Here is a 56,797-nt window from a genome sequence, read left to right as displayed (position 1 = left end):
AGATGGGTCCAGTCGTCGGCCGGGCGCGAGAGCCCAGAGGCCGCGAAGACCTTGGTGTTGTAGTACATGTCCGCGGCGTTCCAGTCCATCGGGAGCTGGTAGAGGCTGCCGCGGTACATGAAGGCCTCGACGAGGCTCGGGTGCACGTCGGCGAAGTATTCGGCCATGACCGCGGCGTCCCGGCGGATGTAGTCGTCGAGGGGGTGCGCGAGCTTCTCGGCGAAGAGCTGGGCGCCCTCGGTGGCGACGTAGACGACGTCGGGCGGGTTGCCCGCCGCGACCATCGTGAGGATCTTGCTGAAGAAGTCCTTCCAGTCCACGGCTTGGATGCCCTGCACGCGGACCTTGATCTCGGGGTGGAGGCGCCGGAAGGCGTCGACCACCTTCTGGCGGGCCGCGGCGTCCGCCGCGGTGCCCAGGATGGCGATGCTGAGGCTGCCGTCGTTGCGGCCGGGGATGTCGGTGCCCGTCAGGCGCGGCCACGAGGCCGCGGTGGCTCCGAGGATTCCGACGCCGAGGGCCCCGAGGGCGGTGCGCCGCGAGATCTCCCGCAGCCCGAATGAGTCGCCCATGACTCTCCTTCTGAAGGGTGGTGTGCGGCACTGGACCGCTCCTAACACGTGTTAGGAATCGTAGATGTGACGTCTAACACGTGTCAAGTGAGGTTCGGGCCCTCTTCGGCGCCCGTCCCTGAGGCACGGCTGGTTTGGCCCGCGCACAGGCGGGTATGGGACTCTGGGTGTCATGCCAGCACCGATCCGAGCTCCCGAGATGACGCAGGCAGCGCGCCCCAAGACCGCCGAAGGGGACGCCGGCGCGGCACACGGCGGCCCCCGGTTCGCGCCCTTCCCGCTCGCCTCGCTCGCCGCGATCGCGGCCCTGCTGGCCACCTACCTGTTCTTCGTGCGGACCACCACGGGCCAGTACATCGACGAGTCGGCTCTCGTGGAGGCCACCGACCTGTACGGCCCGGCCAGCAAGGCGTCGCTGCGCTTCCTGGACTACCTCCCGCTCATCTCGGTGGGACTCGGCGCGGTGGGCCTCGGCTACGCCTGCCTCGTACGACGCCGATGGGCCGCCTCGCTCATGGCCCTCGCCGCGGCGGGTGGTGCCAACCTGGCGACGCAGCTCCTCAAGAATGACGTCCTCACCCGCCCGTACCGCGGGATCGAGACCTTCGCGGGGAACTCCCTGCCCTCGGGCCACACGACCCTCGCGGCCTCCGCGGCGGCCGCGGTGTTCCTCGTGGCCTCACCGCGCTGGCGCCCCCTCGTGGCGTTCGCGGGCGGGACGTACGCCGTGGGCACGGGGATTGCGACGCTCGTGAACCAGTGGCACCGGCCCGCTGACGTCGTGGCGGCGTTCCTCGTGGTGGCGGCCGTGATGTCCCCCGCCGCCTGGCTCGTGCTGCGCAGGGGCGGCAGCTGGAACACGTGGGAGGGGTTCGGCAGCCATCCCGGGTCCTGGCGGCTGTGGGTGGCGCTGCCGACGCTGATCGGCCTCGGCGCCGCGGCGGTGGCCATGGTGGCCCTGGTCCGGATCGCTCCGGGGTTCGGGAGCGAGGTCAGCACCACCAACTACTTCTGGGCCGGGTGCGCCTTCATCGTCATCAGCGGGTACCTGGTCGTGACCGCGGCCTCGTGGCTGCTCGCGGCCGCCTCGCGTGGACGCTGATCCGGCCGCGGCGTCCGGCTCCTGCCGCCGCGGCTAGAGGGTGCGCGCCGCGCCGCGCTGCGCGCGGGGCACGCTCCAGGCGAGGACCCCCGCCGCCGCGAGGCCGAGCGCCCCGGCGGCCGCCACCCCGGTCCCGAGGCTCGCGGCGGCCGTCACCGCGGAGAGGAGCACCGGGCCCAGCGTGCTGCCGGAGTCCGCCATGAGGCGCCACAGCCCCAAGAACTGGGCCCTGCCGTGCGCGGGCGAGAAGTCCGCCCCCAGGGTCATGATCATGCCCGAGCCGATCCCGTTCCCGAGGCCCAGGAGGCAGGAGACCGCGAGGAACGGCCAGAACGCGGTGCTCAGGGGCATCACCACGAGCGCCGCGCCCATGATGAGCATGGACGGAAGCGCGACGGCGAGACGCCCGCGCAGGTCCATGAGCCGGCCGCCGGGATAGAACAGCAGCAGGTCCACCCCGCCCGCGATGCCGTAGACGAGCGAGGCCGTCGGCGCGTCCATGCCGAGGTGCTCGGCCCAGAGCGGGATCACGGCCTGGCGCGACTGCCGGACGGCGGAGACGAACAGGACGCCGAGCCCCACGGTGGCCAGGACCCTCCAGTGGGCCGCCGCGACCCGCGCAAGGCGCGGCTGCACGGCGCGACCCGGCCCGCCGGCGTCGTCCTCGAGGTCCGGCATGAACCAGGCGACGATCGCCGCCCCCGCGTACACGGCGGCGCCCACCCAGTACGCCCCGCGCAGTCCCCAGACCTGCATCGCCGCAGCCCCGAGGAAGGGGCCGAGGAAGAGGCCCACGCGCAGGGTCCCGCCGAGGGTCGAGAGGGCGCGGGCCCGGAAGCCGGGCGGCACGGCCTCCGTGAGGTACTTCTGCCGGGCGAGGTTGGTCACGCTCGAGGCCATGCCGAGCGCGACGAGGGCCGGCATGAACTGCCACAGCTCGCGTGAGAGCGCCGCGACGACGAGGGCCACGGCGCCCGTGGCCTGCGCGCCGATGATCGCCCAGCGCTCGCCGAAGCGGATCGTCAGGAGGGAGGCCGGGAGGTTGAAGACGAGCGAGCCGAGGCCGATCAGCGTGACCGTGAGCGCGGCGACGGCCACCGACCCGCCGAGGTCCCGCGCCGAGAGCGCCACGACCGGCAGCACGGCCCCCTCGCCGAGTGAGAAGAGCACGGAGGGGCCGAACGCCGGCACGGCGATGGACAGCAGGGAGAACTGATCGTTGCCTTCTCGAACCACTCCCCCACTCTAGGTCCCGCGGCGGGCTCCGCCGTCGGGAAGGGGACGGCGGGCGGGCGCGGCCCCCTACCTCTGGTAGCCGGAGACGATCGCCGCGGCGATCTCGCGGTACGCCTGCCGGGTGGCGGGGCGTAGCCGGTCGAGGGCCACGAGGTCGCCGTCGGCCATCGAGCGGTCGTGCGGGACCGTGACGAGGGCGCGGCACATGCCCGAGAGGGCGGCCTCGATCGCCGCCCTGTCCACGCGCGCCGAGACCCCGTCCTTGTCCGTCACCACGACGATCGCGCTGCGGGCGAGGCGGTCGTAGCCGTGGGCCGACAGCCAGCGCAGCGTGTCCCGGGCGCGCTTGGCGCCGCTGACGGCGTACCCGGCGACCACGACGATGTTGTCCGCGTCCTCGAGGATCCCGCGCATCGCCGGCCGGCTCACACCCGTCCCGCAGTCCGTGAGCGTGACGGCGAAGTGCCGCGCCACGAGCGCGTGCACCCGCCGGTAGTCCTCGGCCGTGAGGGAGTCGGAGAGCTCGGGGTCCTGCTCGCCCGCCAGCAGGTGCAGGCTGCCGGCCTGGTGGAGGTAGCGCAGCAGGTCGGCGCGTGTGTGCACCGAGTCGAAGTCCCGCAGCAGGGCCGTGATCGAGCGCCGCCGCTCCGACTCGTAGGAGCCCTCCCCCAGGGCGCGCTCCACGAGGTCGCCGGCGTCCGGGTTGGCATCGATCGCGCACGGCGGCTCCGGGCGCAGTTCGGCAAGCGTGAGGCCCACGCCGACCGTCGTCGACGTCTTGCCGATCCCGCCCTTGAGCGAGAGGAACGCGGTGTTCCAGTTCCCCTCGAGCCGGCGGGCGATCTGCTTCTCGAGCAGCTCGGCCTGCCGGTCCTGCTCGGAGGGCCCGAGGTTGAGCGCGCCGCCGCTGATCCGGTAGAGGAGTCCGCGCAGGCCTCCCGACGGCGGCATGGGGGCCGAGCGGATGAACCCCGCCGGGGACTCCGCCGGCTCGGGTGCAGGGGCGGGCCGGGCTGGCGCGGGCCGGGCTGGCGCGGGCCGCCTGGTCGGGGCCGGCGGCCTGGATGGCCCAGGCTGGCGCTGCCCGGAGGCGCTCGGCGCGGGTCGGAGGGCGGGCGCCGCCGCGGTCGGGGCGGCCGCGGCCGCGGGGGCGCTGCGGCGGGCCGCCCGGGGCGGTGCCGCCGGGGTTCGAGGGGCGGCCTGCGTCTGCGCCGGAGGCGTCCGCGGCTTCGGTGGCGGCGCGGGGGCTGCGACCCGCCGGGCGCGCGCCCCCGCCGCGGACGACGGCGTCTCCCGGGCTTCGTCTGTCTCGCGGGCCGGCATCACGGGCTCCGCAGGTTCCGGCTCCGGGCGCCTCACAGGCACCGGGCGCTCGGCGGGCTCGCGGGGCTCCTGTGCGGCGGGCCCGGCCGGCACCGCAGGCTGGGCAGCGCGCCGCGCCTCCTCCGCCTCGCGGAGCCGCCGCGCCTCTCGCCGGCTCATGGGCGCAGCCGAGGACGGCTGCCCTCCCTCGGGCTCGGTCTCGGTCATGCTGGCCCCTTGCGTCTGGCGCGGTCTGGCGCTGGCTCGGTCCCGGCGGCGCTGGTCCGGGCCGCCCCCTCGGGCCGGTCAGCCCAGGCTTGCGGCCTTGAGGCGCCGGATGAACAGCCGGGACTGCTCCGGTCCGTAGGGGAGGATCGGAACGGCCTTGGTGGCGTCGTCCGGGGTCTCGCGCGTGGCCTGCAGCGCCGAGCGCACCGCCGTGGCCATCGTATCGGCCATGGTGCGCACAAGAGCGTCGCTGCACAGCCCGCCGTGGCCGGGCACGAGGCTCGTGTACCGGTTCCGCAGGGCGGAGATGTGGCGCAGGGCGTCCGCCCACTCCTCGGGGTAGGAGTCCCCGAACTCGGGGTAGGAGCCCTCCTCGACGAGGTCGCCCGAGAAGAGCGTGGACGGGGTCCCGACCAGCAGGTCCCCGTCCGTGTGCCCCCGGCCCAGGTAGAACAGCGTCACGGAGGCACCGCCCAAGTCCACGAGCACGGGCTGGTCGCGCACGATCGCGGCGGGCACCACGATCTGCGTGTTCTCGCCCTCGCCCGCGGCCATCTCCGGCTCCGACTCGGCCACGGCAGGGCGGTGGGCCTCGCCGTTCTCCGCAATCTCGGCCACTGCGTTCTCGTGGGCGTAGAACTCCACGGCGCCGCCGGCGGCGAAGACGGCATTGCCGAAGTAGTGGTCGTAGTGGGCGTGCGTGTTGACGACGACGAGCGGCAGCTCGGTCTTCTCGCGCACCTTGGCGAGGATCTCGGCGCCCTGGCGCGGCCCCTGCCCCGTGTCCACGACGAGCGCCCGGTCCTCGCCCACGACCAGGCCGACGTTGAGCCGCAGTGGCTCGGTGGCGAGGACGTAGGTGTTCGCTCCGAGATCTCGCCAGTCAGCCATGGGGGTGATGCCGTCCTTCCGTAGGGCGTTCGAGGATGTGCTCGATTCTGCCATGGCCGCTACAGGTCTGCGAGGATGCCGCCGGGCTGCTCGACCGCGTCGGCCACGAACCGCAGGAACCCGCCGGCCGTGCCCCCGTCGCAGACGCGGTGGTCGAACGTGAGCGTCAGCTGGACGACCTTGCGCACCGCGAGGGCGCCGTCCACCGCCCAGGGCCGGTCGATGATCCGGCCGACGCCGAGGATCGCCGCCTCGGGGTGGTTGATGATCGCGGCGCTGCCGTCCACGCCGAAGACGCCGTAGTTGTTCAGCGTGAACGTGCCTCCGGTGAGATCGGCGGGCGAGGCCTTGCCGTCCCGTGCGAGGGCCGTGAGGCGGCGGAACTCGCCGTCGAGCTGGCGGGCGCTCATCGCGTGGGCGCCGCGGATGGCCGGGACCACGAGCCCGCGGTCCGTCTGCGCCGCGAAGCCGAGGTTCACGCCGTCGAACCGGACGATCTCCTGGCCGCCGTCGCCGGTCCCCTCGATGCGGGTGTTGAGCTCTGGGTACTTGGCGAGGCCCGCGAGCACGAAGCGGGCGATGAACGCGAGCAGGCTCGGCGCCGACTCCGGGTCGCGGCGCTTGAGGTCTGCCCGCAGGCGCACGAGCTCCGTCGCGTCCACGTCGACCCAGACCGTGGCCTCGGGGATCTCGGTGCGGGAACGGACCATCGCCTGCGCGACGGCCTTGCGGACCCCTGCGACCGGGGTCCGGGCGGCGACGCCCAGCCCGGTGCGCGCGTCCACCTCCCCCGCCGAAGTCGCCCCCTGGGACGCCGACGTCACCCCCTGGGACGCCGACGTCACCCCCTGGGGCGCCGAGGTCACCCCCTGGGACACCGACGTCACCCCCTGGGACGCCGAGGTCACTCCCTGGGACACCGACGTCACCCCGGCCGACTCGACGTCGCGGCGCATGATGAGACCGTTGGGGCCTGTCCCCGACACGGCGGCGAGCGCCACGTTGAGGTCGCGGGCCAGCCGGCGCACGATCGGCGACACGACGCGCACGGCCTGCTCCGACGCCGTCGTGCGTGCGGGTGCCGCGGCAGCGGGAGCGGACGACGGCGCGGCCCCCTTGCGTCGCCGGGTGCGGCCGCCTGCCGTCCCGGCGGGCGTGCCGTAGCCGATGAGCACGTTCCCGGAGCCCGAGGCCTGGCTCGGCTGGCGCGCCCCGGCCCGCTCCTCGGTGCGGTACTCCTCGCCCGCCGACGCCCCGACCTCGGCCTCAGACGGGGTGACCTCGCGCGCAGACGGGGTGACCTCGGCGATGGTGATGAGGGGGGTGCCGACGTCGATCGTCGCCCCGGCCTCGCCGTGCAGCTGCGCGACGGTGCCGCCGTACGGCGTGGGCACCTCCACGATCGCCTTCGCGGTCTCGACCTCGGCCACAGGCTGGTCCACCGCGACGGTGTCCCCCACGGCCACGAGCCAGCGCACGAGCTCGGCCTCGGTCAGGCCCTCCCCGAGGTCCGGCAGCAGGAACGTCCTCTGGCCCGTCGCGTTCCGGGCAGTGCCGCCCTGGGCGGTCAGTGCGGTCGCCATGTCAGTCCTCCCACTGCAGGTCGTCGAGGGCGTCGAGGATGCGGTCGACGCTGGGCAGGTAGTAGTGCTCGAGCTTGGGCGGCGGGAAGGGGATGTCGAATCCGGTCACGCGGCGCACCGGGGCGGCGAGCGAGTGGAAGCAGCGCTCCTGGACGCGCGCGACGATCTCGGAGGCCACCGAGGCGAAGCCCGCGGCCTCCGCGACGACGACGGCGCGGCCGGTCTTGCGCACCGACGCGGCCACGGTCTCGTCGTCGAACGGCACGAGCGTGCGCACGTCGACGACCTCGACGGACCGGCCCTCGGCGGCCGCGGCCTCCGCGGCCGCGAGCGCGGTCGGCACCGAGGGGCCGTAGGTGATGATCGTCGCGTCGGTGCCGGGCCGGGCCACCACGGCGGCGCCGTCCACGCTGAGCCGCCGCCCGCCGTCGTGCGTCCCGGCGGCAGTGCCGTCCGGCGCGCCGTCGAACTCGGCCCGCAGCGCGGCGAGGTCCACGAGGTCCTTGGACCAGTAGAGCTTCTTGGGCTCCATGAAGACCACGGGGTCGTCGCTTGCGATGGCCTCGCGCAGCATCCGATAGGCGTCCTGGACCGTCGCCGGGGTGAAGACCTTCAGGCCCGGAGTGTGCGCGTAGTACGCCTCGGAGGAGTCGCAGTGGTGCTCGACGCCGCCGATCCCGCCGGCGTACGGGATGCGGATCACGAGCGGCAGGCGGACAGCCCCGCGCGTGCGGTTGTGCATCTTGGCGATGTGGCTCGCGATCTGCTCGAACGCGGGGTAGGCGAACGCGTCGAACTGCATCTCGATCACGGGGCGCAGTCCGTTCATCGCCATGCCGAGGGACATGCCGGCGATGCCCGACTCGGCCAGAGGCGTGTCGAAGCAGCGCTGGTCGCCGAACTCCTTCTGGAGCCCGTCGGTGATGCGGAAGACGCCGCCGAGGGCGCCGACGTCCTCGCCGAACACGACGACGTTCTCATCGGCGCGCATGGCGTCCGCCATGGCGGTGGTCAGGGCCTTGGCGAACGTGAGGGCCTCTGGCGCGGGGGTACCGGCGGCGCGGGCCGCGGCGGCTTCGGCGACCGTGCTCATGCTCGGCGCTCCTCTCCGGTGGTCTCGTCGGTGGACTGCTCGCGGGCCTGCTCCTCGGCGAGGAACGCGGCCTGCTCGCGCAGCTGCGGGGTGGGCTCGGTGAACACGAAGCGGAAGAGGTCCTGCGGGTCCGGCTGCGCCTCGGCGCCCAGGCCGTCGCGGAGCTGGCGCGCGATCTCCTCGGCGTCGGCAGCGAAGGCGGCCTCCGTCTCCTGGCCGAGCACGCCCTCCGCGCGCAGGTACTCGCGCATCCGCTTGAGCGGGTCCTTCTCGGCCCAGGCCGCGACCTCGGCGTCCTCGCGGTAGCGCGTGGCGTCGTCGGCGTTGGTGTGGGCCTGCATGCGGTAGGTGTAGGCCTCGACGAGGAGCGGGCCCGAACCTGCCCGGGCGAGGCGCACGGCGCGGTCGAGGACGGCGAGGAGGGCCACGGCGTCGTTCCCGTCCACCCGCTCTCCGGCCATCCCGTAGCCGACTGCCTTGTGCGCGATCGAGGGTGCGACCGTCTGGTGCGCGAGCGGGACCGAGATGGCGTACTGGTTGTTCTGCACGAAGAACACGACCGGGAGGTTGAAGACGGCCGCGAAGTTGAGCGCCTCGTGGAAGTCGCCCTCGCTCGTGGCACCGTCGCCGCACATCGCGAGGACCACGGTATCCTCGCCGCGCAGCTTGGCCGCGTGGGCCACGCCGACGGCGTGCAGCAGCTGGGTGGTCAGCGGGGTCGACTGGATGCCGACCTTGTGCTCGTGCGGGTCGTAGCCGCCGTGCCAGTCGCCGCGGAAGAGCGTCATCGTCTCGACGGGGTCGACGCCGCGGGTCATGACGGCGACCGCGTCGCGGTAGGTGGGGAACATCCAGTCGCCCGCGCCGAGGCACAGCGCGGCGGCGACCTGGCAGGCCTCCTGGCCGTGGCTCGAGGGGTACACCGCCATGCGGCCCTGGCGCACGAGCGCGGAATTCTGGTCGTTGACGCGCCGGCCGATCACGAGGCGGCGGTAGGCCTCGAGGAGGTCTTCGGTGGCGGGGATCGGGTACTCGTGGCCCGGGGCGGAACCGCGCTCGTCCTCGGGGCGGAGGCTGCCGGCCTCGTCGAGGATCTGGATCTGCGGCACGCGGCCGTGCACCGGGAGCATGTAGTCCTCGATGCTGATCCCGAAGCTGCGGATGGCCTCCTGTGCCTCGGCGGGAAGGGTCATGGCTCCTCCTTGGTACGGCGCTGGACTTTCCTCAAGTATCCGCTTCTGTAGGCATTCGTATGCCGCAGAGGCGCAGATCGTGGAATACTGGTGTCAGATCGGCGCTCATCGAAGACGAATCGTCGAGATGAGCTGCGTCACAGGAGGTTCCGATGGACGATCTGCATCCCGGCCGCGAGGCGCCGCGGCCGCCCGCCGAGCCGAGGGCGCTCGATGCCGTGGACCGCGCCATCCTCGACCAGCTCACCGAGGACGCGCGCCGGTCCGTGACCACGATCGCCGAGAACGTGCACATCTCCCGCGCACACGCCTACAACCGGCTCGCGCGGCTGCAGGCGGACGGGGTGATCACGAAGTACACCGCCCTGGTCGACCCGCTCAAGGCTGGGCTGCGCTCGAGCGCGTACGTGACCCTCAAGGTGCGGCAGCAGACGTGGCGGGACCTCCGCGAGCGGCTGCGCGCCATCCCCGAGGTGCACCACATCGCGCTCGTGGGCGGGGACTTCGACGTGATCATCCTCGTTCGCGCCGTGGACAACACGGACCTGCGCCGCGTCGTATTCGACCAGCTGCAGAGCATGCCCGGCGTCCTCGACACCCAGACGTTCCTCGTGTTCGAGGACCTGGACACGCGCTGACCCGGCCCCCTCTCCCCGCCCCCCCGTTTCGGGTACGCATCTCGTCGCCGATTCGAGCTTTCGGGTACGCATCTCGTCGCCGATTTGAGCTTTCGGGCACGCATCTCGTCGCGGTATTCGGCTCTCGGGTACAGGCCGGCGCGCACGACGGCGGGTGCCCGGCCCGGGCGGGCCGGCCACCCGGCGTCGTGCGTACCAGCAAAGGCCAAAGTGCGACGAGATGCGTACCCGAAACCCGGAAGACCCGACGAGATGCGTACCCGAAACGGCCAGCGGCGGGCGGGAGGGTCAGTGGTGGAAGGCGCTCCCGTGCTCGGGATCGGGGAACGGGGCGTCCACGGAGTCGAGGAACGCCACCGCGGTGCGCAGATCCTCGAGGAAGCTCGCCGCGAGGTCCCGGGTGAAGCCGTTGCGCACCACGATCCGCTGCACGGTCAGGTCGGCGAGCCCGTCCGGCATCGGGTACGCCGGCACGAGCCAGCCGTTCATCCGCAGCCGGTCGGAGAGGTGGTGCAGGTTCCAGTTCTTGGTGTGGCCCGGAGCCAGGCTCCACGCGAAGACCGGGATGTCGGAGCCGTCGTTCCACAGCTCGAACGCGTCCATGGCCCCGATCTCCCGGGCCAGGTACCCCGCGACGTCCCGGGACGCTGCATGCACGGCGCGGTACCCCTCGAACCCCAGCCGGAGGAACAGGTAGTACTGCAGGAGCACCTGCGCGCCGGGGCGGGAGAAGTTCAGCGCGAACGTGGGCATGTCCCCGCCGAGGTAGCTCACGTGGAACACCAGGTCCTCCGGCAGGGCGGCGGCATCCCGCCACACCACCCACCCGAGGCCGGGGTACACGAGCCCGTACTTGTGCCCGGACGTGTTGATCGAGGCGACCCGGGGCAGCCGGAAGTCCCACTCGAGCTCCGGGGCGAGGAACGGGGCGACCATCGCCCCTGAGGCCCCGTCCACGTGGATCGGCACATCGAGGCCCGTGGCGGCCTGGACCGCGTCCAGGGCCTGCGAGATCTCGGCGACGGGCTCGTACATGCCGGTGTAGGTGACGCCCATGATGGCCACGACGCCGATCGTGTTCTCGTCCACATATTCCGAGAGCGCGTGCCCGTCGAGGACGGGGTGCTCGTGCGAGATGGGCACGTAGCGGGCCTCGACGTCCCAGTAGTTGCAGAACTTCTCCCAGCACACCTGCACCGCCGAGCTCATCACGAGATTGGGCCGCTCGGCCGGCTTCCCGGCGGCGCGGCGGGCGTGCTGCCACCGTCGCTTGAGCGCGAGGCCGGCCAGCATGCACGCCTCGGAGGAGCCGATCGTCGAGGTGCCGACGGCGTGCTCGGGCTCGGGCGCGTGCCACAGGTCCGCGAGCATGCGCCAGCAGCGGTGCTCGATCTCGGCCGTCTTGGGGTACTCGTCCTTGTCGATCATGTTCTTGTCGACGGTCTCGGCGTAGAGCCGGGCGGCCTCCGGCTCCATCCATGTGCCCACGAAGGTCGCGAGATTGAGGCGGGCGTTGCCGTCGAGCATCGCGTCGTCGTGGACCACCTGGTACGCCGTGCCGGGCAGGCTCTCCCCCGCGGGCAGGGTGAACCGCGGGAATTCGGTGGCCTCGCCGGGCCGGCTGAAGAGCGGGTTCAGCTCGACGTTCGAGTCGGGCTCCTGCCGCCCGCGCCGTCCCCGCCCGTCGGAGGCGGGATGGAAGGTGGAACGGGAGGCAGGCACGGCGGGCACTCCTGGGGTCGCGTCGGGCCGCAGGACCGGCCGGGCCGGCGGACACCCCCACGCTACCGGCGCCCGCAGGGGGCGTCGAGGACCCTCCGGCGTGGGATGGTTGGAGGGAACGCTTCAGGAGGGGCCATGGCGAACGACGACGGCGGCACAGCCGGGCCCTCGTCGCGCCCTCCGTGGGTCGCCGTGCTCGTCGCGGCGTGCGTCGTGGTCGGCGTGGGAGTGGTGGTGGCCATCGCCGCGCTGTTCATGGGCCCGTCCCCCCAGCCACCCGCGCCGGGGCCGACGCCGGGAGCGCCGGGCGCGTCGGCGCCGTCGTCCGCCCCGGGCGAGGCGTACGCGCTCAGCGACCCGCTCCCCTTCACCGCCCAGCCCGTGTGGCACGCCGCGCCGAGTGCCGAGTACCGGCTCACCGCAGCCCCGGACGAGCTGCGCTACGTCTCCGACGCCGGCTGCCGGCTCTCCTTCCGCGCGGGGCCGCTGCAGGCGGGCGGCTCGCCGTCGCCCTCGGCGTCACGCACGACGCCGGCCTCCTCCTCCGCGTCCGCGTCGCCGACGCTGCTCTCGCCCGACCCCGAGACGGCGGCGACGCGCGGGGCGCTGGCCGACGCGATCGGGGCCGAGCGGAAGTCCTCTGCCTCCCTGGGCGTCACCGAGCAGGGCCTGGTGGTCGTGACAACCCTCGGCTCCCAGGGCGGCCCGCTGGTGGATATGGCAGGGGCCGCGCTGAAGGTCGGACACGCCGACGGCACGGTCACGTACGTGCGCGTCGCCGTGCGGGCGGTGCCGTCGGCTCACGCTGTCGTGGCGATCGTGGCCGAATGCCCGCAGCCGGAGCAGGCTGCCACCGCGATGAACCACGCGAGCGTGCACGCCTACCTCGCGGCGGAGTAGCTGAGCGTCTCAGCGGCCGGCGAAGACCGGCTTGCGCTTCTCCTGGAAGGCCTTGAACCCCTCGGCGTAGTCCTCGGAGCTGCAGAGTGCGGCCTGGGCCTTGTTCTCGGCGTCCATGGACTCCCACAGGCCGATCCGCCGGTCGCGCACCTGGGCGACGAGCTCCTTGGACGCGACGAACGCGCCCGTGGCCCCTGACGCCACGCGCGCCACGATGCCGCGCGTGCGCTCGAGCAGCTCGTCCGCGGGGAAGGACCGGGAGAACATGCCGGAGCGTACGGCGTCGGCGCCGCTCATGAGCTCGGCCGTGTACACGAGGTCCAGGGCGCGGTGCATGCCGAGGCGCTCGGTGAAGTACCAGTGGCCACCGGAGTCGAGCGTGGCGCCGAGGTTGGCGAACGGGGACCCGATCTTGGCGTTGTCCGCCACGTACACCACGTCGGTGGCCAGCAGGAGCCCGAGGCCCACGCCGAGGGTGGCGCCCTGCGCGGCGGCGAACGTCGGCGCGGGGAACGCGGCCATCTTCTGCATGAGCGGCGTGACGAGGCCGCCGAGGTAGCCGAGCACATCGTCGTCGGCCGGGTCCACAGCCGAGATGTCGCGTCCGGCGCAGAACGCCCGGCCCTCGCCGCGCAGGAGCAGCGCCCGGACCTCGCCGCGGAAGGCGGCGGCAGCGGCGTCGTCGTACGCATCGGAGAGCTCCCGGAGCGCGGCCTCGTCGAGGGCGTTGAGCTTGGCCGGCGCGTCGAGGACCACCTCGGCGACGCCGTCGGCAACAGTCAGGTCGATCATTCAGGCTCCTTGGTTTTCGGGACGGGGTTGCGACGCGGCTGCGCTCCGCGCAACCACTGTCACGCGTCGAAGTCGACCGAGACGCACTCCGAGGTCGGCCGCGACTGGCACGTCAGGACGTAGCCGCGCTCCACCTCGTCGGGCTCGAGCGCGTAGTTCTCGGCCATGTCCACGGTGCCGGAGACGAGCTTGGCCCGGCAGGTGCCGCAGACGCCGCCGGCGCAGGCGAAGGGCACGTCGGGGCGCACGCGGAGGGCGGCGTTGAGGATCGTCTCGTTCGCGGAGACGGGCGAGGTGACGGCGCCGGTGAGGCCGTCGAGCGTGAACTCGATCTCGACGTTCGCTCCCGAGGGATCCTCCACGACCGGGCGGCCGATGTTGCCCTCGAGGTTCGTCGGGGTGCCGGTGGTGAAGAGCTCGAAGCGGACCTTCTCCGGGTCCACCCCGCGCGCGGAGAGCGTGTCCCGAACCAGCTGGACGAGCTCGAACGGGCCGCACAGGAACCACTCGTCGACGTCGTCGGCGTGGATCACCGTGTTGAGCAGCGTGGTGAGCTTCTCGGAGTCCACCCGGCCCGAGAGCAGCGGGGAGATGCGCTGCTCGCGCGAGAGCACGTGGTGGAGCGCGAACCGGGAGGGGTAGCGGTCCTTGAGGTCGGCGAGCTCCTCGACGAACATGACGTCCATCGCGGCCTTGTTGGCGTAGACGAGGTCGAAGCGGACGTGCTCGTCGGCGGCCAGGACGGTGCGGGCGATCGCCATGATCGGCGTGATCCCGGAGCCCGCGGCCACGGCCACGAAGGTGTGCTCGCGCTCGGTGTCGATGCTGGACGGGTCGTTGAGGCCGGTCATCCGGTGCTTGGAGATGAACGCCCCGGCGGGGCTCATGACGTCCAGCGTCGCGCCGGCCTCGAGGCTCTCGTTGGCCCACGTGGAGAAGACGCCGCCGAGGTCCCGCTTGATGGCGACCTTGATCTCGCTCGAGCCGTCCTCGAAGCGGCGCGGCGCGGCGCAGATGGAGTAGGAGCGGCGCACCTCGCGCGGGGTGCCCGACTCGTCGGGGAACTGCGCTCGCAGGGCCACGTACTGGCCGGGGATGTAGTCGTACTCGTCGGCGAGCGCGGCGGGGACGGCGAACGTCACCTCGATGGAGTCGTTGGTGAGCCGGCGGACCCCGCTCACCTCGAGCGGGTGGAAGGACGCACGACGCCGGGCGGTACCCTCCGTCTGCTCGGTGGCGGCCTCAGCCGGCTCGGCCGCAGTTTCGTTCAGCTGGTCAGTCATCTAGAGCACCTTGAAGTAGTCGAAGGGTTCGTGGCAGTCCTGGCACACGTAGAGCGCCTTGCAGGACGTGGAGCCGAAGCGGGACATCTCGCGGGTGTTGAGCGAGTGGCACTGGGGGCACTTGACGGTCAGGCCGAGCCGGACGGGGCCGCCGTGGCCTGCCTTGCCGGTGGGCGGGGCGATCCCGTACTCCTCGAGCTTGGCCTTGCCCGCCTCGCTCATCCAGTCCGTGGTCCAGGCCGGGGAGAGCACGAGGTCCACCTGGACGCGTTGGTGCCCGGCCTTGGCGAACACCGTGGCGAGGTCCGCGCGGATCGTGTCCATCGCGGGGCATCCGGAGTAGGTCGGGGTGATCGTGAGGCGGACCGTGCCGTCCGCCTCGAGGTGCCCGTCCCGGAGGATGCCGAGGTCCTCGATGGTGAGCACGGGGATCTCCGGGTCGGTCACGGTGGCGGCGAGCGCGCGGACCTCGTCATCGGTGGTGATCATGGGTGTTCCTTCGTGGGCGTGTGCCGTCCCGGGGCCTACCAGGTGGCGCCGGGGTGCTTGCGGGCGAGCACCTGCATCTCGGCGAGGATGTAGCCGAGGTGCTCGGTGTGGTCGCCGCGGCGGCCGCCGCCGCTGGCGCGGGGGACGTCGGGAAGGGCCAGGGTGGCCTCGGCGAGGACCTCGGCGATGTGGGCGTCGAAGGTCTCGCGCAGGCCCGAGGGGCGCACCCCGGCGTCGCCGACGGCGTCGATGAGCGCGTCGTCGTCGAACAGCTCGTCCACGTATGGCCAGACCAGCTCGAGTGCGGCCTGCATGCGGGCGTGCGACTCTTCCGTCCCGTCGCCGAGGCGGATGGTCCACTGGATCGCGTGGTCGCGGTGGTAGTCGACCTCCTTGAGCGCCTTGGCGGCGATCGCGGCAAGGGTCGCGTCGGCGGAGTCCACGAGCTCCGAGTAGAGCAGGTACTGGTAGATCGACATGACGAGCTGGCGGGCGATCGTGGTGCCGAAATCGCCGTTGGGCTGCTCGACCATCCAGGCGCAGCGGAACTCCTCTTCCTCGCGCCAGTACGCGAGGTCGTCCTCGGTCTTGCCCCACGCGTGGCCCGCGTAGGTCAGGAACGAGCGCGCGTGGCCGAGGGTGTCGAGGGCGATGTTGCCGAGGGCGATGTCCTCTTCGAGCTCCGGGCCGCGCGAGATCCAGTGGCTCAGGCGCTGGGCGAGGATGAGGGCGTCGTCGCCGAGGCGGAGGGCGTACTGGGCGACGTCCTCGGCCGGCTTCTCCGGGGAGAGGGCGATGTCCTCGGGGCGCAGCGCATTGCCCGGGGTGACGCGGGTGGCCGACGCCGCGGCGTCGCCGAAGCTGTCGAGGGCGTGGTCGGTGTAGGCAGGGGTGGGAGCGTTCACAGGTGCTTCACGCCCTCGCTCTTGGTGTAGTACGTCGCGTGCCGGTAGTCCTTGCCCTGGGGCGACTCGAAGTACGCTCCCTTGGAATCCGGGTCGGAGGAGGCAATGGCCTCGGAGGGGACCACCCAGATGGACACGCCCTCGTTCCGGCGGGTGTAGAGGTCGCGCGCGTTGCGCAGCGCCATCGCAGCGTCCGGGGCATGCAGGGAGCCCGCGTGGACGTGGGAGAGGCCGCGGCTGGACCGCACGAAGACCTCCCAGAGGGGCCAGATGTTGCTCTGCTCGCTCACTTACGCTGCTCCGATCTCTTCTGCGGCACGCTTCGCGGCCTGCTTCTTCGCGTACGCGCGGGCCGCCTCGCGGACCCAGGTGCCGTTCTCGTGGGCCTCGCGGCGGCGGGCCATGCGCTGGGCGTTGCACGGGCCCCGGCCCGCGATGACGTCCTTGAATTCCTGCCAGTCGAGGTCCATGTGGATCCACCGGCCGGCTTCCTCGTCGTAGCGGAGCTCCGGGTCGGGCAGCGTGAGGCCGAGCACCTTGACCTGCTCGGCGATCATGCCGACGAACCGCTGGCGCAGCTCGTCGTTGGAGAACCGCTTGATGTTCCACGCCATGGACTGCTTCGAGTTGGGCGAGTCGTCGTCCGGCGGACCGAACATCATCAGCGCCGGGGCGTAGAAGCGGTTGACGGCGTCCTGCGCCATCTGCTTCTGCGCCGGGGTGCCGTTGGAGAGCTCGAGGAGGATCTCGAAGCCCTGGCGCTGGTGGAAGGACTCCTCCTTGCAGATGCGCACCATCGCGCGTCCGTAGGGGCCGTAGCTGGCCCGGCACAGCGGCACCTGGTTGGCGATCGCCGCCCCGTCCACGAGCCAGCCGATGGCGCCCATGTCGGCCCACGTGCGGGCCGGGTAGTTGAAGATCGAGGAGTACTTGGCCTTGCCGTCCAGAAGCTGCTGGTTGAGGACGTCGCGCGGGGTGCCGAGGGTCTCGGCGGCGGAGTACAGGTACAGCCCGTGCCCGGCCTCGTCCTGGACCTTGGCCATGAGGATCGCCTTGCGCTTCAGGCTCGGGGCGCGGGTGATCCAGTTCGCCTCGGGCTGCATGCCGATGATCTCGGAGTGCGCGTGCTGGGACACCTGGCGGACCAGCGTCTTGCGGTACGCCGCGGGCATCCAGTCGCGCGGCTCGATGCGCGAGTCCTCGGCGATGACGCGATCAAAGTACGCCTGTCCCGCGATGTCCTCAGCGGACGGGGCCTCGTCACCCTGTCCAGCCTGGGGCTGGGGCACGGACTGCAGATTGGCAGCTGCCATGTCTCCTCCTCAAGAAATAATTACCGACCGTTCGTTCAGAATATGGGGCGGCGGATACTGCCGTCAAGGTGCGCAGCCCCGGGCCACCCACAGGCAGCCGTCGCAGGGCGCCCGGTGCTAGCGTGATGCGGTGACCAGCGCCGCACCCCTGCGAATCCTGACCGTCTGCACCGGCAACGTCTGCCGGTCGCCGCTGGCGGAGCGCCTCCTCCAGGCCGGGTTCGACGAGATCTGCCCGGAGGCCGTGGAGGTCCGCAGCGCGGGAATCCACGCGCTCGTCGGGTCCGCCGCGGAGCCGGGGTCCCGGGCCATCGCCTCAGCCCTCGGCGCCTCGCTCGCGGGGTTCACGGCGCGCCAGCTCACGACGCCGATGCTCACCGGAGCCGACCTCATCCTGGCCTTGTCCACCGAGCACCGTTCGGTGATCCTCCAGCTCGCACCGTCCGCGTTCCGGAAGACCTTCACGCTGCGGGAGTTCGCGCGGGTCCTCTCCGGCGCGCCGCTCGAGAACGCGGGCACCGGCAGCACCGCAGCCGTCCGCCAGGCCTGGCTGGCGGCGATCTCCGAGGCGGCGAGCCTGCGCCAGGCAGGTCCCGCGGCCGACGATGACGTCACGGACCCCTTCCGTGAAGGCCCCGAGGTGTACCGGAAGATGGCGGAGGAGCTCGTGCCCGCGGTCGATGCGATCCTCACCGCAGCGGACTCCGTGCGCAGACGCAGGCACGCCGGGAGTCCCTGACTCCCGGCGTGCTGGCCGTACTGCTGTGCTGGTCGAACGCGGAGGCTGTCCTCAGAGCCCGCGGCGGCGGGCGCCGTAGGACTCGCGGACGCGCGCTGGAAGCCACACGCCGTCGTCGGCCTCTGGGCCGTCCGCGTCGGCGGACCGGTCAGCCGGATCCTCCGCGTAGCCTGACTGCGCCCATCCGGAGTGGTCGCGGGGAGATTCGGCCTGCGCGGGGAAGGGCGCCGCGAATCCATGGGGCCGCTGGCCGCCGCCCTCGCCCGGGCGGTCCCACTGCGGGGCCGCGGAGTCGTCCGGCAGCGAGTGCCGGGAGCCCAGCCAGTCGTCGGCCGGAGCCGCAGAACCGTGCCGGGTACCGGCCCCGTGCTGAGGCTCTGCCGCTTCCAGCGAACGGTCTTCTGTGGGCGGTTCGCCGTAGCCGTAGCGGCCGTAGTAGCCGCGGGCGCGGGCGTCTGCGCCCTTCGAGGGGATGCCGTTGAGGATGAGCCCGAGGACGCGGCCCTTGACGCGCTGGATGTTGCCCAGGGCGTGGGACAGCTCATCCACCTTCGTCCGGTTGGCCCGTACCAGCACAAGGGTGCCGTCGGCGATGCGGGAGAGGACGGCGGCGTCGGTGAACGGGAGCAGCGGGGGCGCGTCCACGAGCACGAGCGCGTCCTGTGCCAGCGTCGCCAGCAGGTTCCGCATGGCCTGGGAGCCAAGGAGTTCCGACGGGTTCGGCGGGATGTGCCCGGCTGCGAGCACGCGCACGAGGTCGTTGCCGGGCCACGTCTGCATCACGTCGTCGATCCGGGCGCGCCCGGAGAGGATGTCGGTGACTCCGACGTCCCCGACGACATCGAAGACGTTGTGGACGTTGGGTCGGCGCAGGTCCGCGTCGACGACGATCACGGGTTCCGCGTCGGCCGCCAGGGTGGAGGCCAGGTTGGCGATCACGGTCGACTTGCCCTCGGAGGGCAGCGAGCTCGTGACGAGCACGATCCGGGGCTGGTGGTCCACGTCGATGAAGCGCAGGTTGGTGCGGAGCTCGCGCAGCGCCTCGCTCATGAACTGGTGGCCGCCGGTACCCTCGAGGACGCTGGAGCCCTTCACCAGCATGTCGTCCAGCGGAAGCGTGCCGATGACGGGGTAGCCGAAGCGCTCGGCCTCCTCGGAGGTGCGGATGCGGCGGTCCACGCGGTCGCGGATGAACGCGTAGGCGAGGCCGAGGAGCAGGCCCCCGACCACGCCGACGCCCAGGGCAAGGGTGAGCTTGGGCGAGACCGGCTCGGTGGGGACCATCGCGGTCACGAGCGGGACGACCTTCACGGCAGGGTTGCCCTTGGTGTTCGCGTTGGCATCCCGCTCAAGGTCGCTGACCTGGGCGGCCAGGGCCTTCACCCAGTCGTTGGCCACCTTCTGCGCCTGGACCGGATCCCTGTCCCGCGCGTCGACGCGGATCTCGGTGCCGTCGGTGGGAACCGTGACCGCCACGTTCCCCAGGAGGTCCTGGGCGGTGGTGGGCAGGCTGAGGTCGCTGATCACGCGGTCCGCGACCGAGGCGGACTCGGCGACGGCCTTGTAGGACTTCGCCTTCGACTTCGCCAGGCTGTCGCCGGCGAGGGACCAGGAGAGGTTGTCGGCGCCGGAGCTGATCACCATGCCGCTCGCCTCGGCTGAATAGATGCGCGGCTGGATCAGGTACCAGCCGAACGCGGCCACGGTGGACACGAGGACGAGCGCCACGATGCCCTTCCAGAATCGCCGTGCGATCCGCAGATAATCCGTCAGTGACATCCCTTGATCGGCGCTGAGGCCAGTGCCCTGCTCCACCCGCGTGTACCTCCCCAATGGTCATGGCGCTGGCGTGCGCACAGTCACGGAAATGGTACCGCACGCGCGGACGACCCCGACGAGCGCTGTCGGCGGCGGCCGCTAGGGTGGGGCCATGACTGAAGCCACCGCTCCCGAGGCCCCTGTCGCGAAGAAGGTGCCCTCGACGCGTGAGCACCACGGCGACACCTTCGTGGACCCCTTCGAATGGCTGCGAGAGAAGGACAACCCGGAGGTCGTCGCGCACCTCACCGCGGAGAACGCCTACACCGACGCCGTGACCGCCGGCCAGCAGCCCCTCCGCGACGCCATCTTCGAGGAGATCAAGCGCCGCACCCAGGAGACGGACCTCTCCGTCCCGGCCCGCAAGGACGGCTGGTGGTACTACGCCCGCACCGTCGAGGGCCAGCAGTACCCGATCTACTGCCGCGTCAGGGCGGATGCTCCCGGCAGCGCGGACGGCGCCGGTGGCCTCCTCGACGCGTGGACGCCCCCCGCCGTGGAGCCGGGCACCCCGGTCCCCGGCGAGCAGGTGCTGCTGGACGGGAACGCGGAGGCCGAGGGGCACCCCTTCTTCGCGCTCGGCGGCGCCGCGGTCTCGCGCGACGGGACCCTGTACGCCTACTCGGTGGACACCGCCGGGGACGAGACCTTCACCCTGCGCATCAAGGACCTCCGGACCGGCGAGGCCCTTCCCGAGGTCATCGAGGGCGTGTTCTACGGCCTCGAGTTCGACCCTGACGGCTCGCGGCTGTTCTACATGGTCGCGGACGACTCGTGGCGCCCCTACCAGGTGCGTGTGCACGTGCTCGGCACGCCGCCGGAGCAGGACACGGTCCTGTACCAGGAGGACGACGTCGCGCAGTGGACCGGGATCGACCTCTCCTCGGACCGCCGCTGGCTGCTCGTGGGGATCGGCAACTCGGAGTACTCCGAGACCCGCATCCTCGACCTGGCCGACCCCGACGCCGGGCTCCGGCTCGTGCTGGGCCGCCAGGAGCGCATCCTCCACACGGCCGAGCCGTTCGAGCAAGGCGGCCGGACCCGGCTGCTGCTCCTTCACGACGGGCGCCCGCAGGGGCCGGAGGGCTCGGCGCCGAACAGCATGCTCTCCCTCCTCGACCTGTCCGAGACCTCCAAGCCGCTGCCGGACCAGCGCTGGGCGACGCTCGTGCCCCACGACGAGCAGGTCAAGGTCGAGGGCGCGGACGTCTCGGCGACGCACCTCATCGTCACGCTGCGCAGGGACACCGTCACGACCGTCCGCTTCGCTCCCCTCGCCGAGGCCGTCGAGGCCGCGGAGGGCGGCCGGACGCCGTCGTTCGTCGAGCCGCAGTTCGGCGAGGAGCTCTATACCGCAGGCGGGGGCGTCACCGAGCACGGCGCCCCGGTGGCGCGGCTGAGCTTCACCTCCTACGTCACTCCCCCCCGCGTCTACGACTACGTGCTGGCCACCGGCCAGCTGATCCTGCGGAAGGAGACCCCGGTGCTCGGCGGGTACAGCCCGGCCGATTACGTGGCGGAGCGGGCCTGGGCGACGGCCGACGACGGCACGCGGGTCCCGCTGTCCGTGGTGCGGCGGGCGTCGGTCCAGCGGGACGGGACCAACCCGGCGCTCGTCTACGGGTACGGCTCGTACGAGGTGAGCATGGACCCGGCGTTCGCGGTCGCCCGGCTCAGCCTCCTGGACCGGGGCATCGTGTTCGTCGTCGCGCACGTGCGCGGCGGCGGCGAGCTGGGGCGCCACTGGTACGAGGACGGCAAGAAGCTGCACAAGCGGAACACGTTCACCGACTTCGTCGCCGCCACGGACTGGGTCGCCTCCTCGGGGTGGGCCGACCCGGCCAGGATCGCCTGCATGGGCGGCTCCGCCGGCGGCCTGCTCATCGGCGCCGTGCTGAACCTGGCCCCGGAGAAGTACGCGGCCGCCGTAGCGCAGGTCCCGTTCGTGGACGCGCTCACCACCATCCTCGATCCCGAACTGCCGCTCTCGGCCCTCGAGTGGGAGGAATGGGGCAACCCGATCGAGGACGCCGAGGTGTACGCCTACATGAAGTCCTACACGCCGTACGAGAACGTGCGCCGCGCTGCCTATCCGAAGGTCGCCGCCGTCACCAGCTTCAACGACACGCGCGTGCTGTACGTCGAGCCGGCCAAGTGGGTCCAGGCGCTGCGGGAGGCCACCACGTCAGGGCAGCCGATCGTGCTCAAGACCGAGATGGATGCGGGCCACGGCGGCGCGTCGGGGCGCTACGAGGCGTGGAAGGAGCGGGCCTGGGACTACGCGTTCATCGCGGACGCCCTCGGCGCCCGGGAGCTCCTGCCCAGCTGAGCCTGGGAGCGCCTCAGGCGTTGGCGTCGACGCTCTTGGCCGCCGCGTCGCCGGGCGCGGCGGCCTCCTGGGCAGCCGCCGCCCGGGCCGCCTCACGACGCCGGACCAGCAGCCAGCCCAGCCACAGGAGCAGCGCGATCACCGGGACGCTGAGGATGGTGTAGAGGCCGATCGGGAAGACCTCCCCGGTGGCCTTGTCCGTCATGGTGTCGAACGCGATGAGCACGGTGATCGCGGCCAGAGCGGCCAGCCCGAGCCAGCTCGTCCACGGCGAGCCGGGCATCGGGAGGGAGGACGCGCCGTCGCCCTTCTTCTTCCGCAGCATGAGCTGGCACGCGAAGATCGAACCCCACGTGAAGATCACGCCGATCGAGGCGGTGTTGAGCGCAAGGTCGAACGCGTGCGTGCCGCCGGCCCAGATGTTCACGAGGATGCCCACGAAGTACACGGCTGCGATGGCGAGGATCGCCGCGTAGGGCACGTGCCGCTTGGACATGCGCGTGAGCCAATGGGGCGCGTGGCCGTTGGAGGCCATGGTGCGGAAGATGCGGCCGATCGAGTAGAGGCCGGTATTCGACGAGCTCAGCGCGGCGGTGATGACCACGAGGTTCATGACGTCGCCGATCCACCCGACCCCGAGCTGGTCGAAGACGGTGACGAACGGGCTCACCCCGGCCTTGTACTGGCCGGAGGGCAGCAGCATCGCCAGGAGCAGCACGGACCCCACGTAGAAGACCACGATGCGCAGCACCACAGCGCGGATGGCCCGGGGCACCTCCCGCTGCGGGTCCTCCATCTCGCCCGCGGTGATGCCGACGAGCTCGATCGCGTTGTACGCGAAGATCACGGCGTTGAGCACGAGGATCATCACGAATAAGCCGTGCGGGAACAGGCCCCCGTCGCCGGCGAGGAGGTTCGCCGGGGAAGCGTGGGTGGCGCCGATCTGGGTGTTGAGCACGACCATCACCGTCCCCGCGACGAGGAACAGCGTGATCGCGGTCACCTTGAGCACGGACGCCCAGAACTCGAACTCGCCGAAGGCCCTGACGCTGAGCAGGTTCACTGCCACGAGCAGGGCGAGCGCACAGAGCGCAGAGATCTCCACCGGCACGTTGGGGAAGAAGTACTGGAAGTACAGGCCGATCGCGAGGAGCTCGGCGATGCCGGTCATGGCCCAGTTCACGAAGTACATCCAGCCGGAGAGGTACGCGCCCTTGGGCCCGAACATCTCCCCCGCGTAGCTCACGAACGAGCCCGAGGTCTGCCGGTACATGACCAGCTCGCCGAGCGCCCGCATGAGCAGATAGGCGATGGCGCCAGCGATCGCGTACGAGAAGATCAGCGCCGGACCCGTCGAAGCGAGGCGCCCACCAGCCCCCATGAACAGGCCCACACCGATCGCACCGCCCATCGCAATCATCTGCACGTGGCGACGGGTGAGGGACTTCTGATATCCCTCGGCGGAGACGGCTGCGGGCGCGGACGCGTGATGGTGTGCTGACAAAAGGGGGCCCTTCGAGGTCGACTGTCGCGGCGTCGATGCCGGAACAACCGTCAAGTGTATGCCCGCGCCGGGGCGGCCCGGCCGTGCGTGTGGCCCAGCCCACGGGGTGACCTCGCGCACTCCCGGGGTGACCTCGCGCACTCCCGGGGTGACCTCGGCGGGCGGGCTAGCGGGGAACCGCGGCGCGGACGACGGCGGCCGTCGCCTCCGCGATCGCCCTCTCCTCGTCGGTGGGAACCACCAGGAGCGGGATGGCTGAATCGGGCGCCGAGATGGCGCGGGGCTCCTTCGAGCGGACGGCGTTGAGGTCGTCGTCGAGCACGACGCCGAGCGCGGCGAGGCGGGCCGCGACGCGTGCCCGGAACGGGGCGGAGTTCTCGCCGATGCCGGCGGTGAACACGATGGCCTTGGCCCCGCCGACGGCCACGTGGTAGCCGCCGATGTACTTCGCAAGGCGGTACGAGGCGACGTCGAGGGCCACCTGCGCGCGCCGGTCCCCGCCCTCGGCGGCCTCCACCACGGTGCGCATGTCGTTCGAGCCCGCGAGCGCCTTGAGCCCGGACTCGCGGTTGAGCAGGTCGTCGACCTCGTCCGGGCCGTGCCCCTGCCGGGCGAGGAACACGAGGATCGAGGGGTCGAGGTCGCCGGAGCGCGTGCCCATGACGAGGCCCTCGAGCGGCGTGAAGCCCATGGACGTGTCGATGCTCTCCCCGCCGCGCACCGCGGTGGCGGACACGCCGTTGCCGAGGTGGAGGACCACGCCGTCGAACTCCTCCGGGGCGATCCCCATCAGCTCGGCGGCGCGCGCGGCGACGTACTGGTGCGAGGTGCCGTGGAAGCCGTAGCGGCGGATCCCGTGGTGGGTGTACAGCCAGTCCGGGACGGCGTACCGCCAGGCGTGCTCGGGGATGGTGCGGTGGTAGGCGGTGTCGAAGACGGCCACCTGCGGCATGTCCGGCCACTTGGAGGCGATCTCCCTCAGGCCGAGGACGTTCGCGGGGTTGTGGAGCGGTGCGAGCGGGTTGAGCCGCTCGATCGCGCGGGTGATCTCGTTGTTCACGAGGACCGGCTCGGAGAACCGCTCGCCTCCGTGGACCACCCGGTGGCCCACGGCGTCGACGGCGCGCTCCCCGAGCACGCGGTGCAGCTCCGCATCGACCTGGCCGAGGGCCTCGGCGTGGTCCGCAGGGCCGCCGTCGAACCCGATCCGCTCGATCAGCCCCTCGGCGAGGACCGCGGGCTCCGGTTCCCGCCCGCCGTCGGCCTCCCCGACGTCGCGGAGCTGGTACTTCAGGGAGGACGAGCCGGAGTTGATGACGAGGACGAGCACGCGGGACTCCTTGGGCTGGGTCTGGACTGGCTGGGTCTGGACGGACTGGCCGGGTCTAGACGGACCGGCTGGCCTCTGCGGACTGGGCGGCGGGCTGGACCGCCCGGACGCTCTGGGCCTGGATGGCGGTGATGGCGACAGTGTTGACGATGTCCTCCACGGTGCAGCCGCGGGAGAGGTCGTTGACGGGCTTGCGCAGCCCCTGCAGGACGGGGCCGACGGCGACGGCCCCCGAGGATTGCTGGACCGCCTTGTAGGTGTTGTTGCCGGTGTTGAGGTCCGGGAAGATGAACACCGTCGCCTGCCCGGCGACGTCGGACCCGGGCAGCTTCGAGGCCGCGATCGAGGCGTCCACTGCGGCGTCGTACTGGATGGGGCCCTCGACGGCGAGGTCCGGGCGGTGGGCCCGGACGAGCTCGGTGGCGCGGCGGACCTTGTCCACGGCCTCCCCGGAGCCCGAGAGCCCGGTCGAGTAGGAGAGCATCGCCACCCGGGGCTCGACGCCGAACTGGGCCGCCGTCTCCGCCGAGGCCAGCGCGATGTCCGCGAGCTGTTCCTCGTTCGGCTCCGGGTTCACGGCGCAGTCCCCGTAGACGAGCACGCGGTCCGCCATGAGCATGAGGAACACCGAGGAGACGATCTTGACTCCCGGCTTGGTCTTGACGAACTCGAGCGCGGGCCGGATGGTGTGGGCGGTCGTGTGGGCGGCGCCCGAGACCATGCCGTCCACGATCCCGAGCTGGACCATCATGGTGCCGAAGTAGCTCACGTCGAGCATGACCTCGAGGGCCTTGGCGAGGTCGACGCCGCGGTGGGCGCGCAGCCTGGCGTACTCCTCGGCGAAGCGCTCGCGCAGTGGGGAGAGGGCCGGGTCCACGACGTCGATGCCCTCGAGCGGGACGCCGTTGGCGGCCGCGATCTCACGGACCTGGCTCTCGTTGCCCAGGAGCGTCAGGTCGCACACGTCGCGGCGGTGGAGGATGTCCGCGGCCCGCAGGATGCGCACGTCCGTGCCCTCGGGCAGCACGATCCGCGTGCGCTGGGAGCGTGCCCGGCCGATGAGCTCGTGCAGGAAGCGCAGGGGCGTCATGGTGTCCGGCCGGGGCAGGTTCAGCCGCTCGACGAGCTCGTCGTCGTCCACGTGCCTGGCCCACGCGCCCAGGGCCGAGGCGACCTTGCGGCGGTGTCCCGTCCAGATCTCGCTGCGGACCTCGGAGACGCCCCGGGCAGCGTGGTAGGTGTCGCCCTCGTAGGCGAAGACCGGGAACGGCGCCTGCGCGAGCAGCGGCAGGATGTGCGCATCGGGCGCGAGCCCGCCCGTGAGGATCATCGCCGCGGGCACCGGGAACTCGGGCGAGAACGTCGAGGCCAGGGCGCCGACCATGACGTCGGCCCGGTCGCCCGGGACGATCACGAGGTCGCCGTTCTCGAGCGCGCCGATGAAGTTGGCCACGCTCATGGCGGCGACCTTCACGCCGCTGACCTCACGCTCCATGTCGGCGCTCCCGGCGATCTGCCGCAGCGAGAGCGCGCCGGAGACCTCTCCCGTGGTGGGCCGGGAGATCTCCACGAGCTCGGGGAGGACGTAGACCGGCCGGTGGGACACGCCGGGCCGGATGGCGGCCCTGATCGCGTCCATCTGCTCGGGGTCGGCGCGGTTGACCATCATCACCAGGAGGCTGCAGCGGGCGGCGTAGAGCTCCTTGCGCGCCACGTCGACGGCGTCGGCGATCTCCTCCGCGGTGCGCTCCCGGCCGCTCACGACCGCGAGCATGGGGCAGCCGAGGTCGTTGGAGAGCCGGGCGTTGAGGGCGAACTCGACGGCGGAGTCCTGGCCGGTCAGGTCCGTGCCCTCCACGACGACGATGTCCACGCGCGCGGCGATCTCGGCGAAGACCTCGACGCAGCGCGCGTCGATCTCCTCGCGCTGCCCCTCGGCGAGGAGCCGGCGGACCTCCCGCGCCGAGAGGCCGCCCCGGCACACGGCGGGGTCGAGGTCGAACCGCGAGCGCATGAGCGCCACCATGGGGTCCTCGTTCGGCTCGTCCGCGAGCACCACCGGCTTGAAGAACCCGATGCTCCCGGTGCGTGCGTGGAGGGCCTCGGCCACCCCGAGGGCGATGAGCGACTTCCCCGATCCCGGGGTGGTGGCGCTGACGTAGATGCCTCGTGACATGTGGGCTCCTGTTCGGGTGCCGCCGGGCTGGTCAGGACCAGTCTTGCAGGTCGTCGGCGCCCGTGCCCGGCTCCCCGGGGCGGGTCCCCGGGCAGTGTGCTCCTTGACACGTCCGGGGTTCATGGGATTACCTAATGAACATTCGGTAAAGAATTGCGAGAAGGTGCCCCATGAGCGAAGCTGCTCCCGCCCACACGCTGGCCCACCCGATCCTCACGGACGACTACGCGACGGAATGGATGGGCCTGTCCGTCCTCGAACTCGGGGACGGCACGGCCACCGTGTCCACGACGCTGCGGCGGGAGATGCTCAACGGCTTCGGCATCGCCCACGGCGGGATGCTGTTCGCCATCGCCGACTCGGCCTTCGCCCTCGCGTGCAATCCGCACACGCCCGAGGAGGGCCACAGCACCATCACCGTCGCCGCCGGCGTCGACGTGAACTTCCTCGCCCCCGCCCACGAGGGCGAGCTCATCACCGCCGTCGCCGCCCGCCGCGCCCACGCGGGCCGCAGCGGCCTCTACGACATCCAGGTCTTCGCCTCCCCCGCGGACACCCCCCACACGGCGGAGGCCCCGGGCCGCCTCGTGGTCGAGTTCCGCGGCCGGTCCCGGACCATCCCCCAGCGCTAGCCGGGCCCCTCGGCCCGGCGGCAGAGCACGGCGGCGTGTGCCCGCCCGCTGTGAGCCGCGGACCCACCCCCGCACCGACCCCGCCCCTCCCCAGCCGACAACGAAGTGAGCACCGCAGTGACCCAGACCGCATCCGCCCCCGAGACCCCCACCGCCTCAGCCTTCGGCCCCGCCGTCCTCGACGCCGAGGAGACGATGAGCCGCGACCAGATCGAGGCCCTGCAGCTGACCCGCCTCAAGGAGACGGTCAAGTACGCCTACGAGCGCGTGCCGCACTACACGCGCAAGTTCGACGAGGCAGGGGTCCGCCCCGAGGACCTCCAGGAGCTCGACGACCTCGCGAAGTTCCCGTACACCACCAAGGAGGACCTCCGCGAGGAGTACCCCTTCGGCATGTTCGCGGTGCCCATGAACGAGGTCACCCGCATCCATGCCTCCTCCGGGACGACGGGCCGCCCCACCGTGGTCGGGTACACGAAGCAGGACCTCGACACCTGGGCCACGATCGTGGCGCGGTGCTTCCGCGCCGCGGGCGTGCGCCCCGGGATGAAGGTGCACAACGCCTACGGCTACGGCCTGTTCACCGGCGGCCTCGGCGCGCACTCGGGCATCGAGAAGCTCGGCGCGACCGTCATCCCCATGTCCGGCGGCCAGACCGAGAAGCAGATCCAGCTCATCGAGGACTTCGCCCCGGACGCCATCTGCTGCACGCCGACCTACCTGCTCACCATCGGCGACGCGATGCTGCACAAGGGCCTCGACCCCCGCAAGACCTCGCTCAAGTACGCCGTGCTCGGCGCCGAGCCGTGGACCAACGAGATGCGGGCCGAGCTCGAGGAGATGTTCGACATCAAGGCCTCGGACATCTACGGCCTCTCAGAGGTCATGGGCCCCGGCGTGGCGGGCGAGTCCGTGGAGACCCAGGACGGCTCGCACATCTGGGAGGACCACTTCCGCCCCGAGATCGTCGACCCGTTCGACCTGACCAAGACCAAGTCCGACGGCGAGACCGGCGAGCTCGTCTTCACCTCCCTGACCAAGCAGGCCCTGCCGATCATCCGGTACCGCACCAAGGACCTCTCGACCCTGCTGCCGGGCACCGCCCGCCCGGGCCACCGCCGCATGGGCCGCATCTCGGGCCGCACGGACGACATGATCATCCTGCGCGGCGTGAACCTGTTCCCCTCGCAGATCGAGGAGATCGCCCTGCGGATCCCCGAGCTCAGCCCGCACTTCCAGCTCGTCCTCACCCGCCCCGAGGGGCGCCGCATGGACGAGCTCACCGTCAAGATCGAGCCGCGCGAGGGCACCACGCCGGACCAGCGCGACGCCGCCGGCGCCTCGCTGCGCCAGCAGATCAAGATCCACATCGGCTCCTCGTGCCGGATCGACGTCGTGGAGCCCGGCTCGCTCGAGCGTTCCAACGGCAAGCTCCGCCGCATCTACGACCTGCGCGAGAAGCAGGCCTGACATCCCTTCCCGACGGGGCCGCCGGTGCAGCCGGCGGCCCCGTTCCCTTCCCTAGACTGGATCCCATGCCTTCAGCACCCATCACCGACTCCGGCGCCCCCTCGACCACGGGCCGCCGGGGCCGCCCCGGCTACGACCAGCAGACGGTGCTCAACGTCGCGGTGGAGGTCTTCAACCGGCACGGCTACGACGCGACGAGCATGGGCATCCTCGCCGAGAACCTGGGGATCTCGAAGTCCGCGATCTACCACCATGTGCCCTCGAAGGAGGACCTCCTCTCACTCGCGCTCGAGCAGGCCCTCGGCGGGCTCGAATCCGTGTGGGAGGCCCCGGAGTCGCAGACGGGCCGGGCCGAGGAGCGCCTCGAGTTCGTGGTCCGCTCGACCGTGCGCGTGCTCACGGAGCGGCTGCCCTTCGTCACGCTCCTGCTGCGCCTGCGCGGGAACACGGAGACCGAGCGGGCAGCCCTGGAGCGCCGCCGCAGCTTCGACCGCAAGGTCGCCGAGCTCATTGCCGAGGCCCGGGCCGAGGGCAGCATCCGGACGGACATCGACCCGCGCACGGCGTCCCGCCTGCTGTTCGGCACGATCAACTCGATCGTCGAGTGGTACCGCCCCGGCGGCTCGCTCACCCCCGCGAAGCTCGCCGACGACGTCGTGGCCGTCCTCTTCGACGGGCTGCACACGCGCAGCTGACGCGGTCCCTCCGCGCGGAGGGATGAACACTTGCTGAACTGATGGGGAAGCCCCGGCCAAACCGGGAACTTCTCGCGGACCGTGGCCCTAGGGTCGGTGCGGGGAACCACTCGCACCGTCCGGGGCCACCATCCACCGTGAGAAAGTCACAGCCCATGCCCAAGTTCAGCATCCGCGCCGCGGCCGCCACGAGCGCCGTGGCGCTCGCCGCCGCGGCGGCAGGAGGCGTCGCCGCCGCCGTGCCCGCCCAGGCCGCGTCCACGACCTCCACGCCCATCAAGCACGTCGTCGTCATCTTCGGCGAGAACGTCTCGTTCGACCACTACTTCGCGACGTACCCGAAGGCCGCCAACGCCCCCGGCGAGAAGGTCCAGGGAACCGGGGCCACGGCGTCGTCCTTCACCGCCGCGCCGAACACGCCGAAGAACGTCAACACCCTCGCCAGCGCCGGCCTGCTCGCGCCGCACAACCCGAACTCGGTGCAGCCTTTCCGCCTCGGCCCGGCCCAGGCCGGCACCTGCGACCAGGACCACGCCTACAAGCCCGAGCAGCAGGCGTACAACGGCGGCCTCATGGACAAGTTCGTCCAGTACACGAGCACGGACGCCTGCAGCGCGCCGCTGTACGGCCGGAACGGCCTCACGATGGGCTACTACGACGGCAACACGGTGACGGGCCTGTGGAACTACGCCCAGCACTTCGCGATGAGCGACAACAGCTACGACGACGAGTTCGGCCCCTCGACCCCGGGCGCGCTGAACCTGGTCTCGGGCCAGACGCACGGCGTGGTGAGCGTGGACCCGTTCACCGGCCAGCAGACGTCCGCCCCCGACGCGTACACCGTCAAGTCGCCGAACACGCAGGGCGTGGGGACGGTCACGGGCGATCCCGACCCTGCCTTCGACGACTGCTCCGACGGCAGCCACTCCAAGTCCAATGCCCTCGCCGCCATGCAGGGCACCAACGTGGGCGACCTCCTCAACTCTAAGGACGTCTCGTGGGGCTGGTTCCAGGGCGGCTTCCGCCCCCAGGGCACCGCGACGATCAAGGGCACGGACTACGCCCAGTGCACCACGAAGCACACGTCCGTGGCCGGGGTCTCCTCGATCGACTACAGCCCGCACCACGAGCCGTTCCAGTACTACGCCTCCACCGCGAACCCTCACCACGTCGCCCCCGCGAACGACGCCGAGATCGGCCACGGCGGCCCGGCGAACCACCAGTACGACATGACCGACTTCGACAAGGTCGTGAACACGGACAGCCTGCCCGCGGTCTCCTTCCTCAAGGCGCCGATGTACCAGGACGGGCACGCCGGCTACTCGGACCCGATCGACGAGCAGCAGTTCGTGGTGAACGAGATCAACGCGATCCAGAAGTCGAAGAACTGGGACTCGACCGCCGTGGTCCTCGCCTACGACGACTCCGACGGCTGGTACGACCACGTCGCGGCCCAGGTGAAGAACGCCTCCAACGACCCGGCGAACGACGCCGCCTGGTGCCAGAACGCCGCCGCGGCCGGCACGCCGATCCTCGGCGGCTACCAGGACCGCTGCGGGCCCGGCCAGCGCCTGCCGCTGCTCGTGGTCTCCCCCTACGCGAAGAGCAACTTCGTGGACCACGCCCAGACCCAGCAGTCCTCGATCCTGCGCTTCATCGAGGACAACTGGGGCCTCGGCCGGCTCGGCGACGGCTCCTTCGACGCCACGGCGGGGTCGCTGGCGGGCATGTTCAACTTCGACGCCCAGCCCCGCCGGGACGGCCTGATCCTCGATCCGTCGAGCGGATCGGTGGTCCCGGGCGCGTACTGCTCCGGCAACGAGGGCCGGCACCTCGGCCAGGGCGGCTCCTGCCGCTGAGCCAGGGCGCTGCCTGATCTGGACGGGGCCTTCGGCGCGCAGCGCGCCGGGGGCCCCGTTGCCATCCCCGGCGCCGCAGGCCACGCTTGCCCTATGGCCATCAGGATTTCCCGCGAGCTCAAGAGGCTCCTCCCCCAACTCCGCTACGAACCCACCCCCAAGCGGCTGCGGGCGCGCCTCGGCGACGTCCTCGTGCTCGACTCGCGGCGCGCCGTCGTGCTCTGGGAGCCGGGCCGGCACCTGCCGCTCCATGCGGTGCCGGCGGACGACGTCGTGGCGCACCTCGAGCCGCTCGGCGCGGCCCCCGTGGGGGTTCCGGAGGCGCCGGAGGCCTCCGGGCCGCCGAGCTCGCCGGCCCCGTTCTCGTCGCACACGGCCGACGGCGAGCCGATGGCCGTCGTCGTCGGCGGGATCAGGCTGCCGGGAGCGGCGTTCCGGCTCGCCGACCCCGATCTGGCGGGGTATGTCGCCTTCGACACGGACGCGTTCGCCTGGTTCGAGGAGGACGAGCCGGTGATCGGCCACGCGAGGGACCCGTTCAGCCGGATCGACATGCGGGCCAGCCGCGCCCACGCGCGCGTCCTGCTCGACGGCGTGGTCCTCGCCGAGTCGAGCGAGACCGTGCGCCTGTTCGAGGGGCAGCTGCCCCCGCGGACGTACTTCCGCCGCGAGGACGTCCACTGGGACCGGCTCGCCGAGGACCCCCTGCGGACAGTCTGCCCGTACAAGGGCGTCGCGGAGTACTGGACGGCCCCGGGCCTGGCCGAGGCGCGGCCGGTGGCCTGGAGCTACGGGGCCACGACGCCCAGCTTCCCGGAGATGGCCCAGATCCACGGCCTGGTGGCCTTCTTCGACGAGAGGGTCGACGTCGAGCTGGACGGCGCCGTGCCTGCACGGCCGCGCAGCGCGTGGTCCTGATAATCGGCAGACCTGATGCATCTTTTTCCCGGGAGAACTTGTGTGCGCCGTCCGGGCCTGCCTACACTCGAAAGCGTGACCTGCATCTCAATGGCGCGATGCAGGTTTTTCTCTGCCCTCCTCCATGAGCCCACCTTCGGGCGGGCGCGGGCACCGGAGGGCGCGCGGACATGCCGCTGAGTTCGCGCCGGGCCTTCCTGGCGCTCGCACTGGCGGGCACAGCGTCCGGCGCGGCCGCAGCGCTCGGCGCGTGCACGCCGTCGTCCACTGCCCCACCCTCCTCCTCGGCCCCGCCCTCCTCTGGCCCGCCGGCCCCAGGGCCCGCTCCCAGCCCGAGCGCCGCACCCGCGCTGCGCGTCACGGGAACGGTTGCCGGCGGGCTGGACACGCCGTGGTCGATCGCGTTCCTTCCCGGCGGCTCGGCGCTCGTGTCCGAGCGCGGCACGGGCCGCATCCTCCACGTGCCCGCGGGCGGCGGCGCGCCCCGCGAGGCCGGTCGCATCGCCGTCCGGACCGACACGAGCGAGGGCGGCCTCCTCGGCCTCGAGCTCTCGCCCACGTTCGCCGAGGACGCCACCGTCTTCGCGTACTGCACGGCGGGAAGCGGCAACCGGGTCGTGGCGCTGCGCTGGGACGGCACCGCGCTTGGGGGCGAGCGCGTGCTCGTGGACGGGATCCCCGCGGGGACGTTCCACAACGGCGGCCGGATCAAGGTGGGCCCGGACGGGCTGCTCTACATCGGCACCGGGGACGCGACCCGCCAGCCCAACTCCCAGGACCTCGGCAGCCTCGGCGGGAAGGTCCTGCGCGTGGCGCTCGACGGCTCGCCGGCGCCGGGGAACCCGTTCGGGACCCGCGTCTACACCTACGGCCACCGCAACGTGCAGGGCCTCGCGTGGGACTCGGGCGGGCGGCTCTGGGCCAGCGAGCTGGGGCCCGACCGCGACGACGAGCTGAACCTGCTCACCCCGGGTGCCCAGTACGGCTGGCCGGCTGTGACGGGGGCCAGGAGCGCCAACGGCAGCGTCCCCGCCGTCCATGTCTGGCCGAATACGGCGGACGCGTCGCCGAGCGCTCTCGCCATCGTGGACGACGCCGCGTACGTCGCCTGCCTGCGGGGCGAGCGCCTGTGGCGGCTCCCCCTCCCCGCCCCGGGCTCGCCCGTGCCAACCGGCGGGACGCTGCCCGGCGCGGCCGAATACTTCAGGGGCCAGTACGGGCGGCTCCGCGACGTGGTCCGGGCCCCGGGACGGCGGGAGCTGTGGATCGCGACGAACGAGGGCACGAGCTCGCGCATCCTCGCCGTCGCCATCCCGTGAGGGGTCATGTCCCTGTGTTGTGGGGTCATGTCCCAAGGTTGTGGGGTCATGTCCCCGCGAACCCCGCGGCAACGGCCTAGGGACATGACCCCTCAACGTGTGGACATGACCCCTCAACGTGTGGACATGACCCCTCAACGGGTGGGGGCAGGGCGCTCAGTCGGGCTGTGCGGCCCTGGCCTCCTTGACCCGCGCCGCGACCGCAGGGTGGAGCGGGTGGCCCGCGGCCAGGCCCGTGATCTCCTCGACGAGGACCTCGTCCGTGGACTCGCCGGCGAGCATGGCCTGGAGTCGCTGGGCCTCCTCGTCGTCGGCGGCGTCGAAGGCGAGGGCGGCGCCCATGGCCTCCAGGAGGGCGTCGGCCGGCATCCCGCGCTCGGCGAGCTCGGCGGCTGGGCCGACGAACCGCTCGTGCCGGGACAGCTTGCGCAGCGGCGCCCGGCCCACGCGCTCCACCGGGTCCGGCAGCTCCGGGTTGGCGAACCGGCCCAGGATCTTCTCCACGTATGCCTGCTGCTGCTCGGGCGCGAAGCCGTACTTGGCCACGAGCAGGGCCTTGGTCTCGGCGAGGACGGCTTCGACCTTGGCCCGGACCTCGGGCATGGCCAGGGCGTCCGAGATCTTCTCGGCCCCGGCGCGCCGTCCGAAGTACGCGGCGGAGGCGTGCCCGGTGTTGACGGTGAACAGCTTGCGCTCGATGTACGGCCCGAGCGAGTCCACCCATGTGACGCCCGGGATCTCGGGCACGGTGTCGCCGAAGGGCTCCTGCTCGATCGCCCACTCGAAGTACGGCTCGACGCGCACGTCGAGCCCGCCGGAGGGGTCCTGGGTCGGCACGATGCGGTCCACGGCCGTGTTGGCGAACACGGCGCGCGCATCCACCGCGGCGTCGTCGAGCCCCTCCCCCGCCGCGGCGGCACGGATCTCCGCCTCGAGGATGTCCGTGGCGTTGATCGCGTTCTCGCAGGCCATCACGGCGAGCGGGCCCGCGCCGGCCGGCCGCGCGGCGATGCCGCGGGCAATCGCCGGGGCGACGAACTTGAGGATGTTCGGGCCTACCGCCGTGGTGACGATCTCCGCCTCGGCGATCCGGTCGACGAGCTCGGCCTCGTTGGTAGCCGAGTTCACCGCCGCGTAGCCGTCCACCACGTGGTCGACGCCGCCCTCGCCCACCTCGTGCACGGTGTACGAGGGGGTGGCGTTGATCGCGTCGATGAGGGGTGCCGCGACGTCGGCGAACACGAGCCGGTAGCCGGCGTTGTGGAGCAGCAGCCCCACGAAGCCGCGGCCGATGTTCCCGGCACCGAAGTGGACCGCCGTCCCCCGGGCTCCTGTCGCTGCCTCGCTCACGCGTTCACCTTTCCGAAGATGTCCAGGACCTCGTCAGCCGTGGTCGCCGACTCGAGACGGGCCACCTGCTCCTTGTCGCCGAAGACCTTGGCGATCTTGGCGAGGATGCCGAGGTGCTCCTTGCCCTTGCCGGCGATCCCGACGACGAACTTCACGGGCTTGCCCTTCCAGTCGACCGGCTCGTCGTAGCGGACGAACGTCACGGCCGAGGCCTGGATGTGGTCCTTGGCCTCGTTCGTCCCGTGCGGGATGGCGAGGAAGTTGCCCATGTAGGTGGAGACCGAGGTCTCGCGCTCGTGCATCGAGGCGACGTAGGCGTCGTCGACGGCGCCCGCCTCCTTGAGGAGCCTGCCGGCCTCGTCGATGGCCCCGGCCATGTCCGCGACCGAGCCGGTGAGGACGATCGATTCTCGGCGCAGCACGTTCGGCGTCTCCGCGTGGCGGTGCGGCACCGGGACGTGGGAGGCCGCAGCTTCGGACTCCGAGGGCGGCTCGGTCTTGCCGGCGACGCCATCGAACGGCACGTCCTCGGTGGCGTCCTGCTCGTTGAGCAGGTCCACGATCTCGTCGTACTTCGGGCTGCCCATGAAGTTGTCGACCGTGACGATCTGCGCGCTCGGGGTCTTCTCCTCCGCCCTGAGGGCCAGATCCTGGTGGACCACAACCATGTCGTAGGTGTCGGTGAGGTTCGCGATCGCCTGGTTGACCACCGTGACGTCCTTGTGGCCCGCGGCCCGGATCTTGTTGCGCAGCACCGAGGCGCCCATGGCGGAGGAGCCCATGCCGGCGTCGCAGGCGAAGACGATCTTCTTGATCTCGGTCGCGGTCGCAACGCCGCCGCCGGCGCCGAGCAGGCTCGAGGCCATCGACTTCCGGCCCTTCATGCTCTCCATCTGGGACGTGGCGGCCGCCAGGTCGCCCTCGCCCCTGTCCTTCGACGCGCGCAGGATGACCGAGGCGATGACGAACGAGACGGCACACGCGAGGATCACCGACAGGATCACGCCGAAGTAGCTGTCCCTCGCGGTCTGCGCGAGCACGGCGATGATCGAGCCAGGGGCCGCTGGGGCGACGAGTCCCGAGTGCGTGACCGCGAGCGTGGCGATGCCGGTCATGCCGCCGCCGATCGTGGCGAGGATGAGGATCGGCTTCATGAGCACGTACGGGAAGTAGATCTCGTGGATGCCGCCGATGAAGTGGATGAGCGCCGCACCGGGGGCCGAGGCCTTGGCCGCGCCGCGGCCGAAGAACATGTACGCGAGCAGGACCCCGAGCCCGGGGCCGGGGTTCGCCTCGAGGAGGAACAGGATCGACTTGCCCTGCTCGAGGGACTGCTGGGTGCCGAGCGGGGTGAGTACGCCGTGGTTGATGGCGTTGTTGAGGAAGAGGACCTTCGCCGGCTCGATGAGGATCGAGGTGAGCGGCAGGATCCCATTGTTGACGAGGAACTGCACGACGTTGCCCGCGGCCGTGCTGAAGGCCTGGACCAGGGGCGCGATGCCGAAGAAGCCCAGGAGTGCCAGGAGGGCTCCCCAGATGCCGGCCGCGAAGTTGTTGACCAGCATCTCGAACCCGGGGCGGATCTTCCCGTCCCAGATCGCATCGATCTTCTTCATGGTCCAGCCGCCGAGGGGGCCCATGATCATGGCGCCGATGAACATCGGGATGCCGGCACCCACGATCACGCCCATGGTCCCGATGGCCCCGACCACGCCGCCGCGCACGTCGTAGACCATCTTGCCGCCGGTGTAGGCAATGAGGAGCGGAAGGAGGTAGGTGATCATCGGGCCCACGAGGCCCGTGTAGGGCTTGCCGTCCGGGCCGGCGCCGAAGCCGCCCAGCTCGGGGACCGGGATGAAGCCCTTCTCGATGAACAGGGCGGTGATGAGGCCCCAGGCGATGAAGGCGCCGATGTTGGGCATGATCATGCCCGAGAGGAACGTGCCGAACTTCTGCACCCCGGCCCGGGCCGTGTGCAGTCGCGACGGCGCTGCTGTGGTCGACATGGTGATCCTGCTTTCTGTTCAGGACGCAGCACGCGGCTGCTGGGATCGGGGTCAGCTCGTCCGGTCGGTCCGGGGCCCCGGCGGCGCGGCGGGCGCGCTCGAGAGCCGGTGGAGCCATTCGAGGAAGAGCTTCATCTCGGTGCCGGACAGCTGGTCCGGGTGCGAGGACTGGAGCGTGGCATTGAGGGCGATGGCTGCAGCCACATAGCTCGGCTGTCCGTCCTGGCCGGCCGGCGCTCCCGCGCGGGGGGTGTCAACGAGGGTGGGGTCCGTGAGCACCGAGCGCAGCACGGCGTCCCGGGTCTGCACGGACAGGGCGGACGTGGCGAGCGGCTCGGCGGCCGCCGGGGAGACGTCCCCGGCCCCTGCTCCGGCGTCCGCGATGAGCATGAGGGTCACCCCGATGTTGGAGGCGAGGACGGCGCGCGCCGCCTCGACGGGACGGACGGCGAGCTGCCCGGCGAGGGCGAGCCTCGTGAGCTCGGCCTCGAGGAGCCGTTCGGCCTCCACCACTACCCCTGGGCGGCGGCTTGGTCCGGCATTGCCGAACATGAGCAGGTACAGCTGGGCATGGGTCACCCCGAACTGCACGTGCACGTCCCAGAGCCGTTTGACGTCCTCGATGGGCGCATCCGTGCGCTCGATGCTGCCTTCGCTTCGGATGAACTCCTCGAAGCCGCGGGCGACCACCGCTTCCATGAGGCCGTCCTTGTCCCCGAAGTGGTGGTAGAGCGTGGGCGCGGTGACCCCCGCCCTCTCGGTGATCTGGCGCGTGGAGACGGTGTTCCCCTCGGAGGTGGCTACGAGCTCCATGGCCGCCCGGAGGATCCGCTCCCGGGGCGAGGGTATGGCGGCACGCTGCTGCAGCCCGTCCGCCGCAGCGTCTCCGGCCACCTCGACCGCCCCCTTGCGCATGGCCGCTACGGTAGCCGATATAGCAGCGCTATACAAGAGGTGCCTGTGATCCGCGCCATGCCCGCTTGCTACCGTGGTCGCCAGCGCGCAGCCCGCCCGCCGGAATCAGCCTCTGAATCAGGAGCAGGAGCCATGGCCCCCACGTTCGTCTTCCTCGCCTGCGCCGGCGGCGGCGCCGTCGACACGCTGTCCCTCGACCCGCTGACCGGCCAGCTCGAGCACGTCTCGCGCACGGAGGGACTGCCCAAGGTCACGGCCCTCACCCTCGACCCGGCGGGAACGCTCTACGCCGGGGTCAACGGGGAGCCGCGGCGCACGGTGGCCCTGACGCTGGATCCCGCGAGCGGCGCTGCCTCGCCGGAGGCAGTCCGCGAGGTCCCCGCCACGACGTGCTTCCTGTCGCTGCGGCCCGACCGCCGCGTGATCTTCAGCGCCTCCTACCACGAGGGGCTCATGGCGTCCTACGCGGTCCCGGGCCCCGGCGGCAGCCCGGGCCCGGACGGCAGCGCGGGCCCGATCACGGAGTACCGCTCGGGGCCCAACACCCACTCGGCCGTCCCGAGCCCGGACGGCCGCTTCGTCTACGCGGCCTCGCTCGGAGCGGACCGCATCTCGTGGTTCCCGATCGAGGCCGTCGCAGGAAACGCCGGGCCCGCCTCCGGCGGCGCGGTGGCCCGCCCGGCAGGCCACGTGGACGCCGCGCCGGGCTCGGGTCCCCGCTTCCTGCGCCACAGCGCGGACGGCCGCCGGGTGTACGTGAGCCACGAGCGCACCGGCACCGTGGACGTGTACGCCCGCGACGCCGGCACGGGCGCGCTCGAGCTGCTGCAGCGGATCTCCGCGGTGGAGGGCCTCGGCCTCGAGCCGGGCCCGATCCGCTCGCCGGAGACCCCTGACCCGGGCCCCGGAGTGGTGTGGTGCGCGGACATCCGCCTGACCCCGGACGAGCGCTTCGTCTACGCGACCGAGCGCTCCACGAGCACGATCGCCGCTTTCGCGGTGGGGCACGACGGCCGCCTGTCCTTCCTGCGGCGGACCGAGACGGAGGCCCAGCCGCGCGGGATCGGGCTCGACCCCTCCGGCGGGTGGCTCCTGGCCTGCGGAGAGAGGTCCGGCCACATCACGTCCTACGCCATCGGAGCGGACGGCCGGCTCGACCCCGCGGGCCGCGCACAGACCGCGGCGGGCCCGCTGTGGATCGAATGCTGGAGGCCCGCGCTCGCCGACTAGTGTTGGACCATGGGTGAGGGGACCACTGCCGGGCCGTCCGCGGGACGCATCCCCGCGCCCGTCCGGGGCCTGAGTGCCGAGGAGGTCGCCGAGCGGGTCGCGGCGGGCGCCACGAACGATGTCCCGCCGCGCCCGGGCCGCAGCACGTGGGAGATCGTCCGCGCGAACGTCCTCACCCGCATCAACGCGATCTTCGCGGTGCTTGCCGCGATCATCTTCACCACCGGCCACCTGCTGGACGGGCTGTTCGCCGGCCTCATCGTGGCCAACTCGATCGTGGGCATCGTCCAGGAGCTGCGCGCCAAGCGCACCCTGGACCGGCTCGCGATCGTCGGCCAGGCCCACCCCCACGTCCGCCGGGACGGCACCACCGTGCAGCTGCCGCCGCACGGGATCGTGCTCGATGACGTGATCGAGCTCGGGCCCGGCGACCAGGCGGTCGTGGACGGCGAGGTGCTCTGGGCGGACGGCCTCGAGCTCGACGAGTCCCTGCTCACCGGGGAGGCCGACCCGATCCCGAAGGCGCCGGGCAGCCCGGTCCTCTCGGGCTCCTACGTCTCCTCCGGCACCGGTGGGTACCGGGCCACGAAGGTGGGCCGGGAGGCGTACGCCGCCCAGCTCGAGGCCGAGGCGAGCAAGTTCACCCTCGTCGACTCCGAGCTGCGCAGCGGCATCAACACGATCCTCAAGGTCATCACGTGGCTGCTCGTGCCCGCGGGCCTCCTCTCGGTGTACAACCAGCTCACGGGCCAGCAGGCGCTGCCGGACGCGCTCCGCGGCATGGTCGCGGCCCTCGTGCCCATGGTCCCCGAGGGGCTCATCCTCATGACCACCATCGCGTTCGCCGTGGGCGTCGTGCGGCTCGGGCGCCGCAACTGCCTCGTCAACGAGCTGCCGGCCATCGAGGGGCTGGCCCGCGTCGACGTGGTCTGCGCGGACAAGACCGGCACACTGACGGAGAACGCGATGGAGCTCGCCGAGGTGCGCGGCCTCGCGGGGGCCTCGGCGGAGGCGCACGACGGCGGCCCGCACCTTCCGGAGCATCGGCTCGCCCTCGCGGCACTCGCCGCCGCAGACCCGCGCCCGAACGCGAGCATGCAGGCGATCCGGGACGCGTTCCCGGATTCCCCCGGCTGGGCAGCGGCCCAGACCCTGCCGTTCTCGTCCGCCCGGAAGTACGGCGGCGTCGCGTTCGAGGGCCACGGGGCATGGCTGCTCGGGGCCCCGGATGTCCTGCTCCCCGCCGCCTCGCCTGCGCGGGCCGAGGCCGAGGAGATCGGGGCGCGGGGGCTGCGGGTGCTCCTGCTGGCCCGCGCGGCGCGGCTCCCCGAGCCAGCGCAGCCCCTCGAGCCCGCGCGGCTCCCCGAGCCCGCGCAGCCCCTCGAGCCAGCCCAGCCCCCAGCGGCGGTTCCCCCGGCCGGAGGCGACGCCGCGGACGGAACCCGGCCGGACGACGTCGTCCGCGGGCTCGAGCCCGCGGCGCTCGTGGTGCTCGAGCAGAAGGTGCGCGAGGACGTGCGGCCCACCCTCGACTACTTCGGAGCCCAGCACGTCACGGTCAAGGTCATCTCCGGCGACAACGCCGCCTCGGTCGGGGCCGTGGCCGGCCAGCTCTCGCTGCCCGGCGCGGACGCGCCCGTCGACGCGCGCACCCTCCCCGAGGACGGGGACGCCCTCGCCGGCGCGCTCGAGGAGCGCACCGTGTTCGGCCGGGTCAGCCCGGCACAGAAGCGCGGCATGGTCCGGGCCCTCCAGTCCCGCGGGCACACCGTGGCCATGACCGGCGACGGCGTCAACGACGTGCTCGCGCTCAAGGATGCGGACATCGGCGTCGCGATGGGGGCGGGCAGCCCGGCGGCGCGGGCGGTCGCGCAGATCGTGCTCCTCGACAACAGGTTCGCGACGCTCCCCCACGTGGTCGGCGAGGGCCGGCGGGTGATCGGGAACATCGAGCGGGTCGCGAACCTGTTCCTGACCAAGACGGTCTACTCGGTCCTGCTCGCGCTCCTGGTGGGCGTGCCGGGGCTGGTCGGCCTCGAGGCCCTGCCCTACCCCTTCCTGCCCCGGCACGTGACCATCACCGGCTGGTTCACGATCGGGCTTCCGGCGTTCGTCCTCTCCCTTGCACCGAACCACGACCGCGCGCGCCCGGGGTTCGTGGGCAGGGTCATGCGGATGGCGATCCCTGCCGGCATGGTCATCGCGGGGGCCTCGTTCACGTGCTATCTGCTGGTCCGCCCCGCGGTGGCCAGCGGCGGCGCCACCCAGGTGCAGGCCAGCACGTCGGCTCTCATCACGCTCATCGCGATCGCGCTCTGGGTGCTCGCGATCGTCGCCCGGCCGTACGCGTGGTGGAAGGTGCTGCTCGTGGCGGTCATGATGGCCGCCTCGTTCGCGATGTTCGCCCTGCCGCTCACGCGCGCGCTGTTCGAGCTCGACCCGGGCAACGCAGGCCACACGTGGACCGCGCTGGCCTGCGCCGGGGTCGGGATCGTGCTCGTCGAGCTCGCGTGGTGGGTCGACGGCTGGCTGCGGCGGGCCCGCCCGGCCGCGGGCTGAGGGCGGTCAGGCCCACGCCAGCGGCGCCACCCCGTACTCCTGCGGCGGGTAGGGGTACTCCAGCTGCGCGCCCCCCAGGAGCAGCGGCGGCGCGACGAAGTCCAGGACGCCGTAGGTGGAGTCGCAGCGCAGGGCCTCCGCCGGCAGGTCCGCGGCCTGCGCCGACGCGGCCGGCCGCTGCGCCCGGAGCAGTTCCTCTGCTGTCGCCGCCAGGCTCAGCCGGGCGCTGCCGGCGATCCCCCGCCGGCGCGCCGCGAGCAGGGCGACGGCGGCGGCGGCCATGCCCATCCCGGTGGCGTGGTCGAGGGCCTGCACCGGGAGCGCGCCCGGCCGCCACGCGTCCTCATCCGGGCGCCCCTCGCGAGGGGACCCGCAGAGGTGCGCGATCCCGCACGCCGCCTGGACGATGCTGTCGAAGCCGCGGGCATCCGCCCAGGGGCTCCCCCAGCCCCACGCGTTCAGCGTCACCACGGCGAGGTGCGCGAAGGTGTCGCGGAGGGCCGCGGCGTCGAGCCCGAACCGTGCGAGGGCGGCCTGCCGGTAGCCGAGGAACACGACGTCCGCCGCGCCGGCCAGTTCCCGGACGCGGCCGAGCTGGAACGGGTCGCGCAGGTCCGCGACGGCGCTGCGCTTGGCGAAGCCGGTGTCGAGGTGCGCGTCGAGGAGCTCGGGGTGCTGCGGCGGGTCGACGCGCAGGACGTCGGCGCCGAGGGCGCCGAGGAGCCTGGTCGCACTGGGCCCGGCGATGACGCGGGTGAGGTCGAGGACCCGGACTCCCGCGAGCGGCAGGCCGCCCGGTCCGGCCGCGGGCACGCCCCGGACCGGGGCGTCCTCGAGCGACCACCGGATCCAGGGCTCGGCCCCCGCGGCCCGCCCCATCGGGGATTCCTGCCATTCCTGGCGTGTCCGCACCGCCGCGGCCACTCCCCCTGCGCCCCGCACCGCGTCCTCGACCTCGTGCGCCGTGCGCTCGAGCACCGCGCCGTCGAGCTGTTCGGGCCGGTCGAGCCCGAGCGCCTCCAGCAGCCGCCGGGCGTGGTGCGGATAGTTCGCGTGCAGCCGGACCCAGCCGTCGCGGGCGCGGCGGAATCCGGACATGGGCGCCCAGATGTCCGGGGGCGCGCCGCCCACGCGCAGGTGCCGGATCGAGTCGAAGGAGGCCGCGGCGAGCGCGGACGACGTCGTCACGCGCCGCGCGCTTCCGGCGTCGCCCCGGGCTTCGGCCCCCGCAGCGGCCAGGGCGTCGAGGGCCGCGATGAGGGCGCCGAGCGATCCGAGCGCGAGCCCCTCGACGTCGAACGGCCCGCCCCACCACCGGCGCGGCCCGGTCCACCAGTCGGCGGGTGCAGCGTGGGCAGTGCCCAGGACCGGGTCGAGATGACGGCGGAGTTCGAGGAGCCCGTGCTCTGTCTGCATAGGTCCAGACTGCTCACGGCCCGCGGCGGACGCAACGGGCGGCCGGCCGCGGACGCGACGGCGGGCCGGGTACGAGACCCGGCCCGCCGCCGTCGTGCGCTGCAGCAGCGCTACATGTTGTACTCGACCGTGCCGCCCTCGTGCAGGCAGAGGATGTTCCCATCCGGATCCGCGAACCAGCAGGCGCGCTCGCCGGCCATGGAGAAGATGTGGTGATCGTCCGTCTTGAGGTTGGGGAGGTCGTAGTCCTCGAAGTGCACGCCGTGCCCCTCGAGTTCCGCCATGGAGCCCTCGAGGTCGTCGACCTCGAACGTCAGGGCGGTGTGGCCGGTATGGAGGGCGTTGGCGTCCACCATCAGGCCCAGCGATGCGGATCCGTCCAGACCCAGGATCATCATCCCGGTCGGGTCCTTGCCGCGGACAGGGAGCCCCAGCGCTCCCTCGTAGAAGTCCTTCGCGCGGGCCTCGTCGGCCACGGTCAGGATTGTGGTTGCCGGTCTTGTTGCCAGCGTCATGGCACACCTCCACGAGGGGAACTGACGCGGCCAGTTTAAGCCCGGAGGGCGGGGTATGGACCCCGCCCTCTGCGACGGATCAGGCCTTCCTCGGCCACTCCTTCTCGACCAGGGTGAGCACGTCGTAGTTCGCGATCAGCTCGTCGTCCTGGTTGGTCAGGACGGCGTCCCAGCGCACCTCGCCGTACTCGTCGGTGACGCGCGGGGTGATCTGCTTGGCCGTGAGGGTCACGCGGATCGAGTCGCCCGCGGGGACGGGCTGGAGGAAGCGCAGGTTGTCCAGGCCGTAGTTCAGCAGCACCGGGCCGGGCTCGGGCGAGACGAACAGCCCGGCGGCCCAGCTGACGAGCAGGTAGCCGTGCGCCACGATGCCGGGGAACACGCCGGCCGCGCGGGCGGCCTCGTCGTCCATGTGGGCGTAGAACGTGTCGCCGGTCTCGGCGGCGAACTTGGCGATGTCCTCGAGGGTGATCTGCCGCAGCTCGGACCGCATGGCGTCGCCCACGCGGAGCTCGGCGAGGGACTTGCGGAACGGGTGGGTCGAGGGGTCCGCGGGGTCGGCGAGGTTGCGGTCCGCCCCGGTGTGCCACACGCCCGTGACGGCAGTGAGCATGTTGGGCGAGCCCTGGATCGCGGTGCGCTGCATGTGGTGCTTGACCGAGCGGATGCCGCCGAGCTCCTCGCCGCCGCCGGCGCGGCCGGGGCCGCCGTGGACGAGGTGCGGGACCGGGGAGCCGTGGCCGGTCGAGGTCCTGGCGTCCTCGCGGTTGAGCATGAGCACGCGGCCGTGGTGCGCGGCAATGCCGGTCACGAGCGTGCGGGCCGTCTCGGGATCGTTGGTGCAGACCGAGGCGACGAGAGAGCCGGCGCCGAGGGCGGCGAGGCGGATCGCCTCGTCGAGCGAGGAGTAGCCGACCACCGAGGAGACGGGGCCGAACGCCTCCGTGCCGTGCAGGGCCGGGGCCTCGACGTCGTCCCAGGTCAGGACCACCGGCGACATGAACGCACCGCCCTCGGCCACGGCCTTCTCGCCGCTCGCGGTGACGACCTCGGGGGCATCGAGCGAGCCGAACGCGATCCGGCCGCCGGCGGCGACGAGGGACTCGACCGCACCGCGGACGTCCTTGAGCTGCTCGACCGAGGCGAGGGCGCCCATCGTGACGCCCTCGGCCCGCGGGTCGCCGACCACGACGCGCTCCGTCACCCGCGCGCCGATGGCGGCGACGACGTCGTCCACGAGCTCCGCCGGGACGATGCTGCGGCGCACCGCCGTGCACTTCTGGCCTGCCTTGACGGTCATCTCGGTCACCACGGACTTGACGAAGGCGTCGAATTCCGGGGTGCCGGGCACGGCGTCGGGGCCGAGGATCGCGGCGTTGAGCGAGTCCGTCTCGGACGTGAAGCGCACGCCGCCGTGGACCACGTTCGGGTGGGACTTGAGGAGGTTCGCGGTGGCCGCCGAGCCGGTGAAGGAGACCATGTCGCGGTAGTCGAGCTCGTCCAGGAGCGTGCGGGCAGAGCCGGAGATGAGCTGGATCGAGCCGGCCGGGAGGATCCCGGAGTCGACCATGAGCCGGACCATCGCCTCGGTCACGTACCCGGTCGGGGTGGCGGGCTTGACGATCGTGGGCACGCCCGCGACGAACGCGGGGGCGAACTTCTCGAGCATGCCCCACACGGGGAAGTTGAACGCGTTGATCTGCACGGCCACGCCCGGGATGCGGGTGTAGATGTGCTCGCCGGCGAACGAGCCGTCCTTGGAGAGGACCTCCATGGGGCCGTCCACGATCACGTTGCTGTTGGGCAGCTCGCGCCGGCCCTTCGAGCCGAACGTGAAGAGCACGCCGATGCCGCCGTCGATGTCCACCATCGAGTCGATCTTCGTGGCGCCGGTCTTGTAGGAGAGCTCGTAGAGCTCGTCGCGGTGGCCGTTGAGGAACTGCGCGAGCTCCTTGAGCTTGAGGGCGCGCTCGTGGATGGTGAGCCGGCCGAGCTCGGCCTGGCCCACGGTCCGGCCGTGCTCCACCATCGCGCCGAGGTCGAGTCCGTCCGCGCTCACGACGGCGAGCAGCTCGCCGGTGCTGGCATCGCGCACCTCGGCGGCCCTGCCGGTCTCGTCTGGAGTCCACCAGCCGTCGCGGATGTAGCTGGGGACCACGGCGACGCGTGTCGAATCTGGGGCTGCGGTCTCGGTGGCAGTGGTCATCGTCGACGGGTCCTTCCGATGGGGGCCTGCGCGCCGGCAGAAATTACTGACCGGCCGTTCGGTAATGGGACCAGAATACACGGAAGGGCCCGGAGCGCACGAGGGTGCCGATGCAGGCGGCCGGGTCAGCGCCGGCCGAGGCGGAGCTCGAGCCCGTTGCGGACCATCGGCCACTCGGCGGCGATGACCGAATAGACCACGGTGTCCCGCAGCGACCCGTCGGGCATCAGCTGGTGGCTGCGGAGCACGCCGTCCTGCTTCGCCCCGAGCCGCTCGATCGCCGCGCGGGACTGCCGGTTCATCCAGTGCGTGCGGAACTCGACCGCGATGCAGCCGAGCGTCTCGAACGCGTGGCCCAGCAGCAGGAGCTTGGACTCCGCATTGGTGCCCGAACCGTGGGTGCTCGCCGCGTTCCAGGTCGAGCCGATCTCCACGCGGCGGTTCGCGGCATCGGCGTTCATGTACGTGGTCATCCCGATGATGCGGCCGTCGGAGGCGCGGCGGGCGGCGAACGGGAGCATCGAGCCGGCCTCGCGCAGCGCGAGCCGCCGCTCGATCTCGGCGCCCATTCCCTCGGGCCGCGGGACGGACGTGTACCAGAGGCGCCACAGCTCCCCGTCCCGGACCGCGTCCTCGAGCTCCTCGCGGTGGCCCTGGGAGAGCGGTTCCAGGGTCACGAGGCGGCCGCGCAGCGTCACGGGTTCGAGGAAGGGCATGCGCCGAGGATACCGGGGGCGCCGCCGGGGGTCGTGGTGGCCGCCTCAGGCGGCGGATTCTGCCAGCTTGGCCCTGACGGCGGCGAGCTCTGCGCGGGTGAGGCCGTGGTCGAGGAGGAAGCGCTCGACGTCGAGCTCCGCGGCGAACGCGGCGAGGGCCTCCTGCCGCTCGGCGAGCATGGGAGCCAGCTCGGCGTCGTCGTGCCAGCGCTCGTAGGGATGCTTCACCGGGCTGATCCGGTGCCATTCGTTGATGCCTCGGACGCTGGCCTCGTACTGCGTGGCGACGGCCTCTGGGGCCACGGCCGGGTCCGCGAGCTGCAGCAGCATGGTGACGATCAGGCCTGTGCGGTCGCGGCCGGCGGAGCAGTGCAGCACCACACCGGCAGGTGCCTCGGCGATCGCGCGGAACACGGCGGCGATCAGGTCCGGGAAGAGCCGCACCGTGCCCGGGTAGCCCTTGGGGTGGTTCAGGTAGGGGATGAGCTCGGCGGCGAACTGCGCGGCATGCTCGGGGTGGGCGGGGTCCTCGGTCGGGGTGTTCACGACTGTTATCCCCGCCATGGCCTCGGGCCGCACTTCGGGATCGGTGGGGCGGCGGCGCTGCTCGTCGGGGTTCCGCAGGTCGATGACGGTGCGGATGCCGTCGTCGTGCATCTGCCGCCAGCCGCGCTCGGTGAGCCACTCGCGCCGGCCCATCCGGTAGACAGCGCCGAGGACGCGCCGGGCGTTGACGGCGCCCTCCCAGGCGACGGCGCCGCTCACGCTGCCCTCCCGGCGCCGGTCCGCCGCAGGAGGGAGGTCGCGGCCCAACCGGTGATGGCGGCCATGGACAAGGCCATCGCCGCCGCCCCGAGCGCCCCGATCCCGAGCACGAGCGGCAGCGACTGCCCCTCGGTCCACAGCGGCGGGGCAATCGAGAAGAAGGCGGCAAGCCCTGCGCACCACGCCGCCGCGGTGGCGAGCACCCAGATCCAGCCGCCGCCGGTCAGGTGGCGGCGCAGCTCGAACGACTGGCCAACACCGATGCTTGCCAGGAGGGCCAGGCCCACCACGAGCCCGAGGACGGCCGTGAGCGCGACCGGCCACTCGATCCAGAGCCCGACGGTGACGACCGGGAGCATCCCGAAGGCCCAGGCGAGGGCCGCGGCGGCGGCGGTGAGGCCCGTGAAGCGTCCGCGGGCCAGACGCGGCAGTGCGCGGGACAGCCGCCAGCCTTGGACAGCGCCGAGGATCGCGCCCTCGCCCGCGCCGGCCACCACGAGCAGCCCCGCCCCGGGCAGGTCGCCCAGGCCGGACGCCACGATCAGGGCCTCAGCGGACATCGGCACGAGGAAGCCGGCGAACTCCCCGAGCGCGACCCATCCGAGCCAGGGCAGGAAGAACCGCAGACCGCCCGGTGCCGGGATGCCCGGGACGGCGGCTGGACCAGTGGGGGTCTCGGCGCTCACGGAACCATCCTCCCCCAGTCGCTGAGGAGTCACCTACGTTCCCTCAAGGAGCCATGTCCGTGCCCTCGAGGAGTCAGTCACGTCGCGTCGAGGAGTCGCCTCGACGGGTGTGGCTCCTCATGGCGACGGACGTGGCTCCTCAACCCGACGGACGTGGCTCCTCATGGCGACGGACGTGGCTCCTCAACCCGACGGACGTGGCTCCTCAATCCGACGAACGTGGCTCCTCAACGGGCTGGGGTCAGTTCCAGTCGTAGAAGCCCTTGCCGGTCTTGCGGCCGAGCTCGCCGGCGGCGACCTTGTCGCGCAGGATCTGCGGCGGGGCGAAGCGGTCGCCGAGGGTCTGGTGGAGGTATTCGGCGATGCCGAGGCGGACGTCCAGGCCCACGATGTCGGTGGTCTTCAGTGGCCCGGTGGGGTGCTTGTAGCCCAGGACCATGGCGTTGTCGATGTCCTCCGCGGACGCGACGCCCTCCTCGACCATGCGCATCGCCTCGAGCGCGATCGCGACGCCCAGGCGCGAGGACGCGAACCCGGGGGCGTCCTTGACCACCACGGCGGTCTTGCCGAGCCCGGTCACCCAGGCCCGGGCGGCGGCCTCGGCCTCCGGGGAGGTCTTCTCGGCGATGACGACCTCGATCAGGGTCGAGGCCGGGACCGGGTTGAAGAAGTGCAGGCCCAGGAACCGCTCGGGCCGGGCCAGGGACTCGGCCAGCTTCGTCACGGACAGCGAGGAGGTGTTGGTGGCCAGGAACGCGCCCGGGGCGAGCTCGGCCTCGACCGCGGTCAGCGCCTGGGTCTTCAGGGCCGGGTCCTCGGGCACGGCCTCGACCACGAGGTCCCGGCCGCCGAAGTCGGCGTAGTCCACGCTCGCAGTGAAGGACTCGAGGATCTCGTCCAGGTTCCCCTCGGCCGCGCCGCGCTCGATCGACTTCGCCACCGACGCCTCGACCCGTTCCCGGGCCCCCTGGGCGGCCTGCTCGTCGCGCTCGACGACGACCACGTCCGCCCCGCCCATGAGGAACGCGTGCGCGATCCCGGCGCCCATGCGCCCGCCGCCGAGGACCCCGACCTTGGCGGGGAGGCCGTCGGCCAGGTTGATCTTTCCCATCAGTGCTTCTTCTTTCGGTCGAGGAACGCCTGCATGCGGTCGAACTTGGCCTGGGACTCGAACAGCATCCCCTGGGCCAGGGTGTCGATGAGGGGATGGACCTCCCTCGGGCTGTGGAAGACGGCCTTGGAGATCCGCACGGCCAGCGGGTCCTGGGCGCCGATCCGGTCCGCCAGTGCGTGCGCGGCCGGGACCAGGTCCGCCGGCTCCACGAGTTCGGTGACCAGGCCAGCGGCGAGGCACTCGGCCCCGGTGAGGACCTTCCCGGCCAGCAGGATCTCCTTCGCCAGCGGCTCGCCGACGAGCTCGCGCAGCCGCCACGTCGCCCCGGCCGCGGCCATGATGCCGAGGCCGGTCTCCGGGTTGCCCACCCGCAGCGAGGGAGTGCCGATCCGGAAGTCGGCCGCGTAGGCCAGCTCCGCCCCGCCGCCGAGGGCGTACCCCTCCAGGGCTGCGATGACGGGCATGGGGAGCTTGGCGATCCGGTCGAAGACGCCCGAGTTGATCCCGGCCAGCGCGTCATCGCGGCGGCGCTGGCGCAGCTGGGCGATGTCCGCCCCCGAGGCGAACACCCCCTTCGCACCGGTCTGCGGGTCGGCGGGGGTGCCCGAGAGGATCAGCACCTTCGGGTTCTGCTCGAGGTGGGCGCAGACGGCGTGCAGCTCATCCACCATGGACTGGTCGATCGCGTTCCTGACCTCGGGCCGGTGCAGCCTGGCGTGCAGCCGGTCCGCGGCCTCCTCGACCCGTAGTGTCGTGAAGCCGGAGGCGTCCAGCCCCATCAGACCCCCTCGACCAGCAGGGCCGTGCCCTGGCCGACGCCCACGCACATGGTTGCCAGGCCGAGCTTCCGCCCGCCGCCCGCGCCGGCGAGCTCGCGCTCCATCCGGCCCAGCAGCGTCACCACGAGGCGGGAGCCGGAGGAGCCGAGCGGGTGGCCGAGGGCGATCGCGCCGCCGTCGGCGTTGACGATGTCCCCGTCCAGCTTCAGCTCGCGCATCACGGCCAGGGACTGCGAGGCGAAGGCCTCGTTCAGCTCCACCGCCCCCAGGTCCGCCACGGAAATCCCCTGCCGCTCGAGGACCTTGCGGGTGGCCGGGACCGGGCCGATGCCCATGATCTCCGGAGCCACCCCCGCCGAGGCGCCGTCGAGGATCCGCGCCCGCGGGGCGAGGCCGAACCGCTCCACCGCGGCCTCCGAGGCCACCACGATCGCCGACGCCCCGTCGTTCAGGCTCGACGCGTTGCCCGCGGTCACCACGGAGCCGCCCTTCACGACGGGCCGCAGCTTCGCGAGGACCTCCATCGAGGTGCCCGGGCGCGGGCCCTCGTCGGTGTCCACCACGGTCTGGGCGCCCTTGCGGCCCGTGACCGTCACCGGCACGATCTCATCGGCGAACCGGCCGGCCTCGATCGCGGCGATGGCCCGCTCGTGGGAGCGGACCGCGAACGCGTCGCAGTCCTCGCGCGAGGTGTCGAAGACGCGGGCCACCTCCTCGGCCGTCTCCGGCATCGAGTAGGTGGCCTTGCCGTCCCGGGAGAGCTCGCCGGAGAGGAACGCCGGGTTGGTGAAGCGCCAGCCGATCGAGGTGTCGAACACGGCCCCGGGCTTGGCGAACCCTGTCGCCGGCTTCTCCATCACCCACGGGGCCCGCGACATCGACTCGACCCCGCCGGCCACCACGAGGTCCGCCGCCCCGGCCTTGACCATGTGCGAGGCCATGATGATCGCGGACAGGCCCGAGGCGCACAGCCGGTTCACCGTGATGCCCGGAACGGCGTCCGGGAAGCCGGCCAGCAGCCACGCCATCCGGGCCACGTTCCGGTTCTCCTCGCCCGCCCCGTTCGCGTTGCCCAGGATCACCTCGTCCACGAGCGAGGGATCGATCCCGGCCCGCTCCACCGCGGCCCGCACGGTCAGCGCCGCCAGATCATCCGGACGCACCGCCGAAAGCGCACCCCCGTACCGCCCCACCGGGGTCCGCGCCCCACCGACCAGAAAAGCCTCAGCCATGTGCACTCCCTCATGCCTCGTTACGCGCAGGATCCGGCCGGGAGCCTTCCGTCCACGAAATAGTTACCGACCGTTCGTTCTATAAAGGTTCTCACCCGGCCACCCTCGGGTCAACCTACCTCCCGCCCGCCGTGCGGGTCCCCGCTGCGGCGCATGGAACCGTGCAGGGGTCGAGTTCGTTCTGAGAGTTGATGCTCCAATCGCCCTCCACGTCGCCCAGCAGGCCGCGGCGTTTCACCCGGTACACGCCCGCGGACGCGCTCGCCGTCGTGCTCTACCTCGGCCTGCCGTTCGCGCTCGTGTTCCTGCCGTTCAATCGCGTCGGCTGGCTCACACAGGACCCGCTGCTGGGCACCTACCTGCTGAACCTCGCGCTCTACGCGGCCGTCTTCGTCGCCGCCATGGCTGCTGCACGGCACTACGTGGTCCGCGACGCGCGGATCCTCGCAACCAGGCCGTGGTTCACGGTGGGGATCCTGCCGCTGCTGCTCGTGGCCATGCTCATCGTGACGGTGATCGTGGTCTCGCTCGCGGGCGGGGTCGAGGTGTCGGTGAACCAGACCGGGCTCGAGGACATGACGGCCCATGTCCCCTGGTACCTCACGGCTCCCCTGCTCGTGCTGATCGGCCCGTTCGTCGAGGAGTACATCTTCCGGCACCTGCTGATCGGGAAGCTGAGCCAGTACATCAACCGATGGCTCTGCTACACGGCATCGGTGGTACTGTTCGCAGCGCTGCACATCGCGGGCCGCGAGGCGATCACCTTCCAGGCCCTCGCGCCGTACCTCGGGCTGGGCCTCGTGCTCGTGTTCGCGTACGCGTGGACGGCCAACAACCTCATGTTCAGCTACTCCCTGCACGCCCTCAAGAACCTCCTGTCCGTGGTGCTCATGTACACCGTGGACATCAGTTCGCTCACCCGCTAGGACTATGGACAGACGCAGACTCCTGATCCCCCTCGTCATCGTCGTGGCCTTGATCGCCGCCGTGGTGATCGGCGGGCCGCTCGTGTACGCGGCGGTCGGGCCGAAGGCGGAGGACCCGTTCAGCGTCACCGCGGCGACCGGTTCCGCAGCGAGCACGACGCCGCGCCCGGCCTCCGCGGAGAACGGCACCTGGAGCGTGGCCTCGGGCTCGCAGGCCGGCTACACCGTCAACGAGGTCCTCAACGGCAAGGCGCTGGCGGTGGTGGGCCGCACCGACAAGGTGACCGGGTCGGCGTCGGTGGCGGGCGGGAAGCTCACGGCAGGGGCCGTCACCGTCGACGCCGGCAGCATCGCCACCGACAACACCGGCCGCGACAACTACTTCCGCTTCACTGTGATCTCGGCGGGCAAGTACCCGCAGGCCACGTTCACGCTGGGGGCGCCGGTCGCGCTCCCGGACCTCGGCGGCCGGCCCGTGGAGGTGACCGTGCCCGGCACGCTCTCCCTCGCGGGCGAGACGCGCAGCGTGAGCGCGGACGTGAAGGTGGTGCGCGACGGCGACCGCATCGCCGCCGCCGGCTCCATTCCGATCGCGGTGAGGGACTTCGGGATCGACCCGCCGAACCTCGGTTTCGTCAAGGTCGAGGACCACGCGCGGGTCGAGTTCCGGGTGAACCTGGCCCAGGCCGGCTGAGCGCCAGCCGCCTGCCCGCTCCCCCGGCGGCGCCATCCAGTCCCTCGAACCAGCGTGACAGCGCCCTGTCGTGGCTGGCGATCACGAGCGTGCCGCGGTATCTGGACAGGGCTTCCTCGAGCTCGTCCACGAGCAGCGGCGCGAGATGGTTGGTGGGCTCGTCGAGCAGCAGCAGCCTGGGCCGCCCGGCGAGGATCCGGGCGAGGGCCAGGCGCCGGTACTGGCCGGCCGAGAGCGATCCGACCGGCACGAAGAAGTCCTGCACGCGGAACAGCCCTGTGTGCATGAGCGCCTCGGCGTGGTCGTCCAGGTCCCCCGGGAGGGCCGACGCGTAGGCCGCGAGCAGCCGCGCGCCGGGATCTGCGGGCGGCGGGATCTCCTGCGGGAGCAGGGCGACGGCGGGTCCGGGCTCCGCCGTGCTCGCGATCAGGCCGAGCAGGGTCGTCTTCCCGGCGCCGTTGGGCCCCGCGACGAGGAGCCGCTCGCCGGCCGCGAGGTCAAGGTCCACCGGCGCGAGCCGACCCGGCACCGAGGCGCCGGCCAGCGTGACGGGGGTGCCGGCGTCGGCCTCGAAGGCGGCCGCGAGGTGCAGCGGCCGGGGCGGCGGAAGCACCGGCTCGGCCTCCAGGCGGCGCAGCCGTTCGCGGGCGGACCGGACCTGGCTCTCCACTGCCGCGGAGACGCGCTGGCCGAAGTAGTTGTAGCCTGACTTGTCGTTGTCGGTGCGGCGCCCGTAGGCGACCCTGTCCGCCACCGCGGCGGCCTTCTCGCGTTCGTGCTCCTTGGCGCCCACCCACGCCGCGTACGAGCGCTCCCATTCGCGCCGCTCGCGCGCCTTCTCCGCCCGGTATCCCGCGTAGCCGGCGCCGTAGCGGCGCACGGTGCGGGTGTCGGCGTCGACCTCGAGGACCACGCGGGCGAACCGCTGGAGGAAGTCGCGATCGTGGGAGACCGCGACGACGATCCCGGGTCGCGCCGCGATCTCGGCCTCTAGCCACGCGAGCGCCTCGGCGTCGAGATGGTTGGTGGGCTCGTCGAGGAGCAGGATCGGGGCCGGGTCGGCGAGCGCGAGGGCGAGGGCGATGCGCTCGGCTTCGCCGCCCGAGAGGCTCCCGAGCGTCCGGTCGCCTCCCTCCCGGGCGAGGTGCCCGACGCCGAGGCGCTCGAGCGCGATCGCGACCGCGACCTCGGCGCGCACGACGGCGCTCGCCGCCTCGTCCGGGTCGGCCTCCTCGCCGCCGTGGCCGGCTTGCGTCTCCGCCTCCGCGGCCCGCGCCGCGGCCTCGGCCATGAGGGCGCCGACGCGCGCGCCGGGATCCTGGGTCTGCCCGAGGCGGGCGGGGCGGCCGTGGACGGCGACAGTGCCGGACTCGGGCCGCTCCTGCCCGGCCAGCAGGCGGAGGAGCGTGGACTTGCCCGCACCGTTCTCCCCCACCACGGCGATCCGCTCCCCGTCCGTGATGGTGAGGTCCACGCGGTCGAGGAGGAGCCGGTCCCCGTAGCCGTGGCTCACGCCGCTGAGGGCGATATGGACTGTGGGGCGCCGGGCCGCGCCCGTGTGGGCACGCAGCTCTGGGCGGCTGTTCTGGAATCGGCTGAGGGGGGCATGCATCGGCTGTCTCGCTTCGCGGCTCGCGGGCGCTGGAGGCGGCCCGGGCGGACGGGGGTCGGGGCAAGGATCAGCGGAGCATGCCTCCAAGCGTCCCGGGCTCCGGCCGGGGTGTCAAGGGCGGCCGGTGTGAGCGCCGGCCGGGGGTGCTCCTGCGGGGCGGGAGGGCCTCCTCTAGAGGCCGGCCTTGCTGAACACCTGGTCGACGAGCGCCACCAGCGCCTCGGCCGCTGGCTGGACGTCCGCGTCCGTCGCGCGGATGTCGTTCGCCTCGACGGAGAGCGTTCCCCGCCGCGCGCCGACCGCCACGTGCCTCTCACCGGTGCCGTCCGGGATCTCGTAGGCCACCGCGTAGCCTGCATCCCCGCGGGGCACCGCCGCCAGCGGCCTGAGCGAGGACCAGGAGCGGGTCTGGGACAGCCCCATGACGTCTTCCGTGATGGACGGGCAGGTCCGAAGCGCCCGGGCACGCGTATCGAAGGGATAGGGCTGCGCAATGGAACCGGCCATGCTGACGGCGAGCAGGGTGATGAACGACTTCTTGGCCGGGCTCCCCGAGTACTGCGCCTGGGCCATCGAGGAACCGGCGAGGGCGCCGAGGTACGCGGCGTCGTCGTAGGTGCACGCCGCCTCGGTGGGGCGCGCGGAGGACGTGCCCGGTGCTGGGATGAGCTGGGCGTTGACCAGCGGTGCGCTCCCGTCAGGGCCGGGCACGCCCCGGAGCAGCGCGGCCAGCTGCTCCGGCGTCCGGGAGTTGGGCGCAGGCGTGCTCACGGTGGGCGGGTGGTTGGCGGCCTGGTCGATGATCTTCTGGGCGGTCCGGGCCAGGGCCGCCAGCGCGGGCTGGGCGTCGGCGTCCTGTGCGACGCTGAGCGAGAGGGAAATCGACAAGGTGCCGGCCAGCACGCGCAGAGTGGTCCCGCCCAGATCGCCCGGTCCACCGGGCACGGTCTTCTGGAGCATCGCGAACGCCCGCTCCCCCACCTTCGGAGCGGGCAGCATCCGGAGGCTGTAGGCCGAGGCGCTCGTCCCCTGGTTGATCCTCAGAGTGAACTGGCTGCAGCGGGAGGCCAGATCGTCCGTGTAGTTGAAGTCGGACGCGGCGAGCGCGTCCTTGCCCGCGCTCCTGGCGATGACGATCGCCGTCGTCGTCGGTCCTCCGGCGGCGGCCGAGGGCGCGGCCTGGGAGGGGGAGTCGCCGAACGCAGGCATTGCCCCCTGGGCGAAGGCGACGTTCGCGTCCCGGGCGATGTCGAAAGGGTTCCTGGCCGCGAAGGGCTGGCATTCGGCGGGCGCAGCCGTGGACGTGATCGCCGGCCACGAGTTGGCCGTTGCCCCGATCCGGAAGCTGCGCGAGTCGGAGGCCCCGAAGGGGCGCACCGTCACCGCGTTGACGATCGCCATGAGCTCGTCGTCCGTGAAGACCCGGGTCGGCTGGTCCGCGGGTGCGGACGTCGGTGACGAGTGGGCGGCCGACGCGGGCTGCGTGGCCGAGGGCGCGGAGGCGCTGGAAGAGCATCCTGCGGCGGCAAGTGCCACCATCGCGACGACGGCCACGCGGCTCAGGCGGTGTGCTCCATGCAGCCAGTGGGGAAGGATTCGCATCCCGCGTCGTCGTGACATCGTGGGCTCCTCACCGGCCGGGGGCTTCCAGCGTGACGGCGCCTCGCACCGCCGCCTAGAGGAATTCGCCCCGAGGGCCGCCGGGGGCGAGCGGACACGTCCTGTCCGCTTCGCTGTCCGCGCTCCTTCCGCTGCTGGACCGCGCTGCCTAGCGTGGGGCCATGGCGTATTCCTTCCAAGTGGTCATCGACAGCCGAGACCCGCATGCCCAGGCCGACTGGTGGGCCGAAACCCTCGGCTGGACCGTCGAACCGAGCGACGAGGACTTCATCCGGCGCATGGTCGCCGAGGGCTACGCGCGCGAGGAGGAGACGACGACGCACCGCGGTGTCCTCGTCTGGGCCTCCGCGCAGGCCATCTGCCCGCCCGACCAGGTCGGGGACAGGGGCCGGCAGCGGTTCCTCTTCCAAGCGGTGCCCGAGGGC

48 protein-coding genes (2 of these 48 running past the window's edge) are annotated in these 56,797 nt (G+C 72.2%); 16 read left to right on the top strand and 32 right to left on the bottom strand.

The features are described from left to right. Positions 1–572: the 5' end (the start) of an ABC transporter substrate-binding protein gene (locus J2W21_RS15665; protein ID WP_307115439.1), read on the bottom strand. 862 nt of this gene lie to the left of the window's left edge; the window shows 572 of its 1,434 coding nt (coding positions 1–572); its start codon is at positions 570–572; its stop codon lies beyond the left edge, outside the window. Between the two features lie 172 nt (positions 573–744). On the opposite strand from J2W21_RS15665, the gene J2W21_RS15660 reads away from it, so the two are divergent. Then, the gene (locus J2W21_RS15660; RefSeq protein ID WP_307115438.1) at positions 745–1,674 is read left to right on the top strand and encodes a phosphatase PAP2 family protein; all 930 of its coding nucleotides are present in this window, start codon (positions 745–747) and stop codon (positions 1,672–1,674) included. Between the two features lie 33 nt (positions 1,675–1,707). Here J2W21_RS15660 and J2W21_RS15655 read toward each other — a convergent pair whose 3' ends face one another. From J2W21_RS15655 to pdhA, 6 genes are all read right to left on the bottom strand, one after another. Beyond that, positions 1,708–2,910 (bottom strand): MFS transporter, encoded by a 1,203-nt coding sequence (locus tag J2W21_RS15655; RefSeq protein WP_307115437.1) that lies wholly within the window; start codon positions 2,908–2,910, stop codon positions 1,708–1,710. A 66-nt stretch (positions 2,911–2,976) separates the two neighbouring features. Further along, positions 2,977–3,861 carry a MinD/ParA family ATP-binding protein gene (locus J2W21_RS15650; protein WP_307115436.1) on the bottom strand — a complete coding sequence of 295 codons (885 nt, stop codon included), beginning with the start codon at positions 3,859–3,861 and terminating at the stop codon, positions 2,977–2,979. A gap of 657 nt (positions 3,862–4,518) precedes the next feature. Next, positions 4,519–5,331 (bottom strand): MBL fold metallo-hydrolase, encoded by an 813-nt coding sequence (locus J2W21_RS15645; RefSeq protein ID WP_307115435.1) that lies wholly within the window; start codon positions 5,329–5,331, stop codon positions 4,519–4,521. Positions 5,332–5,390: 59 nt separating this feature from the next. Continuing rightward, a complete protein-coding gene (locus J2W21_RS15640) occupies positions 5,391–6,914 on the bottom strand; it encodes a dihydrolipoamide acetyltransferase family protein (protein ID WP_307115434.1) in 1,524 nt (507 codons plus the stop codon). Between the two features lies 1 nt (position 6,915). Continuing rightward, on the bottom strand, positions 6,916–8,007 hold the full coding sequence (locus tag J2W21_RS15635; RefSeq protein WP_307115433.1) for an alpha-ketoacid dehydrogenase subunit beta: 1,092 nt from the start codon (positions 8,005–8,007) through the stop codon (positions 6,916–6,918). Next, a complete protein-coding gene (gene pdhA, locus J2W21_RS15630; protein WP_307115432.1) occupies positions 8,004–9,200 on the bottom strand; it encodes a pyruvate dehydrogenase (acetyl-transferring) E1 component subunit alpha in 1,197 nt (398 codons plus the stop codon). Before pdhA ends, J2W21_RS15635 begins: the two co-directional genes overlap by 4 nt. 152 nt (positions 9,201–9,352) lie before the next feature. Between pdhA and J2W21_RS15625 the strand changes: the two genes are divergently transcribed. Then, the gene (locus J2W21_RS15625) at positions 9,353–9,838 is read left to right on the top strand and encodes an Lrp/AsnC family transcriptional regulator (RefSeq protein WP_307115431.1); all 486 of its coding nucleotides are present in this window, start codon (positions 9,353–9,355) and stop codon (positions 9,836–9,838) included. A gap of 288 nt (positions 9,839–10,126) precedes the next feature. Here the strand turns inward: J2W21_RS15625 and J2W21_RS15620 are convergent, their stop codons facing one another. Further along, positions 10,127–11,476, bottom strand: coding sequence for a glutamate decarboxylase (locus tag J2W21_RS15620; RefSeq protein WP_307115464.1), 1,350 nt, complete (start codon positions 11,474–11,476; stop codon positions 10,127–10,129). A gap of 219 nt (positions 11,477–11,695) precedes the next feature. On the opposite strand from J2W21_RS15620, the gene J2W21_RS15615 reads away from it, so the two are divergent. After that, positions 11,696–12,460, top strand: a complete 765-nt coding sequence (locus tag J2W21_RS15615) for a hypothetical protein (RefSeq protein ID WP_307115430.1) — start codon at positions 11,696–11,698, stop codon at positions 12,458–12,460. Positions 12,461–12,469: 9 nt separating this feature from the next. Here J2W21_RS15615 and J2W21_RS15610 read toward each other — a convergent pair whose 3' ends face one another. Genes J2W21_RS15610 through paaA form a run of 6 tightly spaced genes read right to left on the bottom strand, consistent with a single transcriptional unit; the run spans position 12,470 to position 17,242 of the window. Beyond that, on the bottom strand, positions 12,470–13,252 hold the full coding sequence (locus tag J2W21_RS15610; RefSeq protein ID WP_307115429.1) for an enoyl-CoA hydratase/isomerase family protein: 783 nt from the start codon (positions 13,250–13,252) through the stop codon (positions 12,470–12,472). Positions 13,253–13,311: 59 nt separating this feature from the next. After that, positions 13,312–14,535, bottom strand: a complete 1,224-nt coding sequence (gene paaE / locus J2W21_RS15605) for a 1,2-phenylacetyl-CoA epoxidase subunit PaaE (protein WP_307115428.1) — start codon at positions 14,533–14,535, stop codon at positions 13,312–13,314. Beyond that, on the bottom strand, positions 14,536–15,024 hold the full coding sequence (gene paaD / locus J2W21_RS15600; protein ID WP_307115427.1) for a 1,2-phenylacetyl-CoA epoxidase subunit PaaD: 489 nt from the start codon (positions 15,022–15,024) through the stop codon (positions 14,536–14,538). A 35-nt stretch (positions 15,025–15,059) separates the two neighbouring features. Continuing rightward, positions 15,060–15,929 carry a 1,2-phenylacetyl-CoA epoxidase subunit PaaC gene (gene paaC, locus J2W21_RS15595; protein ID WP_307115426.1) on the bottom strand — a complete coding sequence of 290 codons (870 nt, stop codon included), beginning with the start codon at positions 15,927–15,929 and terminating at the stop codon, positions 15,060–15,062. Continuing rightward, positions 15,926–16,219: a 1,2-phenylacetyl-CoA epoxidase subunit PaaB gene (paaB, locus tag J2W21_RS15590; protein WP_066499886.1), complete on the bottom strand. Its 294-nt coding sequence runs from the start codon at positions 16,217–16,219 to the stop codon at positions 15,926–15,928. The genes paaC and paaB overlap by 4 nt, the downstream gene beginning before the upstream one ends. Further along, positions 16,220–17,242: a 1,2-phenylacetyl-CoA epoxidase subunit PaaA gene (paaA, locus tag J2W21_RS15585; RefSeq protein ID WP_307115425.1), complete on the bottom strand. Its 1,023-nt coding sequence runs from the start codon at positions 17,240–17,242 to the stop codon at positions 16,220–16,222. It lies immediately after the preceding gene. 130 nt (positions 17,243–17,372) lie between these two features. On the opposite strand from paaA, the gene J2W21_RS15580 reads away from it, so the two are divergent. Continuing rightward, the gene (locus J2W21_RS15580; RefSeq protein WP_307115424.1) at positions 17,373–17,981 is read left to right on the top strand and encodes an arsenate reductase/protein-tyrosine-phosphatase family protein; all 609 of its coding nucleotides are present in this window, start codon (positions 17,373–17,375) and stop codon (positions 17,979–17,981) included. Positions 17,982–18,032: 51 nt separating this feature from the next. Here J2W21_RS15580 and J2W21_RS15575 read toward each other — a convergent pair whose 3' ends face one another. Beyond that, positions 18,033–19,760, bottom strand: coding sequence for a polysaccharide biosynthesis tyrosine autokinase (locus J2W21_RS15575; RefSeq protein ID WP_307115423.1), 1,728 nt, complete (start codon positions 19,758–19,760; stop codon positions 18,033–18,035). Positions 19,761–19,911: 151 nt separating this feature from the next. On the opposite strand from J2W21_RS15575, the gene J2W21_RS15570 reads away from it, so the two are divergent. Then, the gene (locus J2W21_RS15570; protein WP_307115422.1) at positions 19,912–22,128 is read left to right on the top strand and encodes a S9 family peptidase; all 2,217 of its coding nucleotides are present in this window, start codon (positions 19,912–19,914) and stop codon (positions 22,126–22,128) included. A gap of 13 nt (positions 22,129–22,141) precedes the next feature. Here J2W21_RS15570 and J2W21_RS15565 read toward each other — a convergent pair whose 3' ends face one another. The 3 genes from J2W21_RS15565 to pta all read right to left on the bottom strand — a co-directional run bounded on the left by J2W21_RS15565 (position 22,142) and on the right by pta (position 27,138). After that, entirely contained in the window at positions 22,142–23,632 is a 1,491-nt protein-coding gene (locus J2W21_RS15565; protein ID WP_307115421.1) for an amino acid permease, read from the bottom strand. 166 nt (positions 23,633–23,798) lie between these two features. Then, positions 23,799–24,962 (bottom strand): acetate kinase, encoded by a 1,164-nt coding sequence (locus tag J2W21_RS15560; protein ID WP_307115420.1) that lies wholly within the window; start codon positions 24,960–24,962, stop codon positions 23,799–23,801. A 55-nt stretch (positions 24,963–25,017) separates the two neighbouring features. Further along, the gene (pta, locus tag J2W21_RS15555; protein ID WP_307115419.1) at positions 25,018–27,138 is read right to left on the bottom strand and encodes a phosphate acetyltransferase; all 2,121 of its coding nucleotides are present in this window, start codon (positions 27,136–27,138) and stop codon (positions 25,018–25,020) included. Positions 27,139–27,308: 170 nt separating this feature from the next. Here pta and J2W21_RS15550 point away from each other — a divergent pair, with 170 nt between their 5' ends. The 6 genes from J2W21_RS15550 to J2W21_RS15525 all read left to right on the top strand — a co-directional run bounded on the left by J2W21_RS15550 (position 27,309) and on the right by J2W21_RS15525 (position 34,031). Next, entirely contained in the window at positions 27,309–27,770 is a 462-nt protein-coding gene (locus J2W21_RS15550) for a hotdog fold thioesterase (protein WP_307115418.1), read from the top strand. A gap of 195 nt (positions 27,771–27,965) precedes the next feature. Beyond that, positions 27,966–29,240, top strand: coding sequence for a phenylacetate--CoA ligase PaaK (paaK, locus tag J2W21_RS15545; protein WP_307115463.1), 1,275 nt, complete (start codon positions 27,966–27,968; stop codon positions 29,238–29,240). 65 nt (positions 29,241–29,305) lie between these two features. Beyond that, a complete protein-coding gene (locus J2W21_RS15540) occupies positions 29,306–29,935 on the top strand; it encodes a TetR/AcrR family transcriptional regulator (protein ID WP_307115417.1) in 630 nt (209 codons plus the stop codon). Positions 29,936–30,090: 155 nt separating this feature from the next. Beyond that, entirely contained in the window at positions 30,091–31,794 is a 1,704-nt protein-coding gene (locus J2W21_RS15535; protein WP_307115416.1) for a phospholipase C, read from the top strand. Positions 31,795–31,887: 93 nt separating this feature from the next. Further along, positions 31,888–32,712, top strand: a complete 825-nt coding sequence (locus J2W21_RS15530) for a DUF427 domain-containing protein (RefSeq protein WP_307115415.1) — start codon at positions 31,888–31,890, stop codon at positions 32,710–32,712. 170 nt (positions 32,713–32,882) lie between these two features. Beyond that, positions 32,883–34,031, top strand: a complete 1,149-nt coding sequence (locus J2W21_RS15525; RefSeq protein WP_307115414.1) for a PQQ-dependent sugar dehydrogenase — start codon at positions 32,883–32,885, stop codon at positions 34,029–34,031. Between the two features lie 156 nt (positions 34,032–34,187). Here the strand turns inward: J2W21_RS15525 and J2W21_RS15520 are convergent, their stop codons facing one another. The 3 genes from J2W21_RS15520 to J2W21_RS15510 are packed head-to-tail and all read right to left on the bottom strand — an operon-like array spanning position 34,188 to position 38,302. Beyond that, positions 34,188–35,381, bottom strand: coding sequence for a mannitol-1-phosphate 5-dehydrogenase (locus J2W21_RS15520; protein WP_307115413.1), 1,194 nt, complete (start codon positions 35,379–35,381; stop codon positions 34,188–34,190). Further along, positions 35,378–37,387, bottom strand: coding sequence for a PTS mannitol transporter subunit IICBA (locus tag J2W21_RS15515; RefSeq protein ID WP_307115412.1), 2,010 nt, complete (start codon positions 37,385–37,387; stop codon positions 35,378–35,380). The genes J2W21_RS15520 and J2W21_RS15515 overlap by 4 nt, the downstream gene beginning before the upstream one ends. A 51-nt stretch (positions 37,388–37,438) precedes the next feature. Next, positions 37,439–38,302 (bottom strand): TetR/AcrR family transcriptional regulator, encoded by an 864-nt coding sequence (locus tag J2W21_RS15510; protein WP_307115411.1) that lies wholly within the window; start codon positions 38,300–38,302, stop codon positions 37,439–37,441. Between the two features lie 132 nt (positions 38,303–38,434). Between J2W21_RS15510 and J2W21_RS15505 the strand changes: the two genes are divergently transcribed. Continuing rightward, positions 38,435–39,532: a lactonase family protein gene (locus J2W21_RS15505; RefSeq protein ID WP_307115410.1), complete on the top strand. Its 1,098-nt coding sequence runs from the start codon at positions 38,435–38,437 to the stop codon at positions 39,530–39,532. Positions 39,533–39,541: 9 nt separating this feature from the next. Beyond that, the gene (locus tag J2W21_RS15500; RefSeq protein ID WP_307115409.1) at positions 39,542–42,091 is read left to right on the top strand and encodes an HAD-IC family P-type ATPase; all 2,550 of its coding nucleotides are present in this window, start codon (positions 39,542–39,544) and stop codon (positions 42,089–42,091) included. A 6-nt stretch (positions 42,092–42,097) separates the two neighbouring features. Here J2W21_RS15500 and J2W21_RS15495 read toward each other — a convergent pair whose 3' ends face one another. From J2W21_RS15495 to J2W21_RS15455, 9 genes are all read right to left on the bottom strand, one after another. Next, positions 42,098–43,507: a CoA transferase gene (locus J2W21_RS15495; protein WP_307115408.1), complete on the bottom strand. Its 1,410-nt coding sequence runs from the start codon at positions 43,505–43,507 to the stop codon at positions 42,098–42,100. 110 nt (positions 43,508–43,617) lie between these two features. Further along, a complete protein-coding gene (locus J2W21_RS15490; protein WP_307115407.1) occupies positions 43,618–43,983 on the bottom strand; it encodes a VOC family protein in 366 nt (121 codons plus the stop codon). 118 nt (positions 43,984–44,101) lie between these two features. Beyond that, positions 44,102–46,228 (bottom strand): phenylacetic acid degradation bifunctional protein PaaZ, encoded by a 2,127-nt coding sequence (paaZ, locus tag J2W21_RS15485; RefSeq protein ID WP_307115406.1) that lies wholly within the window; start codon positions 46,226–46,228, stop codon positions 44,102–44,104. Between the two features lie 125 nt (positions 46,229–46,353). Beyond that, the gene (locus tag J2W21_RS15480; RefSeq protein ID WP_307115405.1) at positions 46,354–46,944 is read right to left on the bottom strand and encodes a GNAT family N-acetyltransferase; all 591 of its coding nucleotides are present in this window, start codon (positions 46,942–46,944) and stop codon (positions 46,354–46,356) included. A gap of 45 nt (positions 46,945–46,989) precedes the next feature. Continuing rightward, entirely contained in the window at positions 46,990–47,709 is a 720-nt protein-coding gene (locus J2W21_RS15475; RefSeq protein ID WP_307115404.1) for a tyrosine-protein phosphatase, read from the bottom strand. After that, a complete protein-coding gene (locus J2W21_RS15470) occupies positions 47,706–48,395 on the bottom strand; it encodes a hypothetical protein (RefSeq protein WP_307115403.1) in 690 nt (229 codons plus the stop codon). Before J2W21_RS15470 ends, J2W21_RS15475 begins: the two co-directional genes overlap by 4 nt. A 241-nt stretch (positions 48,396–48,636) precedes the next feature. Then, complete coding sequence (locus J2W21_RS15465) at positions 48,637–49,506, bottom strand: 3-hydroxyacyl-CoA dehydrogenase family protein (RefSeq protein ID WP_307115402.1); 870 nt, start codon at positions 49,504–49,506, stop codon at positions 48,637–48,639. Beyond that, positions 49,506–50,288, bottom strand: coding sequence for an enoyl-CoA hydratase/isomerase family protein (locus J2W21_RS15460; RefSeq protein WP_307115401.1), 783 nt, complete (start codon positions 50,286–50,288; stop codon positions 49,506–49,508). The genes J2W21_RS15465 and J2W21_RS15460 overlap by 1 nt, the downstream gene beginning before the upstream one ends. Continuing rightward, complete coding sequence (locus J2W21_RS15455; RefSeq protein ID WP_307115400.1) at positions 50,288–51,520, bottom strand: thiolase family protein; 1,233 nt, start codon at positions 51,518–51,520, stop codon at positions 50,288–50,290. Before J2W21_RS15455 ends, J2W21_RS15460 begins: the two co-directional genes overlap by 1 nt. Positions 51,521–51,711: 191 nt before the next feature. Between J2W21_RS15455 and J2W21_RS15450 the strand changes: the two genes are divergently transcribed. Then, the gene (locus J2W21_RS15450) at positions 51,712–52,446 is read left to right on the top strand and encodes a CPBP family intramembrane glutamic endopeptidase (RefSeq protein WP_307115399.1); all 735 of its coding nucleotides are present in this window, start codon (positions 51,712–51,714) and stop codon (positions 52,444–52,446) included. Between the two features lie 4 nt (positions 52,447–52,450). Beyond that, a complete protein-coding gene (locus J2W21_RS15445) occupies positions 52,451–53,140 on the top strand; it encodes a YceI family protein (RefSeq protein WP_307115398.1) in 690 nt (229 codons plus the stop codon). On the opposite strand, the gene J2W21_RS15440 is transcribed toward J2W21_RS15445, so the two are convergent. Together J2W21_RS15440 and J2W21_RS15435 are read right to left on the bottom strand one after the other, a co-directional pair. Continuing rightward, the gene (locus tag J2W21_RS15440) at positions 53,082–54,752 is read right to left on the bottom strand and encodes an ATP-binding cassette domain-containing protein (protein WP_307115397.1); all 1,671 of its coding nucleotides are present in this window, start codon (positions 54,750–54,752) and stop codon (positions 53,082–53,084) included. The genes J2W21_RS15445 and J2W21_RS15440 overlap by 59 nt on opposite strands. A 171-nt stretch (positions 54,753–54,923) precedes the next feature. Next, positions 54,924–56,372: a hypothetical protein gene (locus J2W21_RS15435; protein ID WP_307115396.1), complete on the bottom strand. Its 1,449-nt coding sequence runs from the start codon at positions 56,370–56,372 to the stop codon at positions 54,924–54,926. Between the two features lie 161 nt (positions 56,373–56,533). Here J2W21_RS15435 and J2W21_RS15430 point away from each other — a divergent pair, with 161 nt between their 5' ends. Further along, on the top strand, positions 56,534–56,797 hold the 5' portion of the coding sequence (locus J2W21_RS15430) for a VOC family protein (RefSeq protein ID WP_307115395.1). It continues 174 nt past the right edge of the window; the window shows 264 of its 438 coding nt (coding positions 1–264); the start codon lies at positions 56,534–56,536; its stop codon lies beyond the right edge, outside the window.

The sequence above is a fragment of the Sinomonas atrocyanea genome (assembly GCF_030811715.1).
In the GTDB taxonomy this organism is placed as follows: Bacteria; Actinomycetota; Actinomycetes; order Actinomycetales; family Micrococcaceae; genus Sinomonas; species Sinomonas atrocyanea_A.
The sequence above is the reverse complement of the archived record's forward strand: the minus strand, read 5'-3'. Positions and strand labels throughout refer to the sequence as shown.

Excerpts from the sequence above, each read along its gene's own strand:
- J2W21_RS15660 (WP_307115438.1), top strand. The coding sequence starts at position 745 with ATGCCAGCACCGATCCGAGCTCCCGAGATGACGCAGGCAGCGCGCCCC.
- J2W21_RS15650 (WP_307115436.1), bottom strand. The coding sequence starts at position 3,861 with ATGCCGCCGTCGGGAGGCCTGCGCGGACTCCTCTACCGGATCAGCGGC.
- J2W21_RS15645 (WP_307115435.1), bottom strand. The coding sequence starts at position 5,331 with ATGGCTGACTGGCGAGATCTCGGAGCGAACACCTACGTCCTCGCCACC.
- J2W21_RS15640 (WP_307115434.1), bottom strand. The coding sequence starts at position 6,914 with ATGGCGACCGCACTGACCGCCCAGGGCGGCACTGCCCGGAACGCGACG.
- J2W21_RS15635 (WP_307115433.1), bottom strand. The coding sequence starts at position 8,007 with ATGAGCACGGTCGCCGAAGCCGCCGCGGCCCGCGCCGCCGGTACCCCC.
- pdhA (WP_307115432.1), bottom strand. The coding sequence starts at position 9,200 with ATGACCCTTCCCGCCGAGGCACAGGAGGCCATCCGCAGCTTCGGGATC.
- J2W21_RS15625 (WP_307115431.1), top strand. The coding sequence starts at position 9,353 with ATGGACGATCTGCATCCCGGCCGCGAGGCGCCGCGGCCGCCCGCCGAG.
- J2W21_RS15615 (WP_307115430.1), top strand. The coding sequence starts at position 11,696 with ATGGCGAACGACGACGGCGGCACAGCCGGGCCCTCGTCGCGCCCTCCG.
- J2W21_RS15610 (WP_307115429.1), bottom strand. The coding sequence starts at position 13,252 with ATGATCGACCTGACTGTTGCCGACGGCGTCGCCGAGGTGGTCCTCGAC.
- paaE (WP_307115428.1), bottom strand. The coding sequence starts at position 14,535 with ATGACTGACCAGCTGAACGAAACTGCGGCCGAGCCGGCTGAGGCCGCC.
- paaD (WP_307115427.1), bottom strand. The coding sequence starts at position 15,024 with ATGATCACCACCGATGACGAGGTCCGCGCGCTCGCCGCCACCGTGACC.
- paaA (WP_307115425.1), bottom strand. The coding sequence starts at position 17,242 with ATGGCAGCTGCCAATCTGCAGTCCGTGCCCCAGCCCCAGGCTGGACAG.
- J2W21_RS15575 (WP_307115423.1), bottom strand. The coding sequence starts at position 19,760 with ATGTCACTGACGGATTATCTGCGGATCGCACGGCGATTCTGGAAGGGC.
- J2W21_RS15570 (WP_307115422.1), top strand. The coding sequence starts at position 19,912 with ATGACTGAAGCCACCGCTCCCGAGGCCCCTGTCGCGAAGAAGGTGCCC.
- pta (WP_307115419.1), bottom strand. The coding sequence starts at position 27,138 with ATGTCACGAGGCATCTACGTCAGCGCCACCACCCCGGGATCGGGGAAG.
- J2W21_RS15550 (WP_307115418.1), top strand. The coding sequence starts at position 27,309 with ATGAGCGAAGCTGCTCCCGCCCACACGCTGGCCCACCCGATCCTCACG.
- paaK (WP_307115463.1), top strand. The coding sequence starts at position 27,966 with ATGAGCCGCGACCAGATCGAGGCCCTGCAGCTGACCCGCCTCAAGGAG.
- J2W21_RS15540 (WP_307115417.1), top strand. The coding sequence starts at position 29,306 with ATGCCTTCAGCACCCATCACCGACTCCGGCGCCCCCTCGACCACGGGC.
- J2W21_RS15535 (WP_307115416.1), top strand. The coding sequence starts at position 30,091 with ATGCCCAAGTTCAGCATCCGCGCCGCGGCCGCCACGAGCGCCGTGGCG.
- J2W21_RS15530 (WP_307115415.1), top strand. The coding sequence starts at position 31,888 with ATGGCCATCAGGATTTCCCGCGAGCTCAAGAGGCTCCTCCCCCAACTC.
- J2W21_RS15525 (WP_307115414.1), top strand. The coding sequence starts at position 32,883 with ATGCCGCTGAGTTCGCGCCGGGCCTTCCTGGCGCTCGCACTGGCGGGC.
- J2W21_RS15515 (WP_307115412.1), bottom strand. The coding sequence starts at position 37,387 with ATGTCGACCACAGCAGCGCCGTCGCGACTGCACACGGCCCGGGCCGGG.
- J2W21_RS15510 (WP_307115411.1), bottom strand. The coding sequence starts at position 38,302 with ATGCGCAAGGGGGCGGTCGAGGTGGCCGGAGACGCTGCGGCGGACGGG.
- J2W21_RS15505 (WP_307115410.1), top strand. The coding sequence starts at position 38,435 with ATGGCCCCCACGTTCGTCTTCCTCGCCTGCGCCGGCGGCGGCGCCGTC.
- J2W21_RS15500 (WP_307115409.1), top strand. The coding sequence starts at position 39,542 with ATGGGTGAGGGGACCACTGCCGGGCCGTCCGCGGGACGCATCCCCGCG.
- J2W21_RS15495 (WP_307115408.1), bottom strand. The coding sequence starts at position 43,507 with ATGCAGACAGAGCACGGGCTCCTCGAACTCCGCCGTCATCTCGACCCG.
- paaZ (WP_307115406.1), bottom strand. The coding sequence starts at position 46,228 with ATGACCACTGCCACCGAGACCGCAGCCCCAGATTCGACACGCGTCGCC.
- J2W21_RS15480 (WP_307115405.1), bottom strand. The coding sequence starts at position 46,944 with ATGCCCTTCCTCGAACCCGTGACGCTGCGCGGCCGCCTCGTGACCCTG.
- J2W21_RS15465 (WP_307115402.1), bottom strand. The coding sequence starts at position 49,506 with ATGGGAAAGATCAACCTGGCCGACGGCCTCCCCGCCAAGGTCGGGGTC.
- J2W21_RS15460 (WP_307115401.1), bottom strand. The coding sequence starts at position 50,288 with ATGGGGCTGGACGCCTCCGGCTTCACGACACTACGGGTCGAGGAGGCC.
- J2W21_RS15455 (WP_307115400.1), bottom strand. The coding sequence starts at position 51,520 with ATGGCTGAGGCTTTTCTGGTCGGTGGGGCGCGGACCCCGGTGGGGCGG.
- J2W21_RS15450 (WP_307115399.1), top strand. The coding sequence starts at position 51,712 with ATGCTCCAATCGCCCTCCACGTCGCCCAGCAGGCCGCGGCGTTTCACC.
- J2W21_RS15445 (WP_307115398.1), top strand. The coding sequence starts at position 52,451 with ATGGACAGACGCAGACTCCTGATCCCCCTCGTCATCGTCGTGGCCTTG.
- J2W21_RS15440 (WP_307115397.1), bottom strand. The coding sequence starts at position 54,752 with ATGCATGCCCCCCTCAGCCGATTCCAGAACAGCCGCCCAGAGCTGCGT.
- J2W21_RS15435 (WP_307115396.1), bottom strand. The coding sequence starts at position 56,372 with ATGTCACGACGACGCGGGATGCGAATCCTTCCCCACTGGCTGCATGGA.